Raw genomic sequence first — 47,841 nt, 5'->3', positions numbered from 1 at the left:
TCTCAATACTTAGAGAAAAGAATGTGAATGACTCAACAACATTACATCTTATTCGCAAATTCATGCAGGCAGGGATTATGGAAGACGGTCTAGTAAAGCCTTCTAGAGTCGGCGTTCAACAGGGCGGCCCACTGTCTCCAATTCTTTCGAACGTGTACTTAGATAAGTTTGACAAGGAATTGGAAAATAGAGGATTACGCTTTGTAAGATATGCAGATGACTGCAATATATTCGTCAAGAGCGAAATGAGTGCAAATAGAGTAATGAAGTCAGTCACTTCATGGCTAGAAAGGAAACTATTTCTTAAAGTCAGCGCTACTAAGACCAAGGTGGTCAGACCACCCGAAAGCAAGTTCCTAGGATTCACCTACCTTCAAAGGAATGGTGAATGGAAATGCAAGCCTTCCAATCAGAGCAAGATGAAACTCTACGATAAATGTAGAAGAGAACTCATAAGAAGGATAGGAATTGCACGCCCTATTGCAGTTACATTCAAGAGAATCAATCAGATTGTAGTGGGGTGGATTAACTATTATCGAATAGGCGTGATGAAATACTTCGTTGACACCTTTGGTCAATGGCTTCGCCATAAAATCAGAGTTATTATTCTTAAACAGTGGAAGAAACCAAAAAGAATCTATATTAATCTACAGAAATTGAATAAGAAACTCAGTTGTCATTTTACAGATGAACAAATATTCTCGGTAGCAAACACCAGACTAGGTCTTTACAGACAAGCCAATGGCCATGTAGTAAACTTTCTACTTAGCCCTAGGACTCTAGCCGTTAAGAAAAAGGATCGACCAGGTTTGATCAATCCTCTTAACTACTATCTAAGTTAGTTTGAAATTATCATATAAATGTAGCGCCGTATACGAGACCCGTACGTACGGTGCAATGAGAGGCGCAGAAATAATGATTAATTACAATATTAACATTGTTTCTTGTCTACTCTATTAAAAAGGGGAGCCATTTACTAAATATATAAAGGTTCTTCGTTTTTGATAGTTTCTTTATCTTTGGTCTTTGCGATATAGAACACTTCACTTGTTTCAGCTTTATAATAGATATCCAAAGTTAAAATTGAAGTCTTTTTATAACCAGCTTCTACAAGATGATTTACAACCATATCTTCAATCTCAGTTAAAGATACATCGTGGTAGTTATATTGCACCTGAATATTCATTTTGACAGGCTTATAAGTAGTTTTAGTCTTAGTAGTTTTCTTTGATGCAGCCTCTTTTTTTACTGCAGTTGTTTTCTTGGCTGTGGCTTTCTTAGCCTCAGATGCCTTCACTTTAGTCTTTTTAACTGTAGTTTTTTTAGGTTCAGCAGCTTTAACTGTAGTAGTCTTTTTAGCTGTAGTTTCTTTCTTTGCTTCAGCAGCAGTCTGAGTAGTTGTTTTCTTAGTCGCTGCAGTTGTAGTTTTTTTCATAATGGAGATCCTCCTTTGATACTCTAATTATCTACTCTTATTATAGCACACTCAATTTACAATTCAAATGTAACAGATATAACCAAAAATTACATAATATATATTATGCGAAGTAGTATATATAAGAAAGAAACTCCCAATGAAGGGAGTTTTGTAGTACTATTTTTCGTCCTTATTAGCACGATCAATAGAATCATAAAGCTTAGTGACATAATTACCACTAAAGCAAGACATGCATAAATCACAATTTCCATCCATATCATGCTTGACTGATTTCTTTAATCCTTCCATTGAAATAAATGCTAATGAATCCGCTTCAATGAATTGGCATAATTCTTCTACATTCATACGATGTGAAATTAATTCTTCTAGTGTAGAAATATCTACACCATAGAAACATGGGAACTTGATTGCTGGAGAAGCAATTCTTACATGCACTTCTGTGGCTCCTGCTTCTTTTAATAATTTTACAATACGCTTAGAAGTTGTACCTCTTACGATTGAGTCATCAATCATGATAACTCTCTTACCTTTAACAATTGAAGAAACAGCTGAAAGCTTCATTCTTACACCACGTTCACGCATTTCCTGTGTTGGCTGGATAAATGTTCTACCTACATATTTATTCTTTATAAGACCCATTTCATAAGGAATACCAGATGCTTCAGAGTAACCGATAGCAGCTGAAATAGAACTATCAGGTACACCAATTACTAGATCTGCTTCAACTGGCGCTTCTTCAAATAAAGTCTTACCACAAGTCTTACGTGCTGTATGAACATTAATACCATCTAGATTACTATCAGGTCTAGAGAAGTAAATATATTCCATTGCACAAAGTTTATTGCAGATTGGTAATGTTTCAGTATACTTCTTAGATTTAATAATACCATCTTTAACACGGATAATTTCACCTGGTTCTACATCTCTTACAAACTCTGCACCAGCAATATCTAAAGCACATGTTTCAGATGAGAACATATAGCCTCCACTTGGAAGTCTTCCCATAGACAATGGTCTTAAACCATATCTATCTCTTGCAACATATAGAGCATCCTCTACAAGAATAACAAATGCGAATGCTCCATCAATTTTTTCTAATGATTTACAGATACGATCTACAAATCGTCCTGTTTCTCTTTTAATTAAATGACCAAGAACCTCTGTATCACTTGTTGAATTAAAGATTGAACCGTTTTCTTCAAGTTCCTTCTTTAATAAGTTAGCATTTACAATATTACCATTATGGGCAATACCCATCATACCATCGAGAGTACGGAATAAGAATGGCTGTACATTCATGATTCCTCCCCCACCTGCAGTTGAATAGCGGACATGTCCAATAGCTGCATTACCAGATAATTTTTCAATCTTTTCTTTATCGAATATTTCACTTACTAAGCCTTCACCCTTATGGATGTTTAGCTTTCTTTTGTTATTGCGGACAACAATACCGGCAGCCTCCTGTCCACGATGTTGTAAAGAATGTAGGCCATAATATGTTAATTGAGCAGCATTGTCATCTCCCCATATAGCAACTACTCCACACTCTTCATGTAATTCATCATGATTCTTGATCATAATAGCCTCCTGTTTAATAGATTTCATTGATATAGCGCTTCTCAAGAGGTGTATCATCCTCCTGATTACACATCATTGTGATCATATCTGTTTTTTCACCATGAATAGACGCCATGCAATCTGTTTCGATGCGAATGTCTTTATAGAAATAAACAGAAATCGTTTTAAGGATGTCATCTAAATATTCTTTATTGTATATAAATTCTGAAATATAGACAAACTTCCCCCTATCATTATAAATCATATATCCCTGTTGTCCATACTCATTTTTAAATGTTAGGATAGAATCGTTAAATGCAGCACACCTTTTTCTTAAATAATTATTAAAATAGTCTTCATCACGTATTAAATAATGGCTAAAATCTCTAACATAGAGATTATACGCATCATAGAGATGATTAATATCCTGGGACAGGCAAATACTACTAGGAAGCGCATATTTTGCTTTGTCAAGCTTATAAAGAATATGTCTATGTGATTCTTTAAAGCCAAAAGGCACATAGATTTCAGGATGATAAGCCTGAAGATAAATACGCTTGCCTTTAAAAACCTCTAATACATGATTCATTAATAATTTCATGAATCCCTGTCCTTCATAATCTCTTCTAGTAGACACACCTAGAATAAAATAGCTGTCTTCATAATCTTTTACCTTAAAAGGAACAATCTGCAATGCAGAGATGATTTTATTCTTAAAGCGGACTACATAACTATTCTCTAACTTGAATCGATATTTGAAATAGAATTCAGTAGAGATTTCATCTTCATCTTCAAAGCGATCCATCCAGATTTCTTTAATATCTTCAATATCTTCATCATTCGCCTGTTCAACAATGGCATCATTGATATAGATACGGCTCTTTTCAACCATTTTACAAGGATGCATACGCTCCTTAGAGATACGAAGATTTTCTATTCCCATATCTTCTTCTCTATTCACATATTTAAAATCAGCACATTCATGTTCTAAGAATTCTTTTCTTAAAGTGACATAAAGTCCCCTGATAGTTTTATCTGCCTTTTCAATATGAATTTGTATTGTTTCATGTTTTAAAGGAGAGCCAATCATAAATGCCTTTAATTCATCCTTGATGAAAATACCACCAATCTTAATTGGCAGCTGATCCTGCGTAGAGAGAAGATACATAATACCATACACTTCAGAAGTCAAAGATTCACTCTGTTCACTTTCTCCCCTCTCCCATTTGAGAAGATCGTTAAAAATCATTGGCATATCCTCATCCGCATTAAGTGTACGGTATTCATAATCAGGATATTGTGAGATGAAGTTATGGTAGTTATTTCTCATTTTCTGCATCTTCTTGCCCGATAAAGTGATTAATTTCTCTTTATCATAGACATAATCATCTAAATCTCTTGTATGCTCATAAACAAATTTTCCCGGGCATACCTTTTTTAATTCCTCTACAAAAGAAGGGACTGCACAATCAATCATAAATGGAAATTTATGTTCCTTTGCATAATTAATCATATATTCAATAGCTTCTTTGTAGTATTCATGAGACGCAAAAGGCATCGCAAAAAAGCGATGACCTTTATAGTTATGAAGCATAATGCAGAAGTGGTCATGAATTTCATATTCAATATGATATTCATGATTCCACATCATCATTGTAACAAAATTTGAGTTATAACCTTCGTAATCTGCATTATCTAGAAAAGGTAATACAGTATTTAAATCAGATAATTTTAAGGGTTTCATCTTATTTTCCAAGCATCATATGTATAAATTGTTTAGCTACACGCCCAGAATAGCCTCCGTTTCTTAATTCCCATTCCATAGCTAAACGATGGAGTTCTTCACGATCAATATTTAGGTTGTACTGATCTGCAAGTCCATCCACTATATCAAGATAGTGCTGCTTATCTGGGTGAACATAAAGAATCTGAACACCAAAACGGGCAACAAGTGATAACTTTTCCTGTTTTGCATCGTTCACATTGATTTCAGAATCATCTCTTTCACCCCAAGTTTCCTTGATCAGATGTCTACGGTTACTTGTAGCGTAAATAAGTACATTATCAGGCTTCTTTTCTAATCCACCTTCAATCACTGCTTTTAGGTACTTATATTCTGTTTCATATTCTTCAAAAGAGAGATCATCCATAAAGATAATGAACTTATAGTTACGATTCTGTAATTCTCCGATGATTTCGGGAAGATGAACGAATTGATGCTTATACACCTCAACCATTCTTAAACCATCTTTATAATAACGATTTAAAATAGCTTTAATACTTGATGATTTACCAGTTCCATTATCACCATATAATAAGACATTGTTTGCTTTTTTACCTTTAATGAATGCTTCTGTATTCGTAATTAAACGTTCTTTTTGACGTTCATAACCAATGAGCTGTTCAAGTGTGTTATCTTCTATATGATTAATAGAAACGATACTTCCATTTACATATCTAAAAGCTTTATTTAAACCGTATTTACCAACACCATACTTGTGATAATGATTATAGAGGATGTTATAAAAATCTTCAACTGATGTGCTTTCTGCAAGATTATTTTGTAATTTACGGAAGACTTCATAAATCTCTTTGTTGATAATTGGTTTAGAATGAGAGAAGTGGAAAAAGATTTCTCTATTTAATCCCTCTAAATCATCAAATGATGAATGAAAAAGATTATAGAAATAAGTAAGATCTCTCATAACAAGTGCTTTTAATGTGTCATTCACGTCTGCTACACGTTCGAGTGAGAGTGAAAATGCATTTTCATGCATAGCAAGCAGATGTGTAAGAAGACTCTTCATGAGGTTATCATGAAGATCATATTTTTCAGCCACCTGTAGGAATTTTGCAATAAAATCATGTTCAATAGCTTTGTTGTCTAGCTGGTCAACATTCTTTAAAAGGAAAAGTACATCTTCGTCATCAGTAAGCTGATAATATACGGTTAAATCATTTAAATACACGGATAAAACCTTCTTTCATTAGTTCTTGAAACTATGGATAGGTGCAGGAATACGTCCACCACGATTAACGAATTCATCACATGAGAATGAATTAACTGGCATGATTGGAGCATAACCTAATAAACCACCGAATTCAACTGTATCTCCTACATCCTTACCAATAACTGGAATAAGTCTAACAGCAGTTGTTTTCTGGTTGATCATACCGATAGCCATTTCATCTGCAATAATACCAGAGATTGTTTCAGCTTTTGTATCGCCAGGAATAGCAATCATATCAAGACCTACAGAACATACACAAGTCATTGCTTCTAGCTTTTCTAAAGTTAAAGAACCTGCATTGACTGCATCAATCATCCCCTGGTCTTCACTGACTGGAATAAAAGCACCTGACAGGCCACCTACATAAGAAGATGCCATGACGCCACCCTTTTTAACCTGGTCATTTAAGATTGCAAGTGCGGCAGTTGTACCTGGAGCCCCTACTCTTTCAAGACCCATGCTCTGTAAGCAGTCTGCGATAGAGTCCCCAATAGCTGGTGTAGGTGCTAAAGATAAGTCAATAATACCAAATGGAATACCTAATGCTTCAGAAGCTTCTAAAGCAACTAACTGACCAACACGAGTGATTTTAAATGCTGTTTTCTTGATGACTTCGCAAAGTTCACCAAAGTCTTTACCTTTCGCATTCTTAATTGCTTTATGCATAACACCAGGTCCACTAACACCAACATTAATAATAGCATCAGTTTCACTTATACCATGGAAGGCACCAGCCATAAATGGGTTATCATCTGGGGCATTACAGAAAATAACAAGCTTAGCACAACCGATAGATTCAATATCTTTAGTTGCATATGCAGTCTTTTTCACAATCTGTCCAAGTAATGCGACAGCATCCATATTAATACCAGTCTTAGTAGAACCTACATTAACACTTGAACATACAAATTCAGTTTCCTTCATAGCCTGTGGAATAGACTCAATAAGCATACGTTCTGCTTTAGTCATACCCTTAGAAACGATAGCAGTGTAACCACCAATGAAGTTGATACCAAGTTCTTTGGCACATTTATCCAATGTCTTTGCAATCTGTACATAGTCTTCTGGTTTCTTGCAGGCTGAAGATCCGATTGTTGCAATAGGCGTAACAGAGATACGCTTATTCACAATAGGAATACCATATTTCTTTTCAATAGACTGTCCTACTGGTACAAGATTTCTTGCAGTAGACATGATTTTGTTGTAAATATTGTCACAAAGAACATCTAATGAAGAATCAATACATTCAAATAAGCTAATACCGATTGTAATTGTTCTTACATCAAGATTTTCCTGTTCAATCATTTTGTTTGTTTCAATAACTTCGAATTGATTAATCATCTCCACATCTCCTTATAATCTATGCATCATATTAAAAATTTCTTCATGCTGAATTTTAATATCAACACCAATTTCCTTGCCTAAAGCAGCAAGTTCATCTGATAAATCATTAAAAGCCTTAGTAGAAGAATCATGATTAACAATCATCATCATATTGAAATAGCCTTGTACAATAGTCTGAGAGATGTCTAAAATATTTACATCATTTTCAGCAAGATAAGTACATACCTTTGCAATAATACCTACCTGATCCTTTCCAACTACAGTAATAATCCCTTTTTTCACAGTCGAATCCTCCGATTTCATAAATTTTTAAACATTATAGCAAAACTAAGTAAAAAGATAAATGAAAAGTGTAAAAAATATGCTTAGACTAAATAATTGTCCATAAAAGTAATTTTAAATGCACTTAATATTTTTAAAAGAAAAAAGAGAAGGAATATCTCCTTCTCTCTATGTTTATGTTATTCACCTAATAATTTAAGAGCAGTACCAAGAACAGCCTTACCGTTCATTGTTCCGTAATCTCTCATATCGATAACGTCAACAGGGATAGCACCAGCTTTTCTTGAAGCAGCTAATTTTTCGATTGCAGCTTTCTGGAATCTAACCTGTGGGCCAAGTAAGATACAGTCAACTTCTTCTAATACTCTAGGTGCATCAGAGAATGGTAAAGCAAAGATCTTTGCTTCTACTCCCTGTTCCTTAGCTGCAGCTTCCATTTTAGTTACTAATAAACTAGTAGACATACCTGCAGAACATACTAATAAAATTGTTTTCATTGTCATTACTCCTTTTCTAATTTCTATAGTAATTATACTAATTTTTTGAGCTGATGTAAACACTTACCCAAAAGTTTTTTCGGCATAATAGAAAAAAGGATATTCAAAAGGCTATAAATTTAATTTATAATATTTTAGAGGTGGTTAAAATGAGGATATTAGTAGTAAGCGATTCGCATATGTATAACGATATATTGGAAGATATCACAAAAAAATGGAAAAATAAAGTGGATTTATTGGTACATTGTGGGGATTCATCATTACTTCCTGATGATCCATTACTTAAAGATTATAATATAGTTGTACATGGAAATCATGATGAAGAGGTTTTTCCTCATTATGTAGTCTATAAAGGCATATTTGTGACTCATGGTAATGATTATCACGTTTATAGTGGCTATGATGAACTAATAGAAGCATGTAAAGAAAATAAATGTCATCTATGCTTTCATGGACACACACATGTCCCTACTATTCAGGTTCATGATGGCATTACTTTTGTGAATCCAGGCAGTGCTATGATCAATCGTGGAAGTTATGGTTATGGGACTTATGCAATTGTTGATACTGAACCATTTGATGTTATTTTTTATGATAATCTAGATCATCATATTTGTAACCTGGAAGTACTTGATGAAGGTATGCATTTACTAGAAGAATTTAAGAAGCTTGTAAAGAATATGAAATAAAGGGAGATAGTACGCTATCTCCCTTTTAAAAACTATTTCTCTTCTAATCTTTTTCTCTTATATTCAATGATGAACATGACTTCTTTAAGATCTTCATCTGGTAACTCAGATAATAATCTTGCAATATTCGCAATATTATAGTAGTCATATTTCTTACCACTCATGATTTCTTCAACACTACGTCCATATAAGCGTGAAAGAACTTTTAATTCTCCAACTGTTACATCTCTTTTACCATTTTCAATATCTGAAATTGCAGAATGAGGTACATTAAGATGTACGGCTACCTCTTTTTGTGTAAGGTTTTTAAAAGTTCTATAAGTTTTTAGACGTTTAGCGAGATCCATATCTAATGCCATAAAGTTTACCTCCCCACTTCTATCTGTGGTTTATTATAACACAAAAAAATCAAGGTGGCAATTTAGGAATTATAAAAAATATAGATTTTATCTAAAATGTTATTTGAAATATCCTACTACATAAGGCTGTTTTAAATCACTTTTTCTCCCTTTAGAAGTACGTTTTTTGATGTCTTCTAAAACGGTTACAGTCTCATTTTCTGTTTCTGTAGTCAGCATAATAAAATATGAAATATTCATAGATTGATGATTTTCAACATAGATTGGCTCATTATGAAGAATATGATTACGACATGATGTGTCTGTAAAAATATCAAAAGATATTCCTTTTCTATCTACAATCTTATAGCTATGCTTTTTACACATACCACAATGAGGCACTTTCTTATGGAAATAAGATTGTGAAATAACACAATGTTCACTGATCATATTCTCTGTTTTACCATAAATAGGTAAAATAAGATCTGCATTGTAATCTTTCATCTGTCTAATCTGTTTTCTTGTACATTCAAATGACGCAATAACAGGTTCTTTAAATGCATAAGCATCATAATGGTTATAAATATTAAATCCTTGACCAATAATAAGAGGATGATCTTTTAATAATCTATAACTACCAAAGTCATTGACAATAAGAGTATTGAATTGTTTTAATAATGGATTGTGAATGACTTCATCTATATCTTTATCATGCATAATACGAGGCAGATAAAGATTAGGTGTTTTACCATATTCATTAAAACATGCTAATGCTTCTTTTAAATGGTCATCATAGTAATAATAAACACGATCATAATATTTAAGGGCAATTTCTAACTGCTTTATATTAGAAACTACTACATGATATTCTGATACAACCTGTGGAATGACTTTAAGAGGCTGAATTGCCTTTACAGGAGCTTTGTGCAACTTCTTAAAGGCAAATAATTCATCTAACTTAGAAAGTGCCTCACGACGCATATTATTGACAATGGTGATAGGTATAAATAATGCACCATCTAAAGAAACATCAATAGAGCTTGCTTCATATACAGTATGACCTAGCTTATTTAAATGATCAGTAATATTCTCTTTAGTTGCTGCACGTTTAGAGGCGGCTTCAATAATCTGTTCACTCACTACAGTAATCTCTTCTCCATCACACTTTACAATAAGAGAACATGGTTTATTAAGAGCTGCTTTAAAATACATATCAATCAGGCGATATTTCTTCTCTTCCTGATACGTCTTCTGCATGCGGTTAATAGTATCTACGCTGATTGTCTTATTGACAGTGCCACTCTTTACTACATCATCAAACTCAATCTGGACATTCATTCCTGCTTCTGCTTTATTAATCAGTTTATTCTGATAATAAATCTTATTGACAGGTCTTCCTTTATCTATTTCAGTAAAGACAATGGAATCCCCTTGTGTTAAATCATTTTTTAGGGCAATAGAGACACGTTTACTACGATAGTCATATCCTTTGACATAACCTAAAAAAACACCTTGATTGCCTGAAAAAGTCTCATCTACAATCTTATTGGCATTAAATGGATAACCAGATGTATAATGACGATTAAACATCTGTTTCATATCATTGAAGTTCTCTTTTGTATAGTTAGGTGTACCATCATAATAATGCTTAATAGCTTTAGAATACACCTGAGTGACTGCAGCGACATATTCAGGACGCTTCATGCGCCCTTCTATTTTTAAAGAAGCGACACCTGCTTCGATATATTCATTAATATGATCAGATGTACATAAATCCATGGTAGACATCAAATAGCTTGTATCAATGATTTTTCCATCTTCTTCCAAACTATAAGGCAAACGACATGGCTGTGCACAGGCCCCTCTATTACCGCTTCTTCTACCAATCATACTAGACATCAAACACTGTCCTGAATAAGCCACACATAAGGCACCATGCGCAAATACTTCAATCTCTAAATCTGTATGAGAACAGATGTATTTGATTTCATCAATTGTATTTTCTCTTGCAAGAACAACTCTCTTAACGCCTAAATCCTCAAAATAGCGCAATGCTTCTAGTGACATGACACTCATCTGAGTAGAAGTATGAAGTTCCATATCTGGATATCTTTCATGGACAAGCTTCAATAAGCCGATATCCTGGATCAGTAATGCATCAATCTGTAAATCATATAAGCTATCAATTAATGATAAAACATCTTTCATTTCATCATCTTGATATAATGTATTAACAGTCATAAATATTCTAACATTTCTTAAATGAGCATATTGTACTGCTTGGTCTAGTTCTTCTAGATTAAAGTTCTTTGCAAAGGCACGTGCTGAAAAGGCAGTTGTTCCAAGATAAATCGCATTAGCGCCATTCGCAATAGCACCCTGCAGAGACTCAAAATCACCTGCAGGGGCCAATAATTCAATTCTATTCATTTATACGAGCTTCTGAGCTAGATCATAGCACATACGTGCTGATGACTTTGCAGCTTCCTTAAGATACTGATCAAACTGGATAGAACTGCTGCCTTTATCAAAAATATCACTTAATCCACGTGCAATAATAAATGGTTTATTAAAGACTGTACATACCTGAGCCACTGTTGCAGCTTCCATTTCTGAGCATAATGCATCAGGAAAATGTTCTTTAATTGCATCTACCTGGTCTTTTCTTGCAACAAACTGATCACCAGAAACAATAAGACCACTGTATACAGTTAAGCCATTATGTTCAAGTATTTCTTTTGCATAAGATACAAGAGCAGGATCTGCTTCATAGTAAAGAGGCATATCAGGAATCTGTCCATAAGGACGTCCAAAAGCAGTGACATCTACATCATGATGAACAACCTTCTCACTAATGACGACGTCTCCAACATTTTCTTTTAAATCAAGTCCACCGGCAGAACCAACATTGATGACATGATTAATATCAAAGTTCTTTAATAAAAGAGTAGCTGAAATAGCTGCATTGACTTTACCAATACCACCCTGCACAACAACAACTTCTTTTTTTCCTAAGAAGCCTTCATAAAAATGATAATTACATTCTTGGTATTCTTTTTCAACTTTCATTAACGCAAGAATTTCATTCACTTCTTCTTTCATTGCACCAATAATACCTAACATGTTAATCCCTCACTTTCTTTACTACAAATATAATGCGTTCACATTCTTCCTGGTATTCACCAAAATCACTATAATATGCAATAGACTTAAAGCCTGCTTTTTTAAGCATTTTGACATATTCTTCAACAGGAAGTGTTTTTTGATGATGTGTTTCATCAACATGATGACCGTCTTCATCAATAATAATATGATGTGTAATACTACCCTTGTGGTCACTTTCCACATCCCATGAGAAGAAGAAATCTTCATCCTCATTTTTTTCATGATAATCATCTAAGATTACATTGCATTTATAAAGGCTGTTGACATCAAAAATGAATGTACCATTGTATTTCAATCCTTCATAAACATTATTGAAGACATCCTGTACCTTTTTCTTACCTAAAATATAATTGATAGCATCTGTTAAGCAAAGAATAGTATCAACAGGCTGAGAGAGCGCAAAATCACACATATCAATTGTTTCAGTTAAAAGTTCAACACCTTCATCCTTTGCTTTTAAGGCGGTGATGTTTACCATATCTTCAGATAAATCAGTGGCTAGAACCTGATGCCCTTCTTTTGCTAGTTCAATAGCAGTCAAGCCTGTTCCACATCCAAGTTCTAATACTGTTTTAAGATTAGCATGTTCATGAATGAATTTTAAATAATCTGAATAGAAGTCTGGGTCCATTAAAGAATCATAATAATAAGAAAACTCTTTATAGGCAGCCATTATGCAAGATACTCCTTGATATCAATAGTAGGCATATCGCTCCATAATTTTTCTAAATTATATTCTTTACGTGCTTCTTCAGAGAAGATATGACAAATCACGTCTCCTGCATCGATGAGAATCCATTCTGCATTGCCACGGCCTTCTATGCTTTTAATTTCAAAACCATTCATTTCACACTGATCAACAACATTATCCTGAATTGCATTTAATAAACGTTTATTAGATGCAGTACATAAAATAAATGTGTCATATAAAGGAGAGGCGTTCTCCATATTGATTGCCACAATATCCTGGGCTAATTTATCGTCCATTGCTTTCACAATACATTCTACTTTAGTCATTATTTTCTCCTTTTACATATTTATCATAAACTTCAAAGAAACATGGGTCGATTGGTCGATGCTTCTTTGTTGAAAATTCATAAAAATCAGTCAGACAGTTTCTAAATCCTGCTTCAATATCATGCTTACATAAAGTAATCTGTTCTGATGAATCATATCCTCTTAAAGGATCAAGTTTATCAGCACAATATAAGCACATACCAAGAAGACTCATGGATGTAGAAGCTGTTGTATGATCTTCAATTGCTTTTAAGATTTCTTCATCACTTATAAGAAATTCATTCTCACATACATAACGTGAGAGCCATTGGTGCCAGATAGGTTCAGGCTGATCTAGATGAGAAGCATAGTACTTCTTCATCAGTTTTTTAGCCTGATCATGAGGCATTTCTTTTGCAACATCATGCATCATACCAGCAATATAGCCCTTGAGAGGATCAATACCATTGCTTTCACAGAAATCTCTCGTTAAAGAAGCTACGCTAAGAGTATGCTTATAGCGTTTTTCTTTCATTCTATTTCTAATCATAGTTTCAAGATAAAGTCCATTTTTAGAAATATATCGAAGTACATCTTCATCAAGCATATCTAATGCCCCTTCTTTAATTTCTGTGCTAGATGCTGTGATTTCTACATTATCCATCTTAATAAAGTGATATGTCTCTAAATTAGGATGAGTTGTAGGATAACCTCCTCTATTAAATGCAACAAGCTGAACTGATTTTGAAATATCTTCCGCATTTTTCCATTTTTCAAAAGCCATTGCCTGATCCATACCCATTAAATAATACAATGTATCATCAGGGTACATCTTCTTTAATGCATGAATTGTATTAATTGTATAATTCTTCTCATCACTTAAAGAATCAAGTTCAATAGTACATACTTTCATTTTTGGATCCTGGTGAATCGCAATCTCTATCATTTCTTTACGACTTGCGCCAGGGGCATTCTGATTATCCTTCCAAGGGTTGTTTTTAGTAGGAATGAAGTAAAATGAATCAAGAGAAAGCGAAGTAATTGCTTCGCTTGCAATCTCTATATGTCCTTTATGGATAGGATCAAAACTACCACCAAGTAAACCAATCTTCATTATATTTTATAAATTCCTTTTTCACTTGATTTAAAGAAGATGATTGTATGTCCAATAATATGAACAACATCTGTTTTAGTACCCATTGAGATTTCTAAAGCCACTTCATTCACTGTTTCAGGGCAAGTATCTAATAATTTAACTTTAATAAGTTCTTTTGCTTTTAAGGCATCATTGATGCTGTTGATCTGTTTTTCCCCTACACCATCTTTACCAACCTGGAAGATTGGCTTTAAGCTATGTGCTTCACTTCTTAAAAATTTCTTCTGTTTACTATTTAACATTCATTTATCCTCTAAATTAAACTTTCTCTCATAAATACATCAATACCTTCAGGAACATAAACCTTAATCTTACCTTTAGGTGCATGAATACATACAAATCCTAAACCTGAAATCACAATATCACGCTTTTCTTCTGGTAAAGTGAATTCATAAGCTTTCATTTCCTTCATAGATGAAGCAGGTCCATAAACCTGTAACTGTTTATGTCTATTAAACAATTCATCTGCTTTTTCAGTCTTTGTACGATGAATCTGCATATTTCTAGAGAAGTAGCAGATGAAGTTTCCTTTATTTCCTTTTGTATAATCAATTCTCGCAAAACCGCTGAAGAAGATTGACTGATCAGAATTTAGCTGGAAAGACATAGGTCTTACTTCGCCCTGAGGCATGATATAAGCTAAATCTTTCTCATCCACAACGGATGTGTACTGATGTTCGTTCAAGATACCTGGAGTATCATATAAAGATGAATGATCATCAAGAGGAATCTTGATTAAGTCAAGTGTTGTACCAGGGAATTCACTTGTAGTAATAAGATTAGTCGCATCTGAATAGTTCTTCAGCATACGGTTGATAAATGTAGACTTACCAACATTTGTGATACCTACGACATAAACATCACGTCCATGACGATATTCATCAATCTTGTCGAAGATTTCATCAAAGTTCATATTCTTCTTGCCACTTGTTACAACAACATCAAGAGGCTTGATTCCATATTCCTTGAACTGTCTTCTTACCCATGTATTAAGGCGATGTTCCTTTAAAGACTTAGGTAAGATATCTCTTTTATTTGCAAGCACAAGTACATCATTATATCCAATATGACGCATAAGACCAGGTACAAGTGAACCATTAAAGTCAAATAAGTCAACGATATAAACAACTAAACAATCTTTTTCTCCTACAGTCTGTAAAACACGTAAGAAGTCATCTTTAGTCAAATGAGATTCCATTTTCTGATGATAATGCATTAATTTATAACACCTTTGACAAAGAATCTTTTCTTTGCTTAAAGCAGACTCTGGCACATAGCCAGGCTTTTTAGTATCAGCGCTTTGAATGATGGCGCCACATCCATAACATCTTATTTCTGTCATATATACCTTCCTTTTCTTAGGTCATTTTACACTATTTTTATTCAATTACATAGAGGTAGAAAGGATATTTCCTACATTTCATCAAGATAATCATCCATTGAAATAAATTCAAACTCTGTATCAGGATCCCCTTCCATTTCGTCAAATAGATTTGGATCTTTAATTGTGAGATCTACTTTATTTTCTTCTATTTTCTTTTTTGTATGTTCTTTAATAACCATAGAGCGTGAAATATGTAGATCATCAATAAAGTCAAATGGGCATTGTTTTAAAGTATTGGCTTTTGCGTTTAGTGCACCAAAGCTGATATCTTTAGATACAAGCTTCATTGTTTCTGTACCACTCTTAATAGTAAATTCATCCTGTGGATTACAGATAAATCCAGTAAAGATCTTAGTTGGTTTTGTCTTTAATGATTTAAATAATAATGTACCTTTAGTTGCACGATGACATGCTGGGATATCACTTATATGAATACGTTTAAAATGAGCAGGATTTAAAACAAGTAATAAAGAAGAAGCAACTGAAGGATCAAAGACACTCATAAAGGCAACCTCATCATCACGCATATTGATGCCTTTTACGCCACCTGCTTTTACACCTAATACAGATATTTCATCTTCACTATATAAAGTACCATATCCTGCTTTAGTGACAGTAATAATACCCTTTGTGCCATCACTTATATCAACACCGACAAGTTCATCATTATCTTTTAAATTCATACACTTTAATGGCTTAGAAAAACGGCTGACATTAAAGTCTTTAATACTTACTCGTTTAATTTGTCCATTCTTGCTTGATAAGACAACATACTGGTCTAAATCAAATGATTTAACAAGAATATTACCAATAATCTTCTCATCATTACCTAATTTAATTAAATAACTTAGATGTTTGCCTAGATCCTTCCACTTGAAATCTTCTAACTTATAAACAGGAACAAAACAATAGTTTCCTTTATTTGTGAATGAAAGAATGACATCCAATGTATTGGCTTCAAATAAGTCAACAAGCATATCGGTATCTTTCTTCCCAAATGTATTCTCATCAGATGCCTTATAAGAACGTGTAGAAATCTTCTTGAAGTAGCCATCACGTGTAATAGATACATAAACATCTTCAGAAATGATCATTGCCTGCTGGTTAACAGACGTATCCATGATTTCATCTTTAATTTCAGTCAAACGAGGTGTTGGATATTTCTTCTTAACCCCTTTTAACTCGTCTATAATTACTTTTCTTAATACTTTTTCACTATTTAAAATCGCATTTAAACTTTCAATGAGAGCCTGTAATTCTTTCTGTTCATTTTCTAAAGATACAATATCAGTATTTGTCAAACGATAAAGCTGTAATGTAACAATTGCTTCTGCCTGTCTTTCAGTGAAGCCAAAAGCATTCATTAAATTTACTTTTGCATCAGCCTTATCGCGAGATGCTCTAATTGTCTTGACTACTTCATCAAGAATAGAAATAGCCTTAATAAGCCCTTCTACAATATGTTCACGTTCCTGTGCTTTATTGAGATCAAAAATAGAACGCTTAGTAACGACTTCACATTCATGTTTGATATAGCCATCAAGAATATCTTCAATCCCCATTAATACTGGGCGCTTATCCTTGATTGCAGTCATATTATAGTTATAGTTCTTCTGTAGATCTGTATTTTTAAAGAAGTAGTTCAATGTATTTCTTGCATCAACATCCTTCTTTAAATCAACTGCAATACATAATCCATTACGGTCAGATTCATCTCTGACTTCAATGATTCCATCAATATCACGATTAAATTGAATCTCAGCCATCTTTCTTACAAGTTCAGCCTTATTGACTTCATAAGGAATTTCTGTAATAAGAATCTGATTGATATTCTTCTGTTCTACAATTTTATAACGTGAACGAACAACAACCTTACCACGACCAGTTCTTAAGGCTGTCGCAATATCGCTGGCCCCTTCAACTATAGCTCCTGTTGGGAAATCCGGCCCTTTAATAAATTGATGAAGTTCATCAAATGAACAATGAGGATGCTTAATACGGTAAATAGCAGCATCAATCACTTCTTCTAAGTTATGAGGAGGAATATCAGTGGCATAACCAGCTGAAATACCTGTTGCCCCATTAACTAATAGGTTCGGATACTTTGCAGGAAATACTGTTGGTTCATATTCAGTATCATCGAAGTTAAGTGCCATCGGCACTGTTTCTTTATCAATATCCTTAATGAGATCAAGCGCAATAGGTGCGAGACGTGCTTCAGTATAACGCATGGCAGCAGCTGGGTCATTATCAATAGACCCGTTATTACCTTGCATATCTACTAAAGGCATACGCATCTTCCAATCCTGTGATAAACGTACCATTGCTTCATAAACGGAAGAATCTCCATGAGGATGATAATTACCAATAACAGTACCGACAGTCTTAGCTGACTTACGATATGGCTTGTTAGGAAGATTTCCTTCCTTCCACATAGCATATAGAATTCTTCTTTGTACTGGTTTTAATCCATCTCTTACATCAGGTAATGCACGATCCTGGATAATATATTTAGAATAACGTCCAAAGCGGTCACCCATGATATCCTCTAAGGACATAATTATATTTTTTTCTGTCATGTTTGATCACCTATCCTTCCATAAAGAAACTATCTTCTAATGAGAATTGTACATTGTTTTCAATCCATTCACGTCTAGGCTGTACCTTATCACCCATTAATACAGAAACACTTCTTTCTACAATTGCGGCATCGTCAATAGTGACCTGAATGAGTGTACGTGTTTCAGGATTCATAGTTGTTTCCCATAACTGTTCAGCATTCATTTCACCAAGACCTTTGTAACGCTGAACATCATAGCCTCTTCCCATCTTCTTACGTGCGGCTTCTAGGTCCTTTTCATCCCAGCAGTAGATGACATTGTCTTTCTTGCCGGATTTTTTAGAAACTTTATAAAGAGGTGGCATAGCGATATAAACTTTACCAGCTTTAATCAAACCACGCATATAACGATAAAAGAATGTAAGCAATAAGATCTGGATATGTGCTCCATCAGTATCCGCATCGGTCATGATGATAATCTTATCATAAGCACTATCATCTGCATTAAAATCAGCACCTACACCTGCATTAATCGTATTAATCATTGTACTGATTTCTTCATTCTTTAAAATATCTGCCTGTGTGGCTTTTTCTGTATTGATAACTTTACCACGAAGTGGAAGAATAGCCTGGAATTTACGGTCTCTTCCCTGTTTTGCACTACCTCCGGCAGAATCACCCTCGACAAGATATAATTCATTCTTACGCTTATTCTTAGACTGTGCAGGAGCTAATTTACCACTAAGGAATTTCGCCTCACGGTTATTTTTGCCTTTTCTTGCCTGTTCCTTAGCCTTACGTGCTGCCTGTCTTGCATTTGCTGCCTTGATCATCTTTTCAATCAGCTTTTCTGCGATATCTTTATTTTCTTCCAAGAAATAAGTAATACGCTCAAAAGTGACATTTTCTAGAATATTACGGGCAATAGGTGAACCAAGCTTAGATTTAGTCTGTCCTTCAAACTGAAGATATTTTTCTGGAATCTTAACAGAAATAATCGCATTCAATCCTTCACGCACATCACTGCCTTCAAGATTCTTATCCTTTGCCTTTAATAAGGCATACTTTCTCGCATATTCATTAAATACCTTAGTCAGGCCGGAACGGAATCCTACTTCATGTGTTCCTCCATCTCCAGTACGTACTAAGTTAACAAAAGAAATAATATTCTCTTGATAGCTTTGTGTAAACTGCATCGCAATCTCTACTTCTATTTCGTTATTTGTATCATCAAAAGAGATAATGGGTGATACAGCTTCCTTATCATTATTGATCCAGTCAATAAATTCTTCCAAGCCTTTCTCATATTGATATGTTTCATCTTTATCAGTACGTTCATCAATAAGTTCTATTGTCATTCCCTTCAATAAGAATGCATCTTCACGCAGTCTCTCACTAATTGTCTGGAAACTAAATGTTGTGGTAGAGAAAATAGAAGCATCAGGCTTGAAATGAATAATTGTACCTGTCTTATTTGTTTTCCCTACTTTCTTTAACTTTCCAATTTTTGTAGCACCCTTTTCAAAGCGCTGTGTATGAATAACACCATCACGATGGACAGTCACCTCTAAAAATTCACTGAGGGCATTGACTACAGATGACCCTACACCATGTAGTCCTCCTGAAGTCTTATAACCACCATCTTCTGAGAACTTACCACCAGCATGTAATACTGTTAAGATAACTTCTGTTGTTGGCTTTCCTGTTTCTTTATTAATACCTGTTGGCATACCACGGCCTTCATCTTCGACCGTTACGCTGTTGTCTTTATGTAATGTAACTGTAATTTTCTTGCCATAACCAGCAATGGCTTCATCAATGGAGTTATCAACGATTTCCCATACAAGGTGATGTAAACCACGAGAATCAGTTGAACCGATGTACATTCCTGGTCTTTTTCTTACGGCTTCTAGACCTTTTAAGATTTGAATATCAGATTCATCATAATGTGTATTTGACATGAGCATACCTCCTCAACTTGACTAGTATAACACAAAAAGGAATTTATAGGAAAGTTTGATTTTTTGTAGTATTTATGTATAATGATTTTTTGTGAGGTGAGTCGATGAAATATTTAATTACAATCATTTGTTTATTAATAAGTTATATATACGGTTCAATCCCATTTGCATTAGTTATTGGGAAAGTATTCTATAATACAGATATTCGTCAATATGGATCACATAACCTGGGGGGTACCAATGCAGGAAGAGTGCTTGGTAAAAAAGCAGGAATGGCAGTTATACTTCTTGATGCAACAAAATGTATCATTACTATCCTATTGACAGGATGGATTGCAAAAGTATCTGGCATTTCAGCAAATATTATCTATCCTTGTGCATTATTCTGTATGATTGGTCATTGTTATCCTATCTTTGCGAATTTCCAGGGTGGCAAGGCTGTATCAAGTGCAATCGCTTATACATTGATGACTAATATATATGGTTTTATTATAGCAGTTATTGTGTTCTTAATTACACTGAAATCAACTAAGTATGTTTCTTTATCTAGTATACTTGGTGCAACAGCTGTTCTTGTAGCTTCTCCATTTATTGGATATTCTACAATTGGAATCATTACTAATATATGTGTTGTAGCACTTATTGTCTATAGACATCGTGCAAATATTAAAAGAATAAAAGATGGAACAGAAAATAAAGTCAAATGGTTTTAGCCATTTGACTTTATTATTTAGAAAATGATTCATTTGACTGGTGTGGGAGGAAATCATTATTTCCATAGACTTCCACATGGAACTGGCCATCTGTATAATCAACAATTGTTTCAGAACAGCCATCTACAACAGGGCTATTAACTTTGATATAATCTTTCCTTTCAAGATTCATGATTGTTGCCATGATGATTGTAAAACAGAACCCATGAGTGACAATAAATACACTGTCATAAGGCTTTTTTACAAGATCATTTAAGAAATCCTTGACTCTTTCTTCAATTTCATCATAGGTTTCTCCTTCTGGAATACCTTGAGAGATTTCAGGGTGACACCATAAATCGTGATAAGTTTTTTTATATTCCTCAGGAATTTCATCGATTCTCTGTCCTTCTAATAAACCAAAATTCATTTCTCGAATACGTTCATCAGTCATGATGGGCTGATTATCAAATAATAGCTTTGCCGTATCATATGCACGCTTAATAGGACTGGAATAAATAGCATCGTAATGATTATTCTTGATATGTTCCTTTAAAGCAAGAATATTATCCATGCCTTCAGGACTTAAAGGAGAATCTTTACATCCTTGAAGTCTTTTTTCTTTATTCCAAAGCGTTTTAGAATGTCTTGTAATTGTAATTTTCATGTCAAATAAAAATAAGGGTTTTATCCCTTATTTATACTGATCATTAACACTTTTCATGATTCTCTTGATCTGAGTTTCGCTAGGTTTACGTCCCATTTCCATAAACATAGCACGAATCATTTTTTCTGAAATTGGTGGGTTTTTCTGTAATTCTCTCTTGAACATCCATCTTGCAAAGAAGAATCCAACAAGAGCACCAATAATTGTAGTAATAATATATCCTGCTACCATTGTAAATACCTCCGTTAACGTTAAATAATTATATCAAAGTAGATTATGTTTGTAAATTGTTTTAGTGTTTTAGTACTAATTTAAAGAGAGAATATCCTAAGATATCCTCCCTTTTTGATTGTTTTTATAATGAGTTGTATTCTTTTACAACGTTTTCAACAGTAAAACCATATTCCTTGATGACTCTACTTGCTGGAGCACTTGCACCAAAAGTATCAACACCCATAGCCTTACCGTCTAAACCAACATATTTATGCCATCCAAAATCAGATAACATTTCTACAGACAGACGCTTTCTGCAGCTGTTTGGTAAAACGGATTCCTTATATTCATCAGTCTGTGCATCAAACAAATTCATTGAAGGCATAGAAACAACACGTACTGAATGTCCCTGTTTTTCTAATTCTTCCTGTGCATGAATTGCAAGACCTACTTCAGAACCAGAAGCGATAATAATACCTTCTAGATCACCAGATTCTTTTCTAGCAATATAAGCACCATGTAATACATCTTCATAAGTAGAATTTGTAAGATTTTCTACTGGCTGTCTAGTAAGAATTAATGCAACTGGCATATTCTTTGTTTCAACAGCAATCTTCCAAGATGCAAGCATTTCATTTGCATCAGCTGGACGTAATACTTCAACATCAATACTGCTTCTAAGCATTGCAAGCTGTTCAACAGGCTGATGTGTAGGACCATCTTCACCAACTGCAATAGAGTCATGTGATAATGGAAGAATGATGGGACATTCCTGTAAAGAACCCATTCTTAAGGCTGCTTTAAAGTAATCACTGAATACTAAGAAGCCTCCTGCTGAGATCTTAACACCCTTATGTAATGTCATACCATTCATGATAGAAACCATTGCGAATTCTCTGATACCAAAATATACATTTCTTCCAGTATAGTTTTCACAGCTAAATCTTCCTTCACCCTGGATTGCTGTCTTAGTAGAAGAAGATAAATCTGCAGTACCAGATAAGAATGTAGGGTTCTGCGCAGCAACTTCCTGAATAATTCTATGAGAAATATTACGAGTTGCTTCTGTATAACCAGGTTTGAATTCTTTCTGAAGTTCTGTAATATCTAAATGATAATTACCTTCAATAGCATTTTTATATTCTTTATATTCTTCTGGATATTTTTCAGCATATTCTTCAACGGTCTTTAACCATTTCTTATATGCTCTTGTACCACGGTCTTTTACATTCTTCTTGAAATCAGCATAAACTTCTTCAGGAACATAGAAAGGATCATGATCAAATCCATAAGATAACTTAGCATTCTTACCGTCTTCTTCACCTAAAGGTGCACCATGAACTTTATTAGTTCCCTGGTTGCAAGAACCATAACCAATCACAGTCTTCATGATAATGATAGATGGCTTGAATAACTCTTTCTTAGCACGCTTTAATGCACGGTTGATGGCCTGAATATCATTTCCATCAGCCACTTCGATAACCTGCCAATTCATTGCTTCATATCTCTTCTTAACATTTTCACTGAATGAATATGAAAGAGGACCATCAAGTGTAACTTCATTGGCATCATAGATAACAATAAGCTTACCTAAAGAGAGATGACCAGCAAGAGAGGATGCTTCATAAGTCACACCTTCCTGCATATCACCATCACCACATAATACATATGTGTAATGGTCAACAATTGAACAATCTTCCTTGTTGTACTTTTCAGCAAGGAACTTTTCAGCAATTGCCATACCTGTAGCAGTAGGCACACCTTGACCTAAAGGTCCTGAAGATGCATCTACACCATCTGTGATAGTGATTTCTGGATGTCCAGGTGTTTTTGACTGCCACTGTCTGAACTGTTTTAAATCATCAAGACTTAAATCATAACCAGAAAGATGTAATAAAGCATAAAGTAAAGAACTAGCATGACCACTTGCAAGAACAAAGCGATCCCTATTTTGCCAACTAGACAAAGAGGGATTTATGTTCATCACCTTAGTAAACAATGTGTATAAAGCAGGTGCGCCATCAAGGACCATGCCAGGATGACCAGAATTTGCCTTATTAATCATGTCAATACAAAGCGATCTTATTGTAGCGATCGATAAATTCGAATCCATTTCGAGTACCTCCTAATCACACTCATTATACATAATTTTAATGATGTGTAAACCATTTTTTACAAAAGTGAAAGGCAATAAAAAAGACAATCTTTTCACAAAGACTGTCTAGTTTATTTTTTTGTGCATTCTTGCTTTTGCAGGAGTGACATCATTACCATTTGCATCTACAACTTTGATGCTCTGAAGCTGCTGTTCAAAGCCTCTTCTAAATTCTTTTAGGTATTTCTGTCTAAGCTTCTGCTGACGAACCTGTTCTTCAGGTGTAAGACCTACTGTCTTCTTTTTATGAGCAAGTGCATTAATTTCATCGATGAGTTTCTGATCAATAGCCATAATGACCCCCCCTGTAAAATTTAAACAAATGAAAAGACCTAAGAGGAGTTGATTATCCCTGTTAAATACAGGTGGGTACCTTGTGAAAAACTTTAGGATCCCTACTCGTAGCAGGTCTTCAACACCGTCTTTCTAACAATCAGGTTCCCTTATCAAAAATGTAGGAAATCCATATACTCTCAGGTCACCCTCATTATAGCATAAGCGCTTTTTTAGTCAACATCTAGGCGTTAGCCTTAAGTGGTCTGATAATAAAATTAGATGTTAAATCCTTGCAAAATAAAGGCAAAATATTTTTGATATCAGCGATTGTAAGAGCCTGATATGCTTCAAATAAGTCAAATAAATTGATGCCCTCTAAATAGTACTGACTAAATAGTGAAGCAATTGTTTCAATAGAGTTGAAGAAACCAATAAGAGTTCCAATATTGTTTCTTTTCATTCTATTAAATGCTTCTTCATCTAATGTCATATGTGGAATATCTGCAATCAATTGATGAATATGAGCCATCAATTCATCAGGTTTTGGACTATCTCCTGCAAAGATAATATGAGAAAAATCACGTTCCTGTGAGAAATTAGTAAAGAAAGAATCATTAATTAATCCCTTCTTAGTCCATTCATCTCTTAAATCACTGCTTTTAGAGAATAACATATCCATGAAGATGTAGAAAGAAAGCTGTCTTTTAAGTTTTTCTTTAGGTGATTGAGGGACGTTATTCACCTTGATTGCGACATTGACTTTAGGCAGAGTGACATCCATTTCGTTTTCTTCATAGTCTTTATAGATGGTTTCAGGTTCATTATGATCCCCTCTTACAATTGGTGGCATATCCTTAAAACTTTTCTTTGCCTGATTGTCTCTAATAATAGACATTAAGTGTTCAGGATCAAAGTTTCCTGTTACAAATAACATCATATTAGAAGGATGATAGAATGTGTGATAACACTTCTGTAAGATGTCATAATCAATTTCTGCCACTGTTTCAACAGTACCTGCAATATCAATTCTAACAGGATGATTATGATAAAGGTTGCTGATAGCACCAAAATAACCACGCCAGTCAGGATCATCATTATACATGCCTATTTCTTGATTAATGATGCCCTTCTCTTTTTCAATGCTTTCAGGAGTGACATTTAATTCCTGAACAAAGTCTAATAATAATTTAGTACATTCATCAACATTTGTAGCTGTATTGAATAAATAAGCAGTACGGCTATGAGAAGTGAAGGCGTTACTGCTTGCACCAAGTGCAGCAAACTTTTCTGAGGCATCCCCTTCTTCCATATCAAACATCTTATGTTCAAGAAAATGAGCGACACCATCAGGTACTGTAATTAAATCTGATTCTCCTAGAGGAATAAAACTACGATCAATAGAACCAAAACGTGTTGAAAATAAACCATATGTCTTTGTGAAACCATCCTTAGGCATGAGATAGACATTAAGTCCATTGCTCATCTTTTCATGATATACAGTTTCTTTAATTGTTGGATAATAAGTTTTCTTCATAGAATTCCTTTCCTGTCAAGAAATAGATTGTATCTAGTTCTATACTTTGAGCACATCTAATAACATCTTCTTTAGTGACATTTTTAATTGCATTCTGTTTATCTTCAATAGTATCCTGACTATTAATGATATCTCTTCTCCAATTGAATGAGATAATGGAATCTGGATCATCATCTACTTTAGATAATGCATTGATTAACATAGTTTTTACCATTGATAATTCTTCATCGGTGATATGACCTTCCTGTAAGTCTTTGATCTGTTTTCCAATTAACTCTTTAGTCTTATCATAATTATTCATATCAATACCTGCTGCAATGGTCATAATACCATTCATTGGATCATAACTTGAATGAATGAAGTAACATAAGCTGTTCTTTTCTCTGACTATCTGGAATAGTCTAGATTGAGAATAACCTCCTAATAAATTAGAAAATACGCTCATTGCAGCTGTATTTTTGCTTAAGGTACAGCAGTTTGCCTTATACCCCATAACGAGCTTAGACTGGACGATATCTTGTTTTTCAATGATATCTAAAAGATGAATACGCTCATTCTGATAAATATAAGCAGTAGGATAAGGCTCATGAACTGCACGTGGGAACTGTAATCTTTCTTCGAAAATAGAAACGATACTTTCATCTATATCCCCTACTACATAAACATGCTTATCATCATTTTGTATCATATCTTTATATGTCTCTACAAGAGTATAAGCGTTGATGTTATCCATATCTTCTATATAACCTGTAGAACGTAATCCTAGAACACTTCCTTTTCCCATATAATCTACCATACGATCAAAGGCATAGCCCATCTTATCGTCCATATCAGCCATAATACGATATGTAATTTCTTGTTTCTTAAGTTCAGTCATTTCTTCATCGAAATGGTTATCCACTATATAAGGATGATTCACTAATTCATTTAATAAATCTACCTGTTTAATGAGTAGATTTTCATTGATAGGAAGGAATTCCTGATTAACACATGTATTCTTAAAAGTAATAATATGACCTTTACCAGCTGAAGAAATATTAGCAGAAAGATTTGCACCATATAAATCTTCTAGTGTTCTAGATAAGTCCTTTTGTGTTGGATGCTTCATAGTTCCAGTGATCATTAAGAATCCTAGAACGCTTCTACTTGTGACTGTTTCTCTTGTAAAACGTCCTTTAAAACGAACAGAGATTGTAATATCTTTAAATTTCTTAGATGAAATCAAGTGAAGTTGATATCCATTCATTTGATAGATCTTGTTCATTGTATACCTCTTTTCTTTCTCTATTCATTATAACTTTTTTGTATAGTAGTGCAAGAAAAAAGGACTCCCTAAGGAGTCCAGGTCTATTAACGTTTAGACTTATCGTAAGGTACACCATCTGCACGAGGCGCAGCTGAGTTCTTAGATGTGAATGCTAATAGAATTAAAGTAGCAACATATGGAATTAATTTATATGTTGTATCAGGTAAAGACATTTTAGCAAGTAATGGAACTGAGTTATATGTATAAGACAGTGTCTTCATGAAACCAAAGAAGAATGCTGCACCAGCAATTCTTAATGGTGCCCAGTTACCAAAGATTAATACAGCTAAAGCTAAGAAACCATAACCAGCAACAGTACAAGTAAATTCTGTAGAGATTGGTAGGATATAAATAAGTCCACCCATACCAGCTAAGAAACCAGAAATACCTACACCTAGATATCTGATCTTATAAACACTGATCCCTGCAGCATCTGCTGCCTGAGGGTTTTCACCACAAGAACGGATTCTTAAACCAGTCTTAGTTTTCATAAGGAAATACCAAGAAATAATAAGAATCGCAATGCCTAAGAATGTAGTAAAGTAGCAGTTCTTGAAGAATAAATCACCAAGTACTGGAATACTGCTAAGTCCAGGAACTTCAGAAATTCTGAATTCATTAGTGAATGAAACGTTCTGCATACCATCCTGTACAGTTTTTGCGATAAAGATACCTAATGCAGGAGCAAGCATATTTAATGCTGTACCAGAAATAGTCTGGTCAGCACTTAAATGAATAGCAGCAAAGGCATGAAGCATACTAAATAGTACACCTACGATACCTGAAATAAGTAGTCCTGTTAATAAAAGCGGCATACCATGAAGAATATCATTAGACTGCATATAATTTAAATAGAATACACCAGCAAAACCACCAATAATCATAATACCTTCAAGGGCTAAGTTAACAACACCACTTCGTTCAGAGAACATACCACCCAAAGCAACAATCATTAATGGAATGGCAAATAGTAAAGTCTGAGCAAAAAGGAAATAAACTATACTCATTCTGTTTTACCTCCTTCATTCTGCATTTCTGCTTTTCTCTTTTTATTTCTTTGATAATGTTCTAATAAGGCTTTAATGAATAATGTGAATGAAGCAAAGTAGATAATAACAGCAACGATAATATCAATAACTTCAATCGCAATATTTAATGCCTGCATATAGTTACCACCAACATTAATATAACCAATGAATAATGCAGCAAAGATACAGCCAATTGGATTAGAGAAGCCAAGTAAAGCTACTGGGATACCGTTCCAGCCTTCGTTAGGTAATGTTTCAGTGATTGGTAAAGTTTTACCAGTACCGCATAAGTAAGTTAAGGCACCACCTACACCAGCAAAGAAACCAGAAATCATAAGTGCTAATACGATACATTTCTTTTCGTTCATACCTGCATATCTTGCTGCATCTTTATTGAAACCACATGCTTTTAGTTCATAACCAAAAGTTGTTTTATTCATAATAAACCAAGCAAGTACGCAAAGTAAGATAGCAATAATGATACCGAGGTTAACACGATCACCAAAAATCTGATTGAGACCAAAACCAGGAATACTACGTGTGCTAGGTACTGCATAACTTTCTGCACCTGTAGAGTTATAGATAGTTGCTTTAATACCCTGGATAACAAGTAACATACCGATATAGTTACACATGATACCAGAAATAACAACGTTTACGTTACGAGTTGCTTTTAAGATACCAGGAATAAGTGCCCATAAAGCACCAGCAATACCTGCTCCTAAAATAGCAAAAATCCATACTAAATTATCTGGAATAAAAGTAGCTCTTAATGCGATAAATACAGCAGTGAAGCTTCCTACTAAATACTGGCCAGGTACACCGATATTGAATTCACCACATTTATAAGCAAATGAAACAGATAGACCAGTCATCATGATTGGTACTGCTAAATAAATAACCTGTCCAATACTAGATAACCCTTCTCTAAAGCCACCTGTTAATAAAATAGATAATCCCTGTAGTGCATCACTAGGATTAGCAATTAAAATAATGATAAAACCAACGATTAGCCCCATTAAAATTGCAATTAAAGAAGACACAATTGATTTGAAGCTGGCACGTTCCAGTAAAGCTGGTTTATTACTTTTCATAACCTTCTCCTCTCTTAGAACCTGCCATATAAAGTCCTAATTCCTGAATAGTAGTCTCTTTTGGATTAAGATCCGCAACGATTTCCCCTTCATACATAACTAGAATACGATCTGATAAGTTCATAACTTCATCAAGTTCAAGTGATACAAGCAGTACTGCTTTATTGTTATCTCTTGTCTTAATGATCTGTTTATGAATAAATTCAATAGCCCCAACATCTAGACCACGTGTAGGCTGTACAGCAATAAGCAAGTCATCATTCTGTTCTACTTCTCTTGCGATAATAGCCTTCTGCTGGTTACCACCTGACATACCACGTACAATAGAATTTCGACCTTCACCAGAACGCACGTCATATTCTTCAATAAGACGATCGGCATAAGTATTCATTGCATCAAAATTGATAATGCCATGATTCTGGAAGTCTTTCTTATAATATGATTTTAAAATTAAGTTTTCACCAAGAGTATAATCAAGAACTAATCCATGCTTGTGACGGTCTTCTGGGATATGTGATACTCCATGATCATTGCGATAACGAATACTCTTATGAGTGATTTCTTCATCATTTAAATAAATATGACCCATGTTAGGTTGTTCAAGACCAGTTAAGTTATAAATCAATTCACTCTGACCATTACCATCAATACCAGCAATACAGACAATTTCGCCTTTTCTTACTTCAAATGAAACATCATTTAAAAGAAGCTTATCTGAAGTCTTAGGCTGATAACTTAAATGATCCACCTTTAAAACTACATCTGATGGTTCATGTTCATCTTTAGAAACTGTTAAATTAACTTTATGACCGACCATCATTTCTGATAATTTTTCTTTTGATACATCTGCCACATTTACAGTACCAACATAACGTCCCTTACGAATGATTGTACAACGATCAGCTACTGCTTTGATTTCATTTAACTTATGAGTAATGAAAATGATAGATTTACCTTCTTTAATAAGTTCCTTCATGATTTTCATTAACTCATCAATTTCCTGTGGAGTGAGTACTGCAGTAGGTTCATCAAAAATCAAGATATCATTATTTCTATATAACATCTTTAAGATTTCAACACGCTGCTGCATACCAACGGTAATGTTTTCAATCTTTGCATCAGGATCAATGTTTAAATGATACTTTTCAGATAAGCCCATCACCTTCTTACGCGCATTATCTGTCTTGAGCTTGCCAAATAACCCTTTCTCTTCAACCCCTAAAATAATGTTTTCTAATACAGTGAAATTATGAACAAGCTTAAAATGCTGATGCACCATACCAATGTTATATTTATTGGCATCATTTGGGTCATTGATTTTAACGCTTTGTCCATTAATCTTTATTTCACCTATATCAGGCTGATAAAGACCAAATAAAATACTCATCAATGTAGATTTACCGGCACCATTCTCACCTAACAAAGCATGAATTTCGCCTTTTTTTACTTGAAGAGTAATATCATCGTTTGCTTTAATACCAGGGAATTCTTTTGTGATATTTAGCATTTCAATAGCATATTCCAATATTCTCACCTCTATCAGTATTATACTATAAAATGTTCACTTTAAAAATAACTAAATGATTTTCTGAATATAAAGAAACATGTACAAAATAAGAAATTTGATAAGAGATTGGATTGATTATATTAATGTCCATATGTAAAATAATATTAATATGATAGAGTTTGGTATGGGAGGGTATGACTTAAATAAAAAAATTAAACAGGGTATTAAAAGATACTACCACAATCGTTCAGATTGCATCTCTTATTGTTTTAATTCTTATTGTTTTAAAATTAATTTTTTAAGTAAATCAATATGGTAGAAATTTGATTAAAAAGTAATGTGAAAACAGTAAGAGTGAGTGATAAGACTAAGTTTATTACAGAGTTCAGAGAATCGTTTGAAAAACTTAAAATTAAGCCATCAGCTGTTTTTAGACAATCTACGGAAGCAGTTATTGACAAAGCAAATAAGGACCAGAGCATATAAGCTTTAGTCCTTTTAACATTCTAGCGAATGACTCTTTCTGGTTTAGTTCTTTAAATAATCAAATCCAATGCGTTACATATTATTTCTGTTGCATCAGGATATTCATCAATTTAATCACACATGATTTCTAAGTCATCCTCATGAACTACTAAGCTTAGAATTCCATCTACAAACTCTCGTTTGTTTGTAATAATATTCTTAGGTAGTAGAAATTGTTTTAATCCCATTCGCATTTCTTTATAATTCATAGTTCACCACCGTATGGCATCTTAAATATGTTATAAAATATATTTTACATAATTACTGATAAAAGACCTTTAAGTTACTTTTCTATATGTAGCAGTCCCCACAGTTCTCTCATGACAAGGATTTCAGACTTCCCTTTACGTCTCGATATTGAATATATGTATTTTATAGGAACCCATTGATCTGTGTTCTTATAGGGGATAATGTAACTGTTTCGTAGGAGGTTGTATGCTTATATTATTAGACATGTGTCTTTACCCCCTACTTTTATACAATTAAAAATGTATCATAATAAATTGACACCATTATTGGATACTGATTTTAAAAACTACAATTTTCCATGTTTTGATCTAATTGCTGCTTCTTTTTTAAGAGATTTAAAAAGGGGCTTTTTTTATTCATTCTTTAATACATCTCTCAACATAACAATATGAACATACATAAAAAAGTGGCTAAAAAGCCACTTTTATAGGTTATATTTAGTTTTCGTAAGATACTGTTACGTTAGTTAAAGTATCCTTTAATACTTTTGTATTTGGATCACCTTTTGCATTTGGATCTACATCCGCATTAGTTAAGATCTTAATCTTTCCATCTTTTACTTCTTTGAATACTTTATCGTAATCAGCTTTCTTGAACTTCTTTAATCTTGAGAAATCAGATGAAAGTCCAACATAGTTATCTTCTGCACCTAATAGATGAGCGCCACCTTCAAACTTATCGTTGTAAGCATTAGTGATTTCATCAAATACAGTCTGTTTAACACCTTTCATTGCTGAAGTGATAACAGTCTTAGAATCATCTTTCTGGTCACTATCTACACCAATAGACTTTTTGTTAGTATCTTCTGCAGCTGCGAAGACAGAGTTACAAATCTGACCACCACAAGAGAAGATAACTTCAGTTCCGCTATTATACCATCCAGTTGCTTTAGTCTTGATTTCTGGAGATTCATTGAAGTTGTTAACGTAAGTATACTTTGCACTAACGTTTACCTTCATTTCCTTTGCAGCATCGTTAGCACCCTGTAAGAAACCATAACCATAGTTAATTACTGCAGGAAGTGCCATACCACCCATGAAACCAATCTTTGTGTAGCCATCTTTTACAGCAGCGTAACCAGCTAAATAACCTGGCTGCTGTTCCTTATAAGTTGCACAGTAAACATTTTTCGCAATGTCGACAGGATTGTCTTTTTCATCAGTAGGTGTGAAGTCAATTGCAACGAACTTAACATCCTTGTATTTTTTTTCATTCTGAATAGTTCCTAATGCAGCAGCAAATTTGAATCCTGGTAAAACAACGACTTTTGCACCATTGTCAACAGCGTTCTTGATCTGATCTTTATAACCAGCAGTATCGAATGAAGCAGGCTTATAATATTTATAACCCTTATCATTCTTAGTTCCATACTCTTTTACCGCTTCCCAAGCTGACTGGTTGAACGACTTATCGTTAATTCCTCCAGAGTCAGTGACTAAAGCGATTTCTGGTTTTTTAGATTCTTTACCTGAACCTGAACCGCAGCCAACGAGTACCATTGAAAGTACTACAGCAGATGCCATAAGCTTTTTCATATTATTCAATTCCTCCTTTTGATATACAATGATTTTAACACTTTATTGCTACTTTATAAAGTGTTAACGCTTAATTAATCAAAAAAGAAGATATTTTAGATATCTTCTTCTTCACTATAGCCACGAATATACACTTCTCTTGGTTTAGAACCTATTTGTGGTCCTATAACACCATTTTCTTCTAACTGATCCATAATACGTGCTGCTTTGTTGTAGCCTATTCTGAATCTTCTTTGTAATAAGGAAGTACTTGCACGCTGTTCTTTAATGACAAACTCACGGCATTCTTCATATTCTTCATCTGTATCTTCTAATGAGTCATTGACTGAAGATCCACTATTAGAGACTTCTTTTGCATTTACATAGCTTTCATCATAATTTGCCTCCATCTGTTTAGAAACAAATTCAACAACACGACTCACTTCTTCATCAGCAACAAAGGCCCCTTGTACACGCACGGGTGAACTTGAACCCATTGGACTAAATAACATATCCCCTTTTCCTAGGAGTTTTTCTGCTCCTGTTGCATCTAATATTGTACGTGAATCAACGCTTGATGACACTGCAAAGGCAATACGTGATGGGATATTAGCCTTGATAACACCAGTAATAATATCAGTAGATGGTCTTTGTGTAGCGACAATCAAATGAATACCTGCCGCACGAGCCATCTGTGAAATACGCATGATACAGTCTTCAACAGTTTTAGAGGCAACCATCATTAAATCAGCTACTTCATCTAGGATGACAACATGATAAGGCATGATTTCTTTTTTATCTTCTTCTTTGGCTTTTTCATTAAATGTCTTTGCATAGATGTTATAAGACTCCATATTACGTTGTCCATTATCCGCAAAGACTTCATAACGTCTTTCCATTTCTGCAACAACCTGCTGTAAAACGCCAGCTGCCTTTTTAGGATCAGTAACAACAGGAGACAATAAATGAGGTACACCATTATAGTTAGATAATTCAACCTTTTTAGGGTCAACAAGAATAAGTCTTACTTCATCTGGTGTTGCTTTCATAAGAATAGAAGTAATAATAGAATTTACACAGACAGATTTACCCGAACCAGTTGCACCTGCAATAAGTAAATGAGGCATCTTATTGAGTTCTGCGACAATCAAATTACCAGAGACATCTTTACCTAGAGGAACAGCTAACTTATTATCCCATGTATGATCACGCATAGAAAGCTGATAGACTTCATTAAATGGAACCATAGCTGCTGTTTTATTAGGAACTTCGATACCTACATAAGGTTTACCTGGAATAGGTGCTTCAATTCTGATTTCTTTTGCAGCTAAAGCGAGCTGAATATCATCCTGTAACTGTAATATTCGATTGACACGTGTTCCTGCTTCTAGCTTGATTTCAAATTTAGTAACAGTTGGTCCAATATAGAGATGTACTACATTCGCATTGACACCAAATTCTTCAAACATGTTTTCAAGAATCTTGCCCGTACTTTTTGCATGTTTGGCTTCTTCTGATAAGTTGCCAGTATTACGAATAGGATTCAATAAATCAAATGAAGGAAGCTGATAAACACCGTCCTTGTATTCCTTCTTTTTAGATTTCTTCTTCTCAATATCAAGACGCATGCTCTTTTGATTGAAAGTAAGGACAATATCTGGTTCTTTTAAAGGTTCTTTCTCTTCAAATACCTTTTCAGGGAAGAATCCCTTTTCTTTCTGCTTAGGGGCAAAGAAATCTTTGATTTTAGTTTTCTCTTTCTTATTTTCAAATACTTCTACTGCATTTTGTGCTTCCTTTTCATTCTGCTTTATCTTGTATTGATGAATATACTTACTAGAGAATAATACAAGACCAGCTAGCAGTAAAATAATGCCAAAAACAAGAGTCCCAATAGGAGAAAATAAAGTGCTTAAAGGAGCATATAATACTGATCCAATGAGCCCCCCGCTTGTCACACCATCGTGCTTTATATAATTATTCATACTACCTGTTGAATGTATATTACCTGCATAGGTACAAATAAGCAGGATCCCAATAATCATCATAATGAGTCCTACTGCCTGAGGTCCCTTCCATTTAGGTGACTCACCCTTAACAACAAAATAAGCAGATATAATAGAAAGTATGATAAGAATTGGATAAATCATCATACTGCCAAAAATATAAACCATGAGTGTATGGAAGAATTTTCCTACGATTCCTAATTGACATATGCTTATAAAGAATATAAATAATAAAAACAAAGCAATTAGTCTTGTTTTTATCTTGTTAGATTTATTTTCCTCTTTTTTTGGCTGTTTTGATACAGGTGCTTTTTTAGGCTTTTTTGTTTTCTTTTCAGCCATATTCTCACTCCCTTCCATAGTTGTAAAAAGCAGGATTTAATCCTGCTTAGATTTCTACTACAACACCAATAAATACAGGTTTTTTCCCTGTTTCTTTCATAATATAACGCATAGATAGTTCTTTCATCTCATTACGTATATCTTGAACATCCATTTGAGGATCATCTTTCAATTTAGAGACAACTCCTTCACAGACGTTAATGATTTCTTTAATGACATAACCAGAATCTTTTAAATAAACAAATCCTCGAGTCTGACAGTCTGTCTGGGCAATAATTTCTTTTGTACGTGAATCAATAGTGACACCTACAACAACAATACCATCATTAGATAACTGAATACGGTCATCAATAACCTTTTCACCAACATCACCAACGCCGATACCATCAATCATGACATCTTCGATTTCAATAACTTCTCTACCTTCTTCAAGCTGTCCATTTTCGAAAGTACACTTTTCACCATTATCCAAAATCACAATATGGTCATTATCAATACCCATTTCATTTGCAATATGTGCATTGGCTACAAAACGACGGTATTCACCTTTAATTGGTACATAATACTTAGGGTTAAATAACTGAATGAATACTTTAATGTCTTCAATAGATGCATGCATTGAAGGTAATTGTTTATTTTTAAGAATATGAACATCGGCAGGTGTTCTGAATAAATCATTCTGAGCCTTATTCGCAATCTTTTCTGTACCAGGTAGTACCGGAGAAGCAACAATAAATGTATCGCCTTCTCTGATCTTTAATAATTCATCGCCACCATCAAGAATATCACAAATATCACTATAAATAGTATTAGGTGCACCACTTAAAAGAATAACATAACTTGAATCCTTAGCAGGAATACCAACATTTTCTTTCTTACCAAGATATTTACTTGGAACAGTAATAACAGGCTTATGTGTTGTTCTTTCTAGACGAAGAATACTATTTGTCTGATCATATTTATCACGTCCATAGAAGACAATCTGACGATGATACTTTTTGGTGAGTTCTACAATTTCTTTTGTTCTAAAGACATTCTGGGCATAAGAAGAAATAATAATTCTACCAGATGCATCTTCAAACATGGATTCAATCTTATTTGTAAGCTTATGATTTGGTGAAGTATAACCAGGATTACTTGCTCCTGAAGATTCAACCATTAAGGCAAGTACGCCCTTCTTACCAATTTCCATCATCTTTTGGATATTACATCTAAATCCTTCAGGAGAACCAAAATCAATAATAAATTCTCCACCATAAACAACATATCCATCAGGTGTCCAGATAGCTACACCAACACTTCCTGGAATAGAATGTGTTTCAGGGAAGAATTCTACTGGAATACCTGCAATCTTAATAGAATCATCACGTCTTACACGAATCAATTCCATATGAAGATTCTTCTTCTGATGTCTCTGATAATGATCAATCATCATCTCAATTAAATCTGCTGTTAAACTAGGTGCATAGACAGGAACACCCTGAATTGCATTCAATAAGTAAGGAAGTGCAGCCATTACATCATTGTGTGCATGTGTAATAATAATAGCAACAATATCCTTCTTTCTTTCAATTAAATAATCAAAACTTGGAATGATAATATCAACACCAAGTTTATCCAAATCCGGGAAACGATAACCAGCATCAATGATGAAGATCTTTCCATTAACTTCTATACTGTACATACTCTTGCCTACTTCAGCTTGACCACCTAGAGGCATGATTTTAACATTATTGTGTTTCATAATACTCCTTTCAATATGTTCAACCTATCACATTTAATATATTTTAGCATATCTTTCTACTCTTCTCAAATAGAAGCCGTTATAATGAAGCAGGAGGTTTTTATGGTACACATCATTTTTCTTACAATACTTGCCTATTTTGCGACAAGACTCAATCCAATACGTAATAATCTTTCGGGTGTCATGAGCATGCCACAATATCATTATCCAATGCAGTGCTTCTTTTTTGTATTTTTGATGTATTATTGGTATCAGCTCTATAAGATAACCAAACGCAAAGCACTTGTCCATATATCAGGAATCTGTCTTATAGCCAGTTTATTTATGCCATTTAAAAGATCAAGTCATGATTTTTTTTCAGAATGTCATACTTATGCCGGTTTTATTGGACTCGTATTTGTGGTCATCACCCTTGCGATGATTCTCTATGACTTACATCAAACCAATACATACTTAGCTTACAAATTATTACAGCTGTTGATGTCATTATGTATCATGTTGACAACTGTACTATGCTTTCTTGCAGATATTACAGGCCTATTTGAATGGCTTGCCTTTTTATCCTTTATCATCTTCTTAGAGGCTTATAAACGCTCTATTTGATGTTATCTTTTAGATAAGCAGTACTTGGATGTTTTTCATCATAATAGACAGCAACGTCCTGCCCTACTCTTAAAGTACCTAATACAGGTACTTTTCTTTTTGACTTAAACAAAAGTAATTGTTTTGCTGGTTTTAAAACGGCTTCCTCCTTAAAGGCATATACATGATGATCGACCATATATTTTACGGTTAATGTAATTGTTTGACCTGTATTAACTATATTAATGATTGAACCAGTTGTTTCTGTCATACTAATCACCCTGCTTTCGTAGGTATTATAGCACGATTTGACTGATTGTTTTTAGTATAAGATACATTTTTTAATAAGGGACTTTCACTATTTTCAAACATCTTTTTAATAATTTCTTCCTTAATATTACATTCATCTATCATTTCAGTATTTTTAATCAAGATTGCTGCACTCTTAACCGGAATGGTTACGAGCTGAGCGAGTTCCTTTTGACTGACTCTTCGTTTACTTGTCAAACATAAATATAATCCTAAGATAAGTGAATTTGGATTATCTAGACATTCAGAAAAAACAGTATGTGCGAGTAGATCTTCTTTATGGCCGCACTTTGCACATATGAAGCATCTGTTTTCCTGATCATATATATAATGAGAACAGCCACATTCCTCACAATGATAGCCTTCTGGCCATTTAATATTATAAAAGAAACGAATTCCGGCAAGGGAATCATTCATATAAATATTCATCAAACGATATAAAGAGTGTTCATTTTTTAACATATTCATCACCAATTCCTTTCTACATCTATGATTATAAAGGATTTTGATAATTATTTCTCGTAAGATACTGCTCATAATGCCTATAATAAGGTGTTATAAATAATTTCTTTTTTAAAATGATGCACAAAAAAACCTCGGATGAACCGAGGTGATTGTTAGATGGCGTCCACGAAGGGATTCGAACCCATGACCGCACGCTTAGAAGGCGTGTGCTCTATCCAGCTGAGCTACGTAGACATCTCTCTTGACTGCTCATGTATAATAACATGCCAAGAGATGCAATGCAAGCCTTTTTTTATATAAAAACACTTGTATTTTCTTCAAAATCAAGATATCCATGATTTATTCAATCTTTTTTTGAATTTTATAAATAATGAAATTCTGGAACCATTTTATTATAAGTACAATATTGTTTAAAACCGAGTTCTTTTAGTTCTTTTTTTGTATCCTCTATATAAGCACCTAAATGATCTTCTTGATGACTATCGCTGCCAATTGTAATAATTGTACCACCTAGTTTTAAATATAATTTTAAGATATCTCTAGAAGGTGTCAGGTCACCTACCTCATAACGTACAGAAGAAGTATTGATTTCAATTCCTTTGCCATCTTTTATGACTGTTTCAAGAATATTCGTAATAATTTCTTTATGATTATTAAAACTGTCATAACCATCATGATCATCATAACGCTTAATAAGATCCATGTGACCTAGAACACTATAATCATGATAGTGATTTACAACATCATATAGCTCCTGATAATATCTTTCATAATATTCTTTTTCTGTTCTTCCCTTTTGGTAATCTCCTGTCCAGAATTCCAGATCATCTACCTGATGAATAGAAAGAATAATAAAATCAAAAGGATATTGTTTAAATAGAGCTTCATATTTTGGGATAGTATGTACTTGAATGCCGAATTCTAGTCCAAACTTTAAAGTTATCTGGTCTTTATATTTCTCTTTTAAGTATAGATATTCCTTATAATATTCTGGATAATCAACATTAGAAATTGGCTGACCATTAAGATATACATGGCCAAGAGGATCATCTACATCTCTTTTGATTCCATAATCAACATGATCAGTAAAACATAATTCATTTATTCCTTTTTTTATACCATCTTTAATAACGTCTTCCATTTTGTACACTGAGTCATCACTATAGATAGTATGCACATGATAATCACACAACATAATTTTCACCTCATTTGTATTTTATCATGAAAAAAAGGATGCATAAACATCCTCTTATTAAGAAATTCTACCATCTTTCATTTCATAAACAGTATCTGCAATATTCATAGTAGATACTCTATGAGAAACGAGTACGATTGTCTTATCTTCTGAAGATTCTTTTAATGATTTTAGAATAATCCCTTCATTAAGTGAATCAAGGTTTGAAGTTGGTTCATCCATAAGAATCATTGGTGCATCATGCAGAAAAGCACGGGCAATGCCGATTCTCTGCTTCTCGCCACCAGATAAGGTATCCCCTAATTCTGCTACTTCTGTATCATAACCATTTGGGAGAGTCATGATGAAGTCATGGATCGAGGCTTTCTTAGCCGCGTCCATAATTTCTTCACGAGTTGCCTCCGGTTTTGCGATTGCGATATTATTCGCAATTGAATCATGGAATAGATGCGTTTCCTGAGTAACATAACTTTCCATATTACGAAGATGTTTGGTAGGAATATGTTTAATGTCTTCTTCATCTACTGTAATGGCTCCTTGATTGACATCCCAGAAGCGCATGAGTAATTTAAGTAAAGTAGATTTACCAGAACCACTTACACCATGGATACCTGTAATCTTCCCCGGTTCTAGTTTCAAAGAATAATCATCAAGAATTATCTCATCTTCATAAGAGAAAGTAACATGATCCATTAATGCCCCTTTAAATACATTTCTGCTTTCCATGTCCCCTTCTATTTCTTCAACCAAAGGCTTTTCTTCAAGTAAAGAAAGAACACGTTCACCACTTGCGAGAGTCTGATTCAGGTTATTAGAAAGACTAGATAAAGCAACAACTGGTCCAAAAGATCCCATCATTGATAGAGTACATGTAATAATACCTTCAAAACCTAATTGATGATTGAGATAAAGCAACAGTGTTAAGAAAAGCATACCAAATGAAGCTAAAAGAATAACTGTATTTGTGATAGAACGCTGAGCCCCCTCTCTATAGCTTAAATATTCCTGCTGTTTGGCAAGTTCTTGAGAACGTCTTACAAGCTCTTTTTTTCTTTCTTCTCCCTGCCCATACTGGATGGTTTCATCTAAGCCACGTAGTGAATCTAATACAAAGCTATTTAATTCACCAAAACTATTACGAAAAGTCATCCCTTCCTCGCTCCCTAATTTACCATTAATAATAGGAATAATAACACCTACTACAATATAAGCAACTAGTGCAAGTAATCCAGCTAAATAATGATAATGACCAATAAAGAGTACCATGAATAAAGAAGTAAGAAACGCGATACAGATAGGAGAAATGGTATGTGCATAGAATACTTCAAGTAATTCTATATCAGTTGTAATGATGGAAATAAGGTTTCCTTTATCACGAGATTCCAGTTTTGCAGGGCATAGCTTTTGTAACGCTGCAAATACCTTATGACGAATAATAGCCAATAATCTAAATGCGATATAGTGATTACAGTATTGTTCGAGATAGTGGAGAATCCCACGTAATAAAGCAATTACAATCATTATAGTCATGATTGTTTTAACAGGCATAAAGACAAGACGTGGATTTCTTATGCGAAAAAATAATTGTGGTATGAGCCCATGAGCGACTACCAGTCCTGCAAGAATGGTGAGGAAGATAGCACATAAGTAACCAACAGTACCTAGAAGAATTGCAGCAATCATAAAAATAAGAAGTGGTTTCACTAAACCGATAAGCTGTCCCATGATTTGAATAGCACTTCTACGATTTGTTTTATTCATTATACATTTCCTTCCTTTCCATAGTTTTCTAAAGCCATCTGTGTTTCATATAAATGTTTATAGGCACCATTCTGTTTCATTAATTCAATATGTGTGCCGTTCTCTTTGATTTCTCCGTTTAGTAAGAAGTAGATATGATCACTCTTTATTACATTGGCAAGTCTATGAGAAATAAGCAATACAGTTTTTGTTTTGGCTAATTCATGAATGACATTCATAATCAGTTCTTCACTTTCAATATCAATATTAGATGTTGCTTCATCAAGGATATAGACAGATGCGTCTTTTTTAAGTAAAGCACGAGCAATAGCTAATCTTTGATGCTGCCCACCAGATAAATTAGACCCTTTTTCTAATAGCTTTGTTTTTATACCATCTTGAGAGTCAAGAAATCCTAAAAGATTTACTTTTTCTAGTGCTGTTTCCATTTCTTCTTTTGTGGCATGAGGATCAGCCATACGAAGATTCTCTTCTACAGTTCCTTTAAATAAATAACTGTTATGTCTAATTAATACAACACGCTTCATTAAATCTTCCTCATTGACATCCTTTAAAGCACTACCGCCTATTGTGATATTACCTTTATATCCTCTATTCTTTCCAGCAAGAATACCAGCTATCGTACTCTTACCACAACCAGATTCTCCTACAAGTGAGATAAAAGATCCTCCAGGTAATGTCATATCAATGCCCTTTAATATTTCTCTATCATCTTCATAAGAGAAATGAACATCTTTTAATAATATATTCAGATTATGATCAGGTAATATTTCTTTTCCCAAACTCATTTCAGGAATATCAAGAATCTTAAAGATTTTATCGCTCGCTGCCATGCCATTCATTGCAATATGGAAGAATGAACCAAGCAGTCTTAAAGGGAGAAAGAACTCACTTGCAAGAAGAATGATACAAAGTGTACCCTGCATAGTGATATGTCCATGGAGATATTCTAATAAAGCAATGATCATTCCTACTGCAGCACCACCATAAGCAACAATATCCATGACACTAATAGAATTAAGCTGCATAGTCAAAACCTTCATAGTGATCTTACGGAACTTTTCAGATTCTTGATCCATTTCTTCGGCTTTCATCTTATCAGCCTGATAAATTTTTAATGTGGTTAATCCTTGAAGATTTTCCAAGAACGAATCTCCAAGTCCTGTATAGACTGACCAGTAATTACTTAAAAGCTTTTTTGCAAACTTCTGAACAGCAACAATGGACATAGGGATAAGAGGAACGCAGATCAGTAGTATAATACTCGCTTTTAAATTGACCTGGCTTAAAATAATAAAGAGTGTAATAGGAGCAAGTAAACTATAGAAGAATTGAGGAAGATACTTTCCAAAATAGGTTTCTAACTGTTCAACCCCTTCTGTAGAGACCTGTACAACTTCAGAAGAAGATACATACTCGTTATAAGATGTACCTAGGCGAAGCATCTTGTCATAAATCTTTTCTCTTAATATACGTTTGACATCAACGCTGGCAAGATAAGATGAGCGAGCACTCATACGTTCACAGTTATAACGAATAACAATTACTCCCAGTAATAATAAAAACGTTGATTTAAGAATACCAAAAGTAAGCGTGTTTTTTAAAACTGCATCTAATAGTTTAGCGATTGTAAAAACGGCTGTGATTTGTGCAAGTAAAGAAATCCACTGCCAGAAGACAGTATATATAATATATTTTTTAGAATGTGACAATAGTCTTATAAGTCTTGTTTTAATCATGATAATATCCTTTCTTTTATACTGCATAACATATGCCATAAAGCCGTTTTTGGGTCATAGATAATCATTCTTGGACCTGAGTAGCGCATGACCTGTCTGATTCTTTCTCTCATCTCTGGCTTATAACAATGTACCTTGCAATGTGCACAGAATGTCTTTTCTTCCATAAAAGGACATCTTTGACTACGTGCTTTTGCATAACTAACTAATTCCTTACATTCAGGACATAACTCTTTTGTATGATGTTTCTTTCTACAATAGATATGAACCATCTTTTCAATCGTTTCCTGTTCTTTAATCCTCTTCTTTTCTACTTTATTCATTGATTCTCTCTTCTTTCTTTATCGTCTTGATTATAAAAAAGAAATAAAGAATATGGAAAATCCAGACAATTGCAATACATATTCTTCCTACAGGTACATTTTTCATACAGATAAACCCTATTAACATAATAGCTGTAACCATACCCATAATCTTACATTTAATCATTAACGTCATAGATCTGTTCTGTACAAAACTATATAAGTGCTTTTTATAGAGGTTTGTGTGCGTAAACCAGTGGTGAAGCTTGTATGAGCTTTTCGCAAAACAGAATACAGTCGCCATATAAAAAGGAACTGTAGGTAAAATAGGAAGTATAATTCCTAAGGTACCAAGAATCAAGGCTATAACCCCTAATAGTATCCAAATGATTTTCATAGTCATCTCCTTGATTAGTTTTAACTAATAAATGTTAGTACTACCAAACTTCTTCATATTATATGTGAAAACAATTAAATGTGTCAACACTTCTATTTATGTAAAAAAATACTTGCATTACATAAAAAGTCATGGTATTATACATGAGCAGTCAAAAATAAATGTCTACGTAGCTCAGCTGGATAGAGCACACGCCTTCTAAGCGTGCGGTCATGGGTTCGAATCCCTTCGTGGACGCCATCTGAAAATAACCCCGGGAAATCCGAGGTTTTTATTTTATATATAAGTTGAAAAAGGTACCCAAGCGTTTATTATGCCCGGGTACCTTTCATATTAGTTTTTCTTTTCTTTTCTTCTTAATAATGTATAGAAGAACATAGAAAGCATTGTTAATAGACTAAAGTTTACGATTGGTGATGAATCACCTGTTTTTACAGTAGTAGATATTTTATCAGACTTTACTGTAGTTGTTGTATCGTTCTTTTGTGAAGGAGTCACAGTAACGTTATCCTTCTTATCAGAAGAAGTAGTTGTGGCATCATCCTTCTTATCTGCAGGTGGAGTAGTATTGTCATCTTTATCTGTAGACGCAGAGACGATTTTAAATGTTTTAGTAATAGTACCAACATAATATTCGTCACTTAATTTAATAGTAACACTACCTTCCCCTATTTCTGTATTATCACCATAAGTGATTGTATATTCACTTTGACCAACAACATTTCCCTTACTATCTTTCACTACAACTTCTGGTTTAATTTGTTTTCCAGTATAAGTCATTTTGTTAGGTAAAGTAATTGTATCTTTTGTGACAATACCATAGTTTGCATCAAATGCATCTAAATTAGCCTTAGTGTCATTATATGTCGTAAGAGCTATGTTATAAGCATTTAAGGCATCTTCATAAGTCTTTGTCTTTTCATCATAGTCTTTCTGTGCATCAGCAAGCTTAGTTTCAATTGAACCAGCAGCATCTTTTGCACTTACATAAACTAATACAGTATCAACTAAGTTATCTAATACTTCATCATGATAAGGTGCATAATGATCTATAGTTCCTGCTTTAATACCTTCCCAATCAGCAGTCGCTCTTTGTGCTTTTGCAAGACTTTCATTTGCATCATCTAGCTTCTTAGTAGTATTTGCTACGACATCAGCTTGAGCTTTTTGGTCTTTAACAGCCTGATCATATTCAGCTTTGGCATTATTAAGGTTACTTTCAGCAGCATTCAATGCATCTTTCGCTTTATTGCATTCTTCTAACTGTTTATTGTATGTATCAATAACAGTATTTAACATATCAATATTGGCAGATAAAGCGTTCTTTTTGGCTTCTTTACTCGTTACTTCAGAGTTTAAAGTATTTAACTGAGCTTTATATGCATCAATATTCTGCTGATTAGTCTTAATTTCTGACTGAAGAGCTATGATCTTCTTATCATTTTCACCAATTAAAGCAGTGATACGATCAACATCAGCATTTGCATCTTTGACAGCCTGTTCTAATTCAGCTTTATCTTTAGTGGCATTCGCAAGTTCTTCTTTCTTTTTAACTAATAAAGCTTTTTCATCAGTCAACTGTTGAGATAAAACTGCTTTATTTTTCTTGTGAGTTTTTAACTGGTCTTCAAGGTTACTTAAAGCGTCTTTTTGTGCATCAAGTTGAATAGAAGTAGTATTTAATTCAGCTTTCACTGAAGACTGCTGATTTACTAGATTATCGTATGTGCTCTTTGCGTTATTATAAGTCGTTTCTGCAGCTTTAAATTGTGCGTTTACGTTATCCTTATAATCATTGATTTCTGCCTGTTTTTTGTTGATTTTCTGCTTGTTGTCATTAAGTGCATTTGTAGCCTTTTCTGATTCGGCTTTTGCGGCATTAACTTTATCCTGTTCAATTTGAACACCATTAGCCTTCTTTAAAATCCAGGCATTTAAAGCATTTTCAAATTCATCTACTGTAAGACCAGTGATAGTAGTTTGTCCTTTTCCATTAAGATTGGTTAAGTTCAATCTATCTTTAAATACCTGCCCCCAAGTATACATTTCTAAATCGTGCATTTGATTATTATGACTGAATCCTGTTAAAGTATATCTCGAATCAATGATATTGAAATAATGTCCAGCCTCATTTTTGTCGCCTGTCTGTTCATATAACATTTTTTCCTCAGTCCACCAAGCATAAAATGGGTTGTTGCTTTGAATGTTAGAAGAGTTTGGATTTTTTCCTAGTTCATAGAGAGATTTGATATCTAAATTACCATTTTTATCGAGAAAATCTTCAGATTTGTTATCTCGACTACTCCAGTAGAGGTTTTCACCTACATCATATAGTTTAGAATGACCAAGGTTTACTGATGAATACTGGTTCTGGATAGCTGATACACTCATAAGGTAATAAGAGACTTTAAGTGGTGCTACACCTTCATATGCTCTAATCTGGTTACACATCTTAATATAGTTAAGTGCTTCCTTTAAATCAGATAATGAAGCCATTGTCTTATCATAATTCTTGCTATCATAAATAGTCGCTGATCCTACTGTTATACCATCATACTTCTCTAATTCTTTATAAGCATAATACGCATCTAGAGAACCAGTGTTATTGTAGACTTCTTTATAGAAGTTTACGACGTTGTTGTCGTACTTTGTATAAGCATTGGCTAATTCAGTTTCAGCTGCTTTTAACTTGCTTGTAGTAACATCTACCTGTGCCTGTAAGGCAGTTTGTTCATTCTGTAAATTGTTGAGTTCAGACTTTAATTGTGCTAGTTCTGGTGTATCTACATTGTTGTTAAGATCATCCATTGCTTTTTTAGCAGCATCATATTCAGTCTTTGCAGTATCTAGATTTGTTTTTGCTTCAGTAACCTGTGCAGTTAAAGCATCATACTGCTTAGTTAGGTCATCCTTTTTCTTTGTTGTTTCATTGACGGCTGCACTCTGTGCTTCAATTGAAGTAGTTAAACTATTAATTTCCTGATCTAAAGCAGATAACTGAGTTGTCTTAGTATCGATATCCTTTTCAAGAGTATCAATGTCTTTTTGTAACTGGGTCACTTCTTCAGTTGTTGGCTGTTTATTAAGTGCATCTTTTAAAGAATTAAGCTTATCATTAGAAGCTTTTAACTGTGTCTCTAGAGTCTGTTTTTCTGTATTCAACTGATTAAGAGTATTCTTGTTGCCTTCTAATGCTTTTGTTTCTTCATTCAGCTTTGTAGTAACTGTTTCAATGTCCTTGTTTAAAGTGGTAAGCTGATCATTTAAGCTGACAAGGTCTTTTTCATATTGAGCCTTGTTCTTTTCAGCCTGATTCAACTTATCTAAAGTATCCTTATTCTTTTCAGTTAAATCACTATAGTCAGCCTGCGCTTTGTTATATTTATCCTGAGCATCATTTAACTGATTCTGCTTTTCTTCTACAGCTTTATCTAAAGCGTCTTTTTGCTGCTTCTGTGAAGACAAAGTTTCTTGTAGTTGTAAAACAACTTGTGCTCTATCCTTTACTTCCTTCGCAAGAGTTTGATCAACCTGATTTTGTGAAGTAGTAAGCTTTTCGTCATTTTCTTTCTTGTTCGTTTTCGCATTGTTTAATGCTTCTTCTGAAACGTTCTTCTGTTTCTCTGCTCCTTGTAATGCAGCTCCAGTAGAAATAACGGTAGAGTTTGCATCATCTACTTCCTTTTCTAAATCTGTTCTAACTGTTGGTTGTACTTGTTGAGTTGTTTCTACTGTATTCTCATTTAATGCCTGAACATTAGTAATAATGTTCTTAGGTAAACTAGAGATAGCACCTACAGATGATAATGCTGTTACTGTAGATAATGTAGTAGAAACGATTTTCTGTTTCTTATTCATTCT

At 34.0% G+C, this 47,841-nt stretch carries 42 protein-coding genes, 2 tRNA genes and 1 other RNA gene; 5 read left to right on the top strand and 40 right to left on the bottom strand.

What is annotated here, in order from left to right:
• Positions 1-842, top strand: an 842-nt coding sequence (locus QZQ55_RS01485) for a reverse transcriptase domain-containing protein (protein WP_295089024.1), incomplete at its 5' end; no start/stop codon positions are given.
• Between the two features lie 134 nt (positions 843-976).
• On the opposite strand, the gene QZQ55_RS01480 is transcribed toward QZQ55_RS01485, so the two are convergent.
• From QZQ55_RS01480 to QZQ55_RS01450, 7 genes are all read right to left on the bottom strand, one after another.
• On the bottom strand, positions 977-1,435 hold the full coding sequence (locus tag QZQ55_RS01480; RefSeq protein WP_295089021.1) for a DUF6465 family protein: 459 nt from the start codon (positions 1,433-1,435) through the stop codon (positions 977-979).
• A gap of 159 nt (positions 1,436-1,594) precedes the next feature.
• Positions 1,595-3,016 carry an amidophosphoribosyltransferase gene (purF, locus tag QZQ55_RS01475; protein ID WP_295089018.1) on the bottom strand — a complete coding sequence of 474 codons (1,422 nt, stop codon included), beginning with the start codon at positions 3,014-3,016 and terminating at the stop codon, positions 1,595-1,597.
• A 13-nt stretch (positions 3,017-3,029) separates the two neighbouring features.
• Positions 3,030-4,739, bottom strand: a complete 1,710-nt coding sequence (locus tag QZQ55_RS01470) for a GNAT family N-acetyltransferase (RefSeq protein WP_295089016.1) — start codon at positions 4,737-4,739, stop codon at positions 3,030-3,032.
• Position 4,740: 1 nt separating this feature from the next.
• Entirely contained in the window at positions 4,741-5,964 is a 1,224-nt protein-coding gene (locus tag QZQ55_RS01465) for an ATP-binding protein (protein ID WP_295089014.1), read from the bottom strand.
• A gap of 18 nt (positions 5,965-5,982) precedes the next feature.
• The gene (locus tag QZQ55_RS01460) at positions 5,983-7,347 is read right to left on the bottom strand and encodes a PFL family protein (RefSeq protein WP_295089011.1); all 1,365 of its coding nucleotides are present in this window, start codon (positions 7,345-7,347) and stop codon (positions 5,983-5,985) included.
• A gap of 12 nt (positions 7,348-7,359) precedes the next feature.
• Positions 7,360-7,632 (bottom strand): ACT domain-containing protein, encoded by a 273-nt coding sequence (locus QZQ55_RS01455; RefSeq protein ID WP_295089008.1) that lies wholly within the window; start codon positions 7,630-7,632, stop codon positions 7,360-7,362.
• Positions 7,633-7,811: 179 nt separating this feature from the next.
• Entirely contained in the window at positions 7,812-8,129 is a 318-nt protein-coding gene (locus QZQ55_RS01450; RefSeq protein WP_295089007.1) for a PTS sugar transporter subunit IIB, read from the bottom strand.
• Positions 8,130-8,278: 149 nt separating this feature from the next.
• Between QZQ55_RS01450 and QZQ55_RS01445 the strand changes: the two genes are divergently transcribed.
• Positions 8,279-8,818: a YfcE family phosphodiesterase gene (locus QZQ55_RS01445; protein ID WP_295089005.1), complete on the top strand. Its 540-nt coding sequence runs from the start codon at positions 8,279-8,281 to the stop codon at positions 8,816-8,818.
• Positions 8,819-8,850: 32 nt separating this feature from the next.
• Here QZQ55_RS01445 and QZQ55_RS01440 read toward each other — a convergent pair whose 3' ends face one another.
• From QZQ55_RS01440 to parE, 10 genes are all read right to left on the bottom strand, one after another.
• Positions 8,851-9,177, bottom strand: coding sequence for a helix-turn-helix domain-containing protein (locus QZQ55_RS01440; RefSeq protein ID WP_295089002.1), 327 nt, complete (start codon positions 9,175-9,177; stop codon positions 8,851-8,853).
• A gap of 99 nt (positions 9,178-9,276) precedes the next feature.
• Positions 9,277-11,586 (bottom strand): U32 family peptidase, encoded by a 2,310-nt coding sequence (locus QZQ55_RS01435; RefSeq protein WP_295089000.1) that lies wholly within the window; start codon positions 11,584-11,586, stop codon positions 9,277-9,279.
• A complete protein-coding gene (locus QZQ55_RS01430) occupies positions 11,587-12,279 on the bottom strand; it encodes a 5'-methylthioadenosine/adenosylhomocysteine nucleosidase (protein ID WP_295088997.1) in 693 nt (230 codons plus the stop codon).
• Between the two features lies 1 nt (position 12,280).
• Entirely contained in the window at positions 12,281-12,994 is a 714-nt protein-coding gene (locus tag QZQ55_RS01425; protein ID WP_295088994.1) for a class I SAM-dependent methyltransferase, read from the bottom strand.
• Positions 12,994-13,338, bottom strand: a complete 345-nt coding sequence (gene rsfS, locus QZQ55_RS01420) for a ribosome silencing factor (RefSeq protein WP_006506640.1) — start codon at positions 13,336-13,338, stop codon at positions 12,994-12,996. The genes QZQ55_RS01425 and rsfS overlap by 1 nt, the downstream gene beginning before the upstream one ends.
• Positions 13,331-14,431 (bottom strand): nicotinate-nucleotide adenylyltransferase, encoded by a 1,101-nt coding sequence (locus QZQ55_RS01415; protein WP_295088991.1) that lies wholly within the window; start codon positions 14,429-14,431, stop codon positions 13,331-13,333. The genes rsfS and QZQ55_RS01415 overlap by 8 nt, the downstream gene beginning before the upstream one ends.
• Positions 14,431-14,715, bottom strand: coding sequence for a ribosome assembly RNA-binding protein YhbY (yhbY, locus tag QZQ55_RS01410; RefSeq protein WP_295088988.1), 285 nt, complete (start codon positions 14,713-14,715; stop codon positions 14,431-14,433). Before yhbY ends, QZQ55_RS01415 begins: the two co-directional genes overlap by 1 nt.
• Positions 14,716-14,726: 11 nt before the next feature.
• Entirely contained in the window at positions 14,727-15,815 is a 1,089-nt protein-coding gene (gene yqeH, locus QZQ55_RS01405; protein ID WP_295088985.1) for a ribosome biogenesis GTPase YqeH, read from the bottom strand.
• A gap of 71 nt (positions 15,816-15,886) precedes the next feature.
• Positions 15,887-18,415, bottom strand: coding sequence for a DNA topoisomerase IV subunit A (parC, locus tag QZQ55_RS01400; RefSeq protein ID WP_295088982.1), 2,529 nt, complete (start codon positions 18,413-18,415; stop codon positions 15,887-15,889).
• A 31-nt stretch (positions 18,416-18,446) separates the two neighbouring features.
• Entirely contained in the window at positions 18,447-20,378 is a 1,932-nt protein-coding gene (parE, locus tag QZQ55_RS01395; RefSeq protein WP_295088979.1) for a DNA topoisomerase IV subunit B, read from the bottom strand.
• Between the two features lie 104 nt (positions 20,379-20,482).
• Here parE and plsY point away from each other — a divergent pair, with 104 nt between their 5' ends.
• Positions 20,483-21,091 carry a glycerol-3-phosphate 1-O-acyltransferase PlsY gene (plsY, locus tag QZQ55_RS01390; protein WP_295088976.1) on the top strand — a complete coding sequence of 203 codons (609 nt, stop codon included), beginning with the start codon at positions 20,483-20,485 and terminating at the stop codon, positions 21,089-21,091.
• 13 nt (positions 21,092-21,104) lie between these two features.
• Here the strand turns inward: plsY and QZQ55_RS01385 are convergent, their stop codons facing one another.
• The 14 genes from QZQ55_RS01385 to QZQ55_RS01320 all read right to left on the bottom strand — a co-directional run bounded on the left by QZQ55_RS01385 (position 21,105) and on the right by QZQ55_RS01320 (position 37,230).
• Positions 21,105-21,737, bottom strand: coding sequence for a histidine phosphatase family protein (locus QZQ55_RS01385; RefSeq protein WP_295088973.1), 633 nt, complete (start codon positions 21,735-21,737; stop codon positions 21,105-21,107).
• Between the two features lie 27 nt (positions 21,738-21,764).
• Positions 21,765-21,968 (bottom strand): YneF family protein, encoded by a 204-nt coding sequence (locus tag QZQ55_RS01380; RefSeq protein WP_295088970.1) that lies wholly within the window; start codon positions 21,966-21,968, stop codon positions 21,765-21,767.
• A gap of 124 nt (positions 21,969-22,092) precedes the next feature.
• On the bottom strand, positions 22,093-24,063 hold the full coding sequence (gene tkt, locus QZQ55_RS01375) for a transketolase (RefSeq protein WP_295088967.1): 1,971 nt from the start codon (positions 24,061-24,063) through the stop codon (positions 22,093-22,095).
• 108 nt (positions 24,064-24,171) lie between these two features.
• Positions 24,172-24,399: a DUF896 domain-containing protein gene (locus tag QZQ55_RS01370; protein ID WP_006506630.1), complete on the bottom strand. Its 228-nt coding sequence runs from the start codon at positions 24,397-24,399 to the stop codon at positions 24,172-24,174.
• A gap of 31 nt (positions 24,400-24,430) precedes the next feature.
• A non-coding RNA gene (ssrS, locus tag QZQ55_RS01365) (6S RNA) lies at positions 24,431-24,588 on the bottom strand.
• A gap of 34 nt (positions 24,589-24,622) precedes the next feature.
• Positions 24,623-25,915: an EF-P 5-aminopentanol modification-associated protein YfmH gene (locus QZQ55_RS01360; RefSeq protein WP_295088964.1), complete on the bottom strand. Its 1,293-nt coding sequence runs from the start codon at positions 25,913-25,915 to the stop codon at positions 24,623-24,625.
• On the bottom strand, positions 25,887-27,179 hold the full coding sequence (locus tag QZQ55_RS01355) for an EF-P 5-aminopentanol modification-associated protein YfmF (protein ID WP_295088961.1): 1,293 nt from the start codon (positions 27,177-27,179) through the stop codon (positions 25,887-25,889). The genes QZQ55_RS01360 and QZQ55_RS01355 overlap by 29 nt, the downstream gene beginning before the upstream one ends.
• Before the next feature lie 86 nt (positions 27,180-27,265).
• Positions 27,266-28,228, bottom strand: a complete 963-nt coding sequence (locus QZQ55_RS01350; protein WP_129982274.1) for an ABC transporter permease — start codon at positions 28,226-28,228, stop codon at positions 27,266-27,268.
• Positions 28,225-29,343, bottom strand: a complete 1,119-nt coding sequence (locus tag QZQ55_RS01345) for an ABC transporter permease (protein WP_295088958.1) — start codon at positions 29,341-29,343, stop codon at positions 28,225-28,227. Before QZQ55_RS01345 ends, QZQ55_RS01350 begins: the two co-directional genes overlap by 4 nt.
• Complete coding sequence (locus QZQ55_RS01340) at positions 29,333-30,868, bottom strand: ABC transporter ATP-binding protein (RefSeq protein ID WP_295088955.1); 1,536 nt, start codon at positions 30,866-30,868, stop codon at positions 29,333-29,335. The genes QZQ55_RS01345 and QZQ55_RS01340 overlap by 11 nt, the downstream gene beginning before the upstream one ends.
• A gap of 578 nt (positions 30,869-31,446) precedes the next feature.
• Positions 31,447-31,584 (bottom strand): hypothetical protein, encoded by a 138-nt coding sequence (locus tag QZQ55_RS01335; protein WP_295088952.1) that lies wholly within the window; start codon positions 31,582-31,584, stop codon positions 31,447-31,449.
• 477 nt (positions 31,585-32,061) lie between these two features.
• Positions 32,062-33,159 (bottom strand): BMP family protein, encoded by a 1,098-nt coding sequence (locus QZQ55_RS01330; RefSeq protein WP_295088949.1) that lies wholly within the window; start codon positions 33,157-33,159, stop codon positions 32,062-32,064.
• A 95-nt stretch (positions 33,160-33,254) separates the two neighbouring features.
• Positions 33,255-35,486: a DNA translocase FtsK gene (locus QZQ55_RS01325; protein WP_295088947.1), complete on the bottom strand. Its 2,232-nt coding sequence runs from the start codon at positions 35,484-35,486 to the stop codon at positions 33,255-33,257.
• A 46-nt stretch (positions 35,487-35,532) separates the two neighbouring features.
• Complete coding sequence (locus QZQ55_RS01320; RefSeq protein WP_295088944.1) at positions 35,533-37,230, bottom strand: ribonuclease J; 1,698 nt, start codon at positions 37,228-37,230, stop codon at positions 35,533-35,535.
• Positions 37,231-37,332: 102 nt separating this feature from the next.
• Here QZQ55_RS01320 and QZQ55_RS01315 point away from each other — a divergent pair, with 102 nt between their 5' ends.
• Positions 37,333-37,833, top strand: a complete 501-nt coding sequence (locus QZQ55_RS01315) for a hypothetical protein (protein ID WP_295088942.1) — start codon at positions 37,333-37,335, stop codon at positions 37,831-37,833.
• Here the strand turns inward: QZQ55_RS01315 and QZQ55_RS01310 are convergent.
• The 8 genes from QZQ55_RS01310 to QZQ55_RS01275 all read right to left on the bottom strand — a co-directional run bounded on the left by QZQ55_RS01310 (position 37,826) and on the right by QZQ55_RS01275 (position 43,980).
• Positions 37,826-38,083, bottom strand: a complete 258-nt coding sequence (locus QZQ55_RS01310) for a hypothetical protein (protein WP_295088940.1) — start codon at positions 38,081-38,083, stop codon at positions 37,826-37,828. The two genes, QZQ55_RS01315 and QZQ55_RS01310, sit on opposite strands and share 8 nt — an antisense overlap.
• Before the next feature lie 5 nt (positions 38,084-38,088).
• A complete protein-coding gene (locus tag QZQ55_RS01305; protein WP_295088937.1) occupies positions 38,089-38,589 on the bottom strand; it encodes a hypothetical protein in 501 nt (166 codons plus the stop codon).
• 154 nt (positions 38,590-38,743) lie between these two features.
• A tRNA-Arg gene (locus tag QZQ55_RS01300) sits at positions 38,744-38,820 on the bottom strand.
• Positions 38,821-38,947: 127 nt separating this feature from the next.
• On the bottom strand, positions 38,948-39,781 hold the full coding sequence (locus tag QZQ55_RS01295) for a histidinol-phosphatase HisJ family protein (RefSeq protein ID WP_295088934.1): 834 nt from the start codon (positions 39,779-39,781) through the stop codon (positions 38,948-38,950).
• A 57-nt stretch (positions 39,782-39,838) separates the two neighbouring features.
• Positions 39,839-41,542: an amino acid ABC transporter ATP-binding/permease protein gene (locus QZQ55_RS01290; protein WP_295088931.1), complete on the bottom strand. Its 1,704-nt coding sequence runs from the start codon at positions 41,540-41,542 to the stop codon at positions 39,839-39,841.
• A complete protein-coding gene (locus QZQ55_RS01285; RefSeq protein ID WP_295088928.1) occupies positions 41,542-43,281 on the bottom strand; it encodes an ABC transporter ATP-binding protein/permease in 1,740 nt (579 codons plus the stop codon). Before QZQ55_RS01285 ends, QZQ55_RS01290 begins: the two co-directional genes overlap by 1 nt.
• Positions 43,278-43,604 carry a nitrous oxide-stimulated promoter family protein gene (locus QZQ55_RS01280; RefSeq protein ID WP_295088925.1) on the bottom strand — a complete coding sequence of 109 codons (327 nt, stop codon included), beginning with the start codon at positions 43,602-43,604 and terminating at the stop codon, positions 43,278-43,280. The genes QZQ55_RS01285 and QZQ55_RS01280 overlap by 4 nt, the downstream gene beginning before the upstream one ends.
• Positions 43,597-43,980, bottom strand: coding sequence for a YbaN family protein (locus tag QZQ55_RS01275; protein ID WP_295088923.1), 384 nt, complete (start codon positions 43,978-43,980; stop codon positions 43,597-43,599). The genes QZQ55_RS01280 and QZQ55_RS01275 overlap by 8 nt, the downstream gene beginning before the upstream one ends.
• Before the next feature lie 163 nt (positions 43,981-44,143).
• Between QZQ55_RS01275 and QZQ55_RS01270 the strand changes: the two genes are divergently transcribed.
• Positions 44,144-44,220: transfer RNA gene (locus QZQ55_RS01270), tRNA-Arg, on the top strand.
• 93 nt (positions 44,221-44,313) lie between these two features.
• Here the strand turns inward: QZQ55_RS01270 and QZQ55_RS01265 are convergent.
• Positions 44,314-47,841 (bottom strand): CAP domain-containing protein (locus tag QZQ55_RS01265; RefSeq protein ID WP_295088921.1); only part of this gene is annotated, 3,528 nt, incomplete at its 5' end.

The organism is uncultured Catenibacterium sp., from assembly GCF_900540665.1.
In the GTDB taxonomy this organism is placed as follows: Bacteria; Bacillota_I; Bacilli_A; order Erysipelotrichales; family Coprobacillaceae; genus Catenibacterium.
Note: the sequence above shows the minus strand (reverse complement) of the source record. Positions and strands in the feature narration are given on the sequence as shown.

Bases quoted from the DNA above. Each gene is read 5' to 3' on its own strand.
- QZQ55_RS01280 (WP_295088925.1), bottom strand. From the start codon at position 43,604: ATGAATAAAGTAGAAAAGAAGAGGATTAAAGAACAGGAAACGATTGAA.
- QZQ55_RS01305 (WP_295088937.1), bottom strand. From the start codon at position 38,589: ATGAATATGTTAAAAAATGAACACTCTTTATATCGTTTGATGAATATT.
- QZQ55_RS01275 (WP_295088923.1), bottom strand. From the start codon at position 43,980: ATGAAAATCATTTGGATACTATTAGGGGTTATAGCCTTGATTCTTGGT.
- QZQ55_RS01310 (WP_295088940.1), bottom strand. From the start codon at position 38,083: ATGACAGAAACAACTGGTTCAATCATTAATATAGTTAATACAGGTCAA.
- QZQ55_RS01425 (WP_295088994.1), bottom strand. From the start codon at position 12,994: ATGGCTGCCTATAAAGAGTTTTCTTATTATTATGATTCTTTAATGGAC.
- purF (WP_295089018.1), bottom strand. From the start codon at position 3,016: ATGATCAAGAATCATGATGAATTACATGAAGAGTGTGGAGTAGTTGCT.
- QZQ55_RS01345 (WP_295088958.1), bottom strand. From the start codon at position 29,343: ATGAAAAGTAATAAACCAGCTTTACTGGAACGTGCCAGCTTCAAATCA.
- QZQ55_RS01360 (WP_295088964.1), bottom strand. From the start codon at position 25,915: ATGAAGAAAACTTATTATCCAACAATTAAAGAAACTGTATATCATGAA.
- QZQ55_RS01315 (WP_295088942.1), top strand. From the start codon at position 37,333: ATGGTACACATCATTTTTCTTACAATACTTGCCTATTTTGCGACAAGA.
- yqeH (WP_295088985.1), bottom strand. From the start codon at position 15,815: ATGACAGAAATAAGATGTTATGGATGTGGCGCCATCATTCAAAGCGCT.
- QZQ55_RS01285 (WP_295088928.1), bottom strand. From the start codon at position 43,281: ATGATTAAAACAAGACTTATAAGACTATTGTCACATTCTAAAAAATAT.
- QZQ55_RS01435 (WP_295089000.1), bottom strand. From the start codon at position 11,586: ATGAATAGAATTGAATTATTGGCCCCTGCAGGTGATTTTGAGTCTCTG.
- tkt (WP_295088967.1), bottom strand. From the start codon at position 24,063: ATGGATTCGAATTTATCGATCGCTACAATAAGATCGCTTTGTATTGAC.
- QZQ55_RS01445 (WP_295089005.1), top strand. From the start codon at position 8,279: ATGAGGATATTAGTAGTAAGCGATTCGCATATGTATAACGATATATTG.
- QZQ55_RS01450 (WP_295089007.1), bottom strand. From the start codon at position 8,129: ATGAAAACAATTTTATTAGTATGTTCTGCAGGTATGTCTACTAGTTTA.
- rsfS (WP_006506640.1), bottom strand. From the start codon at position 13,338: ATGACTAAAGTAGAATGTATTGTGAAAGCAATGGACGATAAATTAGCC.
- QZQ55_RS01430 (WP_295088997.1), bottom strand. From the start codon at position 12,279: ATGTTAGGTATTATTGGTGCAATGAAAGAAGAAGTGAATGAAATTCTT.
- QZQ55_RS01380 (WP_295088970.1), bottom strand. From the start codon at position 21,968: ATGGTAGCAGGATATATTATTACTACAATTATTGGTGCTCTTGTTGGA.
- QZQ55_RS01460 (WP_295089011.1), bottom strand. From the start codon at position 7,347: ATGATTAATCAATTCGAAGTTATTGAAACAAACAAAATGATTGAACAG.
- plsY (WP_295088976.1), top strand. From the start codon at position 20,483: ATGAAATATTTAATTACAATCATTTGTTTATTAATAAGTTATATATAC.
- QZQ55_RS01385 (WP_295088973.1), bottom strand. From the start codon at position 21,737: ATGAAAATTACAATTACAAGACATTCTAAAACGCTTTGGAATAAAGAA.
- QZQ55_RS01330 (WP_295088949.1), bottom strand. From the start codon at position 33,159: ATGAAAAAGCTTATGGCATCTGCTGTAGTACTTTCAATGGTACTCGTT.
- QZQ55_RS01335 (WP_295088952.1), bottom strand. From the start codon at position 31,584: ATGAATTATAAAGAAATGCGAATGGGATTAAAACAATTTCTACTACCT.
- QZQ55_RS01325 (WP_295088947.1), bottom strand. From the start codon at position 35,486: ATGGCTGAAAAGAAAACAAAAAAGCCTAAAAAAGCACCTGTATCAAAA.
- QZQ55_RS01480 (WP_295089021.1), bottom strand. From the start codon at position 1,435: ATGAAAAAAACTACAACTGCAGCGACTAAGAAAACAACTACTCAGACT.
- QZQ55_RS01470 (WP_295089016.1), bottom strand. From the start codon at position 4,739: ATGAAACCCTTAAAATTATCTGATTTAAATACTGTATTACCTTTTCTA.
- QZQ55_RS01355 (WP_295088961.1), bottom strand. From the start codon at position 27,179: ATGAACAAGATCTATCAAATGAATGGATATCAACTTCACTTGATTTCA.
- QZQ55_RS01295 (WP_295088934.1), bottom strand. From the start codon at position 39,781: ATGTTGTGTGATTATCATGTGCATACTATCTATAGTGATGACTCAGTG.
- QZQ55_RS01350 (WP_129982274.1), bottom strand. From the start codon at position 28,228: ATGAGTATAGTTTATTTCCTTTTTGCTCAGACTTTACTATTTGCCATT.
- QZQ55_RS01370 (WP_006506630.1), bottom strand. From the start codon at position 24,399: ATGGCTATTGATCAGAAACTCATCGATGAAATTAATGCACTTGCTCAT.
- QZQ55_RS01290 (WP_295088931.1), bottom strand. From the start codon at position 41,542: ATGAATAAAACAAATCGTAGAAGTGCTATTCAAATCATGGGACAGCTT.
- QZQ55_RS01415 (WP_295088991.1), bottom strand. From the start codon at position 14,431: ATGAAGATTGGTTTACTTGGTGGTAGTTTTGATCCTATCCATAAAGGA.
- parC (WP_295088982.1), bottom strand. From the start codon at position 18,415: ATGTCCTTAGAGGATATCATGGGTGACCGCTTTGGACGTTATTCTAAA.
- QZQ55_RS01440 (WP_295089002.1), bottom strand. From the start codon at position 9,177: ATGGCATTAGATATGGATCTCGCTAAACGTCTAAAAACTTATAGAACT.
- yhbY (WP_295088988.1), bottom strand. From the start codon at position 14,715: ATGTTAAATAGTAAACAGAAGAAATTTTTAAGAAGTGAAGCACATAGC.
- parE (WP_295088979.1), bottom strand. From the start codon at position 20,378: ATGTCAAATACACATTATGATGAATCTGATATTCAAATCTTAAAAGGT.
- QZQ55_RS01320 (WP_295088944.1), bottom strand. From the start codon at position 37,230: ATGAAACACAATAATGTTAAAATCATGCCTCTAGGTGGTCAAGCTGAA.